The 57,671-nt window shown below is 70.9% G+C and carries 49 protein-coding genes (1 of these 49 cut by a window edge); 32 read left to right on the top strand and 17 right to left on the bottom strand.

The features are described from left to right. Positions 1–129: 129 nt before the first annotated feature. The 4 genes from glgB to ACLQ2N_RS01870 form a co-directional block, all read right to left on the bottom strand. Positions 130–2,556, bottom strand: a complete 2,427-nt coding sequence (glgB, locus tag ACLQ2N_RS01855) for a 1,4-alpha-glucan branching enzyme (protein ID WP_425808526.1) — start codon at positions 2,554–2,556, stop codon at positions 130–132. 67 nt (positions 2,557–2,623) lie between these two features. Next, the gene (locus ACLQ2N_RS01860) at positions 2,624–4,018 is read right to left on the bottom strand and encodes a maltokinase N-terminal cap-like domain-containing protein (protein WP_425808527.1); all 1,395 of its coding nucleotides are present in this window, start codon (positions 4,016–4,018) and stop codon (positions 2,624–2,626) included. A 227-nt stretch (positions 4,019–4,245) separates the two neighbouring features. Beyond that, positions 4,246–5,952, bottom strand: a complete 1,707-nt coding sequence (gene treS / locus ACLQ2N_RS01865) for a maltose alpha-D-glucosyltransferase (RefSeq protein ID WP_425808528.1) — start codon at positions 5,950–5,952, stop codon at positions 4,246–4,248. Further along, positions 5,949–7,982, bottom strand: a complete 2,034-nt coding sequence (locus ACLQ2N_RS01870; protein ID WP_425808529.1) for a maltotransferase domain-containing protein — start codon at positions 7,980–7,982, stop codon at positions 5,949–5,951. Before ACLQ2N_RS01870 ends, treS begins: the two co-directional genes overlap by 4 nt. A 604-nt stretch (positions 7,983–8,586) precedes the next feature. Here ACLQ2N_RS01870 and glgP point away from each other — a divergent pair. After that, positions 8,587–11,190: an alpha-glucan family phosphorylase gene (gene glgP, locus ACLQ2N_RS01875; protein WP_425808530.1), complete on the top strand. Its 2,604-nt coding sequence runs from the start codon at positions 8,587–8,589 to the stop codon at positions 11,188–11,190. 103 nt (positions 11,191–11,293) lie between these two features. On the opposite strand, the gene ACLQ2N_RS01880 is transcribed toward glgP, so the two are convergent. The 3 genes from ACLQ2N_RS01880 to ACLQ2N_RS01890 all read right to left on the bottom strand — a co-directional run bounded on the left by ACLQ2N_RS01880 (position 11,294) and on the right by ACLQ2N_RS01890 (position 17,519). Beyond that, positions 11,294–13,336, bottom strand: a complete 2,043-nt coding sequence (locus ACLQ2N_RS01880; RefSeq protein WP_425808531.1) for a M4 family metallopeptidase — start codon at positions 13,334–13,336, stop codon at positions 11,294–11,296. A 392-nt stretch (positions 13,337–13,728) separates the two neighbouring features. Then, positions 13,729–15,612 (bottom strand): ABC transporter ATP-binding protein, encoded by a 1,884-nt coding sequence (locus ACLQ2N_RS01885; protein WP_425808532.1) that lies wholly within the window; start codon positions 15,610–15,612, stop codon positions 13,729–13,731. Beyond that, on the bottom strand, positions 15,609–17,519 hold the full coding sequence (locus ACLQ2N_RS01890; protein ID WP_425808533.1) for an ABC transporter ATP-binding protein: 1,911 nt from the start codon (positions 17,517–17,519) through the stop codon (positions 15,609–15,611). Before ACLQ2N_RS01890 ends, ACLQ2N_RS01885 begins: the two co-directional genes overlap by 4 nt. A 340-nt stretch (positions 17,520–17,859) precedes the next feature. Between ACLQ2N_RS01890 and ACLQ2N_RS01895 the strand changes: the two genes are divergently transcribed. From ACLQ2N_RS01895 to ACLQ2N_RS01910, 4 genes are read left to right on the top strand one after another with little or no spacing between them, the layout of a single operon-like run. Next, entirely contained in the window at positions 17,860–18,825 is a 966-nt protein-coding gene (locus ACLQ2N_RS01895; RefSeq protein WP_425808534.1) for an ABC transporter ATP-binding protein, read from the top strand. 1 nt (position 18,826) lies between these two features. Further along, positions 18,827–19,627 (top strand): ABC transporter permease, encoded by an 801-nt coding sequence (locus ACLQ2N_RS01900; protein ID WP_425808535.1) that lies wholly within the window; start codon positions 18,827–18,829, stop codon positions 19,625–19,627. Between the two features lie 19 nt (positions 19,628–19,646). After that, complete coding sequence (locus ACLQ2N_RS01905) at positions 19,647–20,900, top strand: sensor histidine kinase (protein WP_425808536.1); 1,254 nt, start codon at positions 19,647–19,649, stop codon at positions 20,898–20,900. A 23-nt stretch (positions 20,901–20,923) separates the two neighbouring features. Beyond that, on the top strand, positions 20,924–21,574 hold the full coding sequence (locus ACLQ2N_RS01910) for a response regulator (protein ID WP_425808537.1): 651 nt from the start codon (positions 20,924–20,926) through the stop codon (positions 21,572–21,574). A 10-nt stretch (positions 21,575–21,584) separates the two neighbouring features. Here ACLQ2N_RS01910 and glgX read toward each other — a convergent pair whose 3' ends face one another. Next, complete coding sequence (glgX, locus tag ACLQ2N_RS01915) at positions 21,585–23,831, bottom strand: glycogen debranching protein GlgX (RefSeq protein ID WP_425808538.1); 2,247 nt, start codon at positions 23,829–23,831, stop codon at positions 21,585–21,587. Between the two features lie 152 nt (positions 23,832–23,983). Here glgX and ACLQ2N_RS01920 point away from each other — a divergent pair, with 152 nt between their 5' ends. From ACLQ2N_RS01920 to ACLQ2N_RS01940, 5 genes are all read left to right on the top strand, one after another. Next, complete coding sequence (locus ACLQ2N_RS01920) at positions 23,984–25,210, top strand: Ig-like domain-containing protein (RefSeq protein WP_425808539.1); 1,227 nt, start codon at positions 23,984–23,986, stop codon at positions 25,208–25,210. A 200-nt stretch (positions 25,211–25,410) separates the two neighbouring features. Further along, positions 25,411–26,658, top strand: a complete 1,248-nt coding sequence (locus ACLQ2N_RS01925) for a L,D-transpeptidase (RefSeq protein WP_425808540.1) — start codon at positions 25,411–25,413, stop codon at positions 26,656–26,658. 139 nt (positions 26,659–26,797) lie between these two features. Continuing rightward, a complete protein-coding gene (locus ACLQ2N_RS01930) occupies positions 26,798–27,565 on the top strand; it encodes an enoyl-CoA hydratase/isomerase family protein (RefSeq protein WP_425808541.1) in 768 nt (255 codons plus the stop codon). 274 nt (positions 27,566–27,839) lie between these two features. Then, positions 27,840–28,355, top strand: a complete 516-nt coding sequence (locus ACLQ2N_RS01935; protein ID WP_425808542.1) for an ATP-binding protein — start codon at positions 27,840–27,842, stop codon at positions 28,353–28,355. 415 nt (positions 28,356–28,770) lie between these two features. Next, positions 28,771–28,986, top strand: coding sequence for an EF-hand domain-containing protein (locus ACLQ2N_RS01940; protein WP_018102550.1), 216 nt, complete (start codon positions 28,771–28,773; stop codon positions 28,984–28,986). 160 nt (positions 28,987–29,146) lie between these two features. Here the strand turns inward: ACLQ2N_RS01940 and ACLQ2N_RS01945 are convergent, their stop codons facing one another. From ACLQ2N_RS01945 to ACLQ2N_RS01960, 4 genes are all read right to left on the bottom strand, one after another. Next, entirely contained in the window at positions 29,147–30,016 is an 870-nt protein-coding gene (locus tag ACLQ2N_RS01945; protein WP_425808543.1) for a terpene synthase family protein, read from the bottom strand. 764 nt (positions 30,017–30,780) lie between these two features. Beyond that, the gene (locus ACLQ2N_RS01950; RefSeq protein WP_425808544.1) at positions 30,781–32,109 is read right to left on the bottom strand and encodes an SGNH/GDSL hydrolase family protein; all 1,329 of its coding nucleotides are present in this window, start codon (positions 32,107–32,109) and stop codon (positions 30,781–30,783) included. 195 nt (positions 32,110–32,304) lie between these two features. Next, a complete protein-coding gene (gene metG, locus ACLQ2N_RS01955) occupies positions 32,305–34,011 on the bottom strand; it encodes a methionine--tRNA ligase (RefSeq protein WP_425808545.1) in 1,707 nt (568 codons plus the stop codon). Between the two features lie 96 nt (positions 34,012–34,107). Then, positions 34,108–35,073: a hypothetical protein gene (locus ACLQ2N_RS01960; protein ID WP_425808546.1), complete on the bottom strand. Its 966-nt coding sequence runs from the start codon at positions 35,071–35,073 to the stop codon at positions 34,108–34,110. A gap of 531 nt (positions 35,074–35,604) precedes the next feature. Between ACLQ2N_RS01960 and ACLQ2N_RS01965 the strand changes: the two genes are divergently transcribed. The 3 genes from ACLQ2N_RS01965 to ACLQ2N_RS01975 all read left to right on the top strand — a co-directional run bounded on the left by ACLQ2N_RS01965 (position 35,605) and on the right by ACLQ2N_RS01975 (position 36,940). Next, positions 35,605–36,153, top strand: coding sequence for a hypothetical protein (locus ACLQ2N_RS01965; protein WP_425808547.1), 549 nt, complete (start codon positions 35,605–35,607; stop codon positions 36,151–36,153). Positions 36,154–36,227: 74 nt separating this feature from the next. Next, positions 36,228–36,578 carry a hypothetical protein gene (locus ACLQ2N_RS01970; RefSeq protein WP_425808548.1) on the top strand — a complete coding sequence of 117 codons (351 nt, stop codon included), beginning with the start codon at positions 36,228–36,230 and terminating at the stop codon, positions 36,576–36,578. Continuing rightward, a complete protein-coding gene (locus tag ACLQ2N_RS01975) occupies positions 36,575–36,940 on the top strand; it encodes a hypothetical protein (protein WP_425808549.1) in 366 nt (121 codons plus the stop codon). The genes ACLQ2N_RS01970 and ACLQ2N_RS01975 overlap by 4 nt, the downstream gene beginning before the upstream one ends. A gap of 38 nt (positions 36,941–36,978) precedes the next feature. Here the strand turns inward: ACLQ2N_RS01975 and ACLQ2N_RS01980 are convergent, their stop codons facing one another. From ACLQ2N_RS01980 to ACLQ2N_RS01995, 4 genes are all read right to left on the bottom strand, one after another. Further along, complete coding sequence (locus tag ACLQ2N_RS01980; RefSeq protein ID WP_425808550.1) at positions 36,979–37,371, bottom strand: type II toxin-antitoxin system VapC family toxin; 393 nt, start codon at positions 37,369–37,371, stop codon at positions 36,979–36,981. Continuing rightward, on the bottom strand, positions 37,368–37,640 hold the full coding sequence (locus ACLQ2N_RS01985; protein WP_425808551.1) for a hypothetical protein: 273 nt from the start codon (positions 37,638–37,640) through the stop codon (positions 37,368–37,370). Before ACLQ2N_RS01985 ends, ACLQ2N_RS01980 begins: the two co-directional genes overlap by 4 nt. A gap of 151 nt (positions 37,641–37,791) precedes the next feature. Then, complete coding sequence (locus tag ACLQ2N_RS01990; protein WP_148020826.1) at positions 37,792–39,228, bottom strand: tyrosine-type recombinase/integrase; 1,437 nt, start codon at positions 39,226–39,228, stop codon at positions 37,792–37,794. A 121-nt stretch (positions 39,229–39,349) separates the two neighbouring features. Continuing rightward, entirely contained in the window at positions 39,350–39,616 is a 267-nt protein-coding gene (locus tag ACLQ2N_RS01995; RefSeq protein WP_148020827.1) for a helix-turn-helix transcriptional regulator, read from the bottom strand. A 272-nt stretch (positions 39,617–39,888) separates the two neighbouring features. Between ACLQ2N_RS01995 and ACLQ2N_RS02000 the strand changes: the two genes are divergently transcribed. Both ACLQ2N_RS02000 and cutA read left to right on the top strand, forming a co-directional pair. Then, positions 39,889–40,521, top strand: coding sequence for a hypothetical protein (locus ACLQ2N_RS02000; RefSeq protein ID WP_148020828.1), 633 nt, complete (start codon positions 39,889–39,891; stop codon positions 40,519–40,521). A gap of 242 nt (positions 40,522–40,763) precedes the next feature. Beyond that, positions 40,764–41,090: a divalent-cation tolerance protein CutA gene (gene cutA / locus ACLQ2N_RS02005; RefSeq protein ID WP_148020829.1), complete on the top strand. Its 327-nt coding sequence runs from the start codon at positions 40,764–40,766 to the stop codon at positions 41,088–41,090. A 50-nt stretch (positions 41,091–41,140) separates the two neighbouring features. Here the strand turns inward: cutA and ACLQ2N_RS02010 are convergent, their stop codons facing one another. Beyond that, a complete protein-coding gene (locus tag ACLQ2N_RS02010; RefSeq protein WP_148020830.1) occupies positions 41,141–42,388 on the bottom strand; it encodes a helix-turn-helix domain-containing protein in 1,248 nt (415 codons plus the stop codon). A 255-nt stretch (positions 42,389–42,643) separates the two neighbouring features. Between ACLQ2N_RS02010 and ACLQ2N_RS02015 the strand changes: the two genes are divergently transcribed. The 17 genes from ACLQ2N_RS02015 to ACLQ2N_RS02095 form a co-directional block, all read left to right on the top strand. Further along, a complete protein-coding gene (locus tag ACLQ2N_RS02015) occupies positions 42,644–43,036 on the top strand; it encodes an ATP-binding protein (protein ID WP_261991829.1) in 393 nt (130 codons plus the stop codon). 98 nt (positions 43,037–43,134) lie between these two features. Further along, positions 43,135–43,602 carry a hypothetical protein gene (locus ACLQ2N_RS02020; protein ID WP_363067981.1) on the top strand — a complete coding sequence of 156 codons (468 nt, stop codon included), beginning with the start codon at positions 43,135–43,137 and terminating at the stop codon, positions 43,600–43,602. Positions 43,603–43,732: 130 nt separating this feature from the next. Further along, on the top strand, positions 43,733–43,987 hold the full coding sequence (locus tag ACLQ2N_RS02025) for a hypothetical protein (RefSeq protein ID WP_148020833.1): 255 nt from the start codon (positions 43,733–43,735) through the stop codon (positions 43,985–43,987). Positions 43,988–44,073: 86 nt separating this feature from the next. Beyond that, positions 44,074–44,766, top strand: coding sequence for an HAD family hydrolase (locus tag ACLQ2N_RS02030; protein WP_261991712.1), 693 nt, complete (start codon positions 44,074–44,076; stop codon positions 44,764–44,766). Beyond that, a complete protein-coding gene (locus ACLQ2N_RS02035; RefSeq protein ID WP_148020835.1) occupies positions 44,763–46,610 on the top strand; it encodes a hypothetical protein in 1,848 nt (615 codons plus the stop codon). The genes ACLQ2N_RS02030 and ACLQ2N_RS02035 overlap by 4 nt, the downstream gene beginning before the upstream one ends. After that, positions 46,607–47,557, top strand: coding sequence for a thymidylate synthase (locus ACLQ2N_RS02040; RefSeq protein WP_148020836.1), 951 nt, complete (start codon positions 46,607–46,609; stop codon positions 47,555–47,557). Before ACLQ2N_RS02035 ends, ACLQ2N_RS02040 begins: the two co-directional genes overlap by 4 nt. A gap of 8 nt (positions 47,558–47,565) precedes the next feature. Further along, on the top strand, positions 47,566–49,284 hold the full coding sequence (locus ACLQ2N_RS02045; protein WP_148020837.1) for a carbamoyltransferase family protein: 1,719 nt from the start codon (positions 47,566–47,568) through the stop codon (positions 49,282–49,284). Continuing rightward, positions 49,281–50,333 (top strand): glycosyltransferase family protein, encoded by a 1,053-nt coding sequence (locus tag ACLQ2N_RS02050; protein ID WP_187285306.1) that lies wholly within the window; start codon positions 49,281–49,283, stop codon positions 50,331–50,333. Before ACLQ2N_RS02045 ends, ACLQ2N_RS02050 begins: the two co-directional genes overlap by 4 nt. A 96-nt stretch (positions 50,334–50,429) precedes the next feature. Then, entirely contained in the window at positions 50,430–50,939 is a 510-nt protein-coding gene (locus ACLQ2N_RS02055) for a topology modulation protein (protein WP_148020839.1), read from the top strand. A 31-nt stretch (positions 50,940–50,970) separates the two neighbouring features. Further along, positions 50,971–51,822, top strand: a complete 852-nt coding sequence (locus ACLQ2N_RS02060; protein WP_148020840.1) for a class I SAM-dependent methyltransferase — start codon at positions 50,971–50,973, stop codon at positions 51,820–51,822. Beyond that, on the top strand, positions 51,819–52,580 hold the full coding sequence (locus ACLQ2N_RS02065; RefSeq protein WP_148020841.1) for a phosphotransferase: 762 nt from the start codon (positions 51,819–51,821) through the stop codon (positions 52,578–52,580). The genes ACLQ2N_RS02060 and ACLQ2N_RS02065 overlap by 4 nt, the downstream gene beginning before the upstream one ends. Continuing rightward, entirely contained in the window at positions 52,577–53,233 is a 657-nt protein-coding gene (locus tag ACLQ2N_RS02070; protein ID WP_148020842.1) for a histidine phosphatase family protein, read from the top strand. Before ACLQ2N_RS02065 ends, ACLQ2N_RS02070 begins: the two co-directional genes overlap by 4 nt. Then, positions 53,230–54,066, top strand: coding sequence for an aminoglycoside phosphotransferase (locus ACLQ2N_RS02075; protein ID WP_148020843.1), 837 nt, complete (start codon positions 53,230–53,232; stop codon positions 54,064–54,066). Before ACLQ2N_RS02070 ends, ACLQ2N_RS02075 begins: the two co-directional genes overlap by 4 nt. 34 nt (positions 54,067–54,100) lie before the next feature. Beyond that, on the top strand, positions 54,101–55,099 hold the full coding sequence (locus tag ACLQ2N_RS02080; protein WP_261991713.1) for an NAD-dependent epimerase/dehydratase family protein: 999 nt from the start codon (positions 54,101–54,103) through the stop codon (positions 55,097–55,099). A 32-nt stretch (positions 55,100–55,131) separates the two neighbouring features. After that, positions 55,132–56,253 carry an adenosylhomocysteinase gene (locus ACLQ2N_RS02085; RefSeq protein WP_148020844.1) on the top strand — a complete coding sequence of 374 codons (1,122 nt, stop codon included), beginning with the start codon at positions 55,132–55,134 and terminating at the stop codon, positions 56,251–56,253. Next, positions 56,250–56,810, top strand: coding sequence for an NUDIX hydrolase (locus ACLQ2N_RS02090; RefSeq protein ID WP_148020845.1), 561 nt, complete (start codon positions 56,250–56,252; stop codon positions 56,808–56,810). The genes ACLQ2N_RS02085 and ACLQ2N_RS02090 overlap by 4 nt, the downstream gene beginning before the upstream one ends. Before the next feature lie 35 nt (positions 56,811–56,845). Further along, positions 56,846–57,671: the 5' portion of a 3-deoxy-manno-octulosonate cytidylyltransferase gene (locus ACLQ2N_RS02095; protein ID WP_363067974.1), read on the top strand. It continues 44 nt past the right edge of the window; the window shows 826 of its 870 coding nt (coding positions 1–826); the start codon lies at positions 56,846–56,848; its stop codon lies off the right edge, out of view.

Consider the following 57,671-nt stretch of genomic DNA (forward strand, 5'->3'; position numbering starts at 1 on the left):
GCGGGCTACCGGGTTACTCCCTGGGCGGGCGCCCCCCCTACGCGCGGGCCCCACCCGTACGGGGTGCAGGTGTGCTCACCCGCCGGGGGGGGGGGGGCCGCGGCCCCCGCCCCCCGGTGCGTCACCGCGTCACGCCGGCTTGAACCACACCGTGGCCAGCGGCGGCAGCGTCAGCGACACGCTCGACGGCCTGCCGTGGGACGGCACGTCCTCCGGCTTCAGCGGCTCCTCGTTGACCACACCGCCGCCCCCGTACCGGGCCGCGTCCGTGTTCAGGACCTCCGCCCACAGCCGGGGGCCCTCCGGCACCCCGAGCCGGTAGTCGTGCCGGACCACCGGCGAGAAGTTGGAGACCGCCAGCAACGGCGCGCCCTTCGCGTCGTGGCGCAGGAACGCGAACACGTTGTCCTCCGCCGCGCCCCCGTCCACCCAGGCGAAGCCCTCCGGACGGGTGTCGCGCTGCCAGAGCGCGGGCGTCGCCCCGTACACCCTGTTGAGGTCGGCGACCAGATCCCGCACCCCGCAGTGGTCGGCGGCCGCCTCGTACGACGGGTCCAGCAGCCACCAGTCCGGTCCGTGGCCCTCCGACCACTCCGCACCCTGCGCGAACTCCTGGCCCATGAAGAGGAGTTGCTTGCCGGGATGGGCCCACATGAAGCCCAGGTAGGCGCGGTGGTTGGCGCGCTGCTGCCACCAGTCGCCCGGCATCTTGGAGACCAGCGCCTGCTTGCCGTGCACCACCTCGTCGTGCGAGATCGGCAGCACGTAGTTCTCGCTGTACGCGTACACCATCGAGAACGTCATCTCGTTGTGGTGGTACTTGCGGTGCACCGGCTCCTTGGAGACGTACACCAGCGAGTCGTGCATCCAGCCCATGTTCCACTTCAGCCCGAAACCGAGCCCGCCGTGGTCGGTGGCCCGGGTCACGCCGTCCCAGGCGGTGGACTCCTCGGCGATGGTGACCACGCCCGGATTGCGCCGGTAGACCGTGGCGTTCATCTCCTGGAGGAAGGCGACCGCGTCCAGGTTCTCCCGCCCGCCGAACTCGTTCGGCGACCACTGGCCCTCCTCGCGCGAGTAGTCCAGGTAGAGCATCGAGGCGACCGCGTCCACCCGCAGTCCGTCGATGTGGAACTGCTCGCACCAGTACGTGGCGTTGGCGACCAGGAAGTTGCGGACCTCGGTCCGCCCGTAGTCGAACTCCAGCGTCCCCCAGTCCGGATGCGCGGCCCGCCTCGGGTCGGAGTGCTCGTACAGCGGCCGGCCGTCGAACTCCGCGAGCGCCCAGTCGTCGCGCGGGAAGTGCGCCGGCACCCAGTCCATGATCACGCCGATCCCGGCCCGGTGCAGCGCGTCCACCAGGAAGCGGAAGTCGTCCGGCGAGCCCATCCGGGAGGTCGGGGCGTAGAACCCGGTGACCTGGTAGCCCCAGGAGCCGCCGAAGGGGTGCTCCGAGACCGGCATCAGCTCGACGTGTGTGAAGCCCAGATCCTTCACGTAAGCGGGCAGCTGCTCGGCCAGCTGCCGGTACGAGAGACCGGGCCGCCAGGACGGCAGGTGCACCTCGTACACCGAGAACGGCGCCTCGTGCACCGGCACGTTCCCGCGGTTCGCCATCCACTCCTGGTCCTGCCACACGTGGTGCGCGGCCGTCACCACCGATGCGGTGGCGGGCGGCACCTCGGTGTGCCGGGCCATCGGGTCCGAGCGCGTCGTGTGCGAGCCGTCGGGGCGGCAGATGTCGAACTTGTACAGCGCGCCCTCCCCGGTCCCCGGCAGGAACAGCTCCCACACCCCGGACGCGCCCAGCGACCGCATCGGGAAGCCCGTGCCGTCCCAGTAGTTGAAGTCACCGCACACCCGCACGCCCCGGGCGTTCGGCGCCCACACCGTGAACCGTGTGCCCGCGACCCCCTGGTGCTCCATCGGCCGCGCCCCGAGCGCGGTCCACAGCTCCTCGTGCCGGCCCTCCCGGATCAGGTGCAGATCCAGCTCCCCGAGCGCGGGCAGGAAGCGGTACGGGTCGTCGACCTCGATCTCGTTGTCGTCGTACGCCACCAGCAGCCGGTACTCCGGCACCGAGGGCAGCGGCAGCACCCCGGAGAACAGCCCGTCCCCGTCGCTGTGCAGCGGCGCCCGCAGCCCCTTCGCGAGCACGGTGACCGACCGGGCGAACGGGCGCAGCACCCGGATCTCCACCCCGTCGCCCGCCTGGTGGGCGCCCAGCAGATCGTGCGGGGCGTGGTGCTCGCCGGCCAGCAGCCGGCCCCGGTCGGCGTCGTGCAGCGGGGTGGCCGGGCGCAGCTCCTGGCTGCCGGCGCTGCGGGGCCTGGGCGGCGCGGCGGCCTTCTTCGCGCGCTTCGCCGGGGCGGCGCTCCCCTTCGCGGCGGTCTTCTTCGGGGCCCGCTTCTTCGCGGGCGGCCCGGCCTGCGGCGAGGAGAGGGTGGCGGCGATCGGCTCCTCGGCGAGCGGCAGCTCGGCGGCGGGCGCGGCGGGCGCGGCGGGTGTGACGGGCGCGGCGGGCTCGGACTTGCGGGACGGCTTGCGGGCGGTCACAGGGACTGCCTCCTCGGAGGTGTTGGCGGGGCGGTACGGACGGGGCGGTACGGGGGACGGGGCATCCTCAGCCGGCGGAGACCGAGGCCAGGCGGTGGATCGCGGCCATCGGGACCGGTAGCCAGTCGGGCCGGTGCCGGGCCTCGTACAGCACCTCGTACACCGCCTTGTCGGTCTCGTGGGCGCGCAGCAGCTCCGGCTCGGCGCGCGGGTCGGTGCCCGCCGCCTCGGCGTAGCCGTCGCAGTAGGCGTCCCGGCAGCGGGCGGCCCACTCGGGCTTCCAGGGCCGGTGCGAGCCGGCCGCGTAGTCGAAGGAGCGCAGCATCCCGGCCACGTCGCGCACCGGGGGCTGCGGGCTGCGGCGCTCCGGGAGCGGCCGGGCCGGCTCGCCCTCGAAGTCGATCAGCGACCAGAAACCGTCGGCGCCGCGCAGGGTCTGGCCGAGGTGGAGGTCGCCGTGCACCCGCTGGGCGGCCCAGCTGCGCCCCCGGTGCCCGAGCGCCGCGAACGCGTCGAAGGCGGTGCGCAGCCCGGGGACGTAGGGGACCAGCTCCGGCACCGCGTGGGCGGCGGCCTCCAGGCGCTCCACCATGGCGGCGGCCAGCTCGTCGGTCTGGGCGCGGCGGAGCACCGGGGTCGGCAGGGCGGCGGCGAGCGCGGTGTGCACCTCGGCCGTCGCCCGGCCCAGCGCCCTCGCCTCGGGCAGGAAGTCGTGCCCGGTGGCGAGGGCGCGCAGGGCGAGCTGCCAGCCGTCCTGGGCGCCGCGCAGATAGGGCTGGAGCACCCCGAGCGTCAGCCGCTCCGGGGTCGCCGCCTCGAACCAGGCGACCGGCGCGGGGACCCGCCCGCACCCCTCGCGGGACAGGGCGAGCGGGAGTTCCAGGTCGGGGTTGGTGCCCGGGAACACTCTGCGGAAGATCTTCAGGATGTACGCGTTGCCGTACACCAGCGAGGAGTTGGACTGCTCGGTGTCCAGTACCCGGGGCGGCAGGTCCTCCGGGATCGGCTCCGCGCCCCGGTCGAAGCGGACCGCGCCGAGCCGGCCGGGGGTGCGCAATCGTTCCAGCAGCAGCGAGGCGAGGCGCGCGTCGTGCAGCCCGTCGTAGACCGCGAGCCCGGCCAGCGGACCGTCGGGGACCCGGCCGATGGCGGCGGGCGCCAGGTGCTGGGGCAGCGCGGAGCGGACGCCGAGGAGCAACTGGTAGCAGTCCACGGGGGGCTGGGCGGGCATCGTGGGCTGGTGGACCCGCACCAGCAGGTGCAGGAGCCCGGGGGCGGAGCCGTCGCCGCCGTCCACCGGCAGTATCTCGGTGGCGGAGACGAGCGAGAAGGCGGTGATGGGCCGTCCCTTGCCCGCGAACCACCGCTGCCGGGGCAGCCATTCGTGGAGCAGCGGTCCGAGAGACGGAATCAGGGATGTGCTGTTCGCCAGGGTGACCTGAGCGGATGCAGCCTCCGACATGGCATCGCGTCCTTTCCCCGGGCACACCACAGGATGCGAAGAGTGTCCCGGATTGCGGCATTGGCTGTCCGGCTGTGCGGGACGTGTCGGGTCAGGATGATCCGTACGGACTCGACATGAGGGGATAGAAACGCCAGGAGGATCCAGGAAGCTTCCTGAACCACCCGGTATGGGTGCGGGTGCCCCGTGCGAGGCGGCGGTAACCGCCCCGCACGCGGCCCCGCGCGTCAGCTCGGCGGCGCGTCCTTGCGCAGCCGGAACCAGTAGAAGCCGTGTCCCGCGAGCGTCAGCAGGTAGGGCCACTGACCGATGGCGGGGAAGCGCACCCCGCCGATCAGCTCCACCGGATGACGCCCGTTGAAGGACCTGAGGTCGAGCTCCGTCGGCTGTGCGAACCGGGAGAAGTTGTGGACGCACAGCACGAGGTCGTCCCCGTGCTCACGGGTGAAGGCGAGCACGGCCGGGTTCGACGACGACAGTTCGTTGTAGGTGCCGAGGCCGAACGCCGGGTTCTGCTTGCGGATCTCGATCATCCGCCGGGTCCAGTGCAGCAGCGAGGACGGAGAGGCCATCGACGCCTCGACGTTGGTGACCTGGTAGCCGTAGACCGGGTCCATGATCGTGGGGAGGTAGAGCCGCCCCGGATCGCTGGAGGAGAACCCGGCGTTGCGGTCGGGCGTCCACTGCATCGGGGTGCGTACGGCGTCCCGGTCGCCCAGCCAGATGTTGTCGCCCATCCCGATCTCGTCCCCGTAGTAGAGGATCGGGGAGCCCGGCAGCGAGAGCAGCAGGGCGGTGAACAGCTCGATCTGGTTGCGGTCGTTGTCCAGCAGCGGCGCCAGCCGGCGGCGGATGCCGATGTTGGCCCGCATCCGCGGGTCCTTGGCGTACTCCGCGTACATGTAGTCGCGTTCTTCGTCCGTCACCATTTCGAGCGTCAGCTCGTCGTGGTTGCGCAGGAAGATTCCCCACTGGCAGTTGTCCGGGATCGCCGGGGTCTTCGCCAGGATTTCCGAGACCGGGTAGCGGCTCTCGCGCCGTACGGCCATGAAGATGCGCGGCATCACGGGGAAGTGGAACGCCATGTGGCACTCGTCCCCGCCCGACCCGTAGTCGCCGAAGTAGTCCACGACGTCCTCGGGCCACTGGTTGGCCTCGGCGAGCAGGACCGTGTCCGGGTAGTTGGCGTCGATCTCCTTGCGGACCCGCTTGAGGAAGTTGTGGGTCTCGGGCAGGTTCTCGCAGTTGGTGCCCTCGCGCTGGTAGAGGTACGGCACCGCGTCGACCCGGAAGCCGTCGATGCCCAGGTCCAGCCAGAAGCGGAGCGCGGAGATGATCTCCTCCTGCACCGCCGGGTTCTCGTAGTTGAGGTCGGGCTGGTGCGAGAAGAACCGGTGCCAGTAGTACTGCTTGCGCACCGGGTCGAAGGTCCAGTTGGACGTCTCGGTGTCCACGAAGATGATCCGGGCGTCCTGGAACTGCTTGTCGTCGTCGGCCCAGACGTAGTAGTCGCCGTACGGCCCGTCGGGGTCGGTCCGGGACTGCTGGAACCAGTCGTGCTGGTCGCTCGTGTGGTTCATGACGAAGTCGATGATCACGCGCATGCCGCGCTGGTGCGCGGCGTCCACGAACTCCACGAAGTCGGCGAGGTCGCCGAACTCCGGCAGCACGGCGGTGTAGTCGGAGACGTCGTAACCGCCGTCGCGCAGCGGTGACTTGAAGAAGGGCGGCAGCCAGAGGCAGTCGACCCCCAGCCACTGGAGGTAGTCGAGCTTGGCGGTGAGCCCCTTCAGGTCTCCGATGCCGTCGCCGTTGGAGTCCTGGAAGGACCGGACGAGCACCTCGTAGAAGACGGCACGCTTGAACCAGTCGGGATCGCGGTCCTTGGCCGGGGTGTCCTCGAACTTATCGGGGACGGGCTCATTGACGATCATGGTGTGGGTGACCCTCCGGTCGGCGGGGACGGTCGCAGGACGGCGATGTGCGCGGGCGTCACGCCCGGCTCAAGGCGCACATAGAACGTCCTGCCCCAGTGATAGGAAGTGCCGGTGAGCTCGTCGCGCACCGGCACGCTCTCGTGCCGGTCGAGGCCGAGTTGCGGCATGTCCAACGAGACGGTCGCCTCCTGGGTGTGGTGCGGGTCGAGGTTGACGACCACCAGAAGGATGTTCGAACCGGAACGCTTGCTGTACGCGATCACCGCGTCGTTGTCCGACGCGTGGAAGTGCACGTCACGCAGCTGCTGCAGGGCCGGGTGGCGGCGCCTGATCCGGTTGAGCGAGGTGATGAGCGGGGCGAGCGAACGGCCCTCGCGCTCTGCGGCTTCCCAGTCCCTGGGCCGGATCTCGTACTTCTCCGAGTCGAGGTACTCCTCACTGCCGTGGTGGATCGGGGTGTTCTCGCACAGCTCGTACCCCGCGTACACCCCCCAGGAGGGGGAGAGGGTCGCCGCGAGCACCGCCCTGGCCTCGAACGCGGGCCTGCCGCCTTCCTGAAGGTATCCCGGAAGGATGTCGGGCGTGTTCACGAAGAAATTCGGCCGCATGAACGCGGCGGTCTCACCGGCCAGCTCGGTCACGTAATCCGTGAGTTCCTGACGGGTGTTCCGCCAGGTGAAATACGTGTACGACTGCTGGAACCCGATGGCGGCGAGGGTGCGCATCATCGCCGGCCGGGTGAACGCCTCGGCCAGGAAGATCACATCGGGATCGGTGCGGTTGATCTCCGCGATGACCTTCTCCCAGAAGATCACCGGCTTGGTGTGCGGATTGTCGACACGGAAGATCCGCACACCCCGGTCCATCCAGAACCGCAGGATGCGTACGCTCTCCGCGACGATGCCCGGAAGATCCTTGTCGAAGGCGATCGGATAGATGTCCTGGTATTTCTTCGGCGGATTCTCCGCGTACGCGATCGAACCGTCGGCCCGGTGCTGGAACCACTCGGGGTGCTTCTCCACCCACGGATGGTCCGGCGAGCACTGGAGTGCGAAATCCAGGGCCACTTCGAGACGCAGGTTGCGGGCCGTCTCCACGAAATGGCCGAAGTCCTCCAGCGTGCCCAGATCCGGGTGGACCGCGTCGTGCCCGCCCTCCGCCGAACCGATCGCCCAGGGGACCCCCACATCGTGCGGGGCGGGGGTCAGCGAGTTGTTCGGGCCCTTGCGGTGCGTCGTGCCGATGGGGTGGATCGGCGGCAGGTAGACCACGTCGAAGCCCATCGCGGCGACCGCCGGAAGCCGCTCGGCCGCCGTCCGGAAGGTGCCGCTCACGAGCCGGGCCGGCTGCGGCTCGGCGGCCTTGGCGCCCCGGCCCTTGCGCGGCTCGACGGCCTCGTACCGGGCGCCCTCGGAGCGCGGGAACATCTCGTACCACGAGCCGTACAGCGCGCGCCGCCGCTCGACCACCAGCGGGTGCGGGCGGGACGCGGTGACCAGGTCCCGCAGCGGATGGCGGTCCAGCGCCGCCCGGGCCTCGGGCGCCAGGGCCGCCGCGAGGCGCGCCTCGGCCGGCCGGGACTCGTCGCGCAGCGCGTCCACCGCCGCCAGCACCGCCTCGCGGCCGTCGCGCTTCGGGACGCCCTCGGCGGCGCGCTCGTACAGCTCGGCGCCCTCGGCGAGGACCAGCGCGGTGTCGATGCCCGCCGGGATCTTGATCCCCGCCGCGTGGCGCCAGGTGGCGACCGGGTCGCTCCACGCCTCGACCGTGTACGTCCAGCGGCCCTCGGAGTCCGGGGTGACCTCGGCGCCCCAGCGGTCGGTGCCCGGCGCCAGCTCGCGCATCGGCGTCCAGGGGCCCGGGCGCCCGCTCGGGCTGCGCAGCACCACATTGGCGGCCACCGCGTCATGGCCCTCGCGGAAGACGGTCGCGGTGACCTGGAAGGTCTCACCGGCAACGGCCTTGGCGGGCCTTCTTCCGCAGTCGACGAGCGGATGGACGTCGAGAACGGGAATGCGACCGATCATGGAATCACCTGGGGGCTGGAGCTCGGACTCGGCAAAGTGGGCAGCGTGCGGCGAAGGCTGAACGCGCGCGCCGTGAAGATGGGGTTGCGTCCTTTCTAGCCGCTCCGTGGATGACTGGTGGGGTCTGGGCATGGCCGCTCCTGTGCGCGTTCACTCGAATGGCAGTCCAAACAGGTCGTATACGAACCGGGGACCGATCACCGACGGCCAGGGAATGAAGCGCGCGAGCGCCGGAGATGAACCGTCATCGGCTGTCATCCGAATGCATCCGTTCCGGGTACCGGAGAAGCCTTCCCCCGCATCGTGGTGGGCCAATCCGGTGATATGTCATCTGCTCGGGCGTACGGGGGACGTGGGAATGGGCGCCACCCGGCAGCTTTCCCTGTGGGGCCAGGGCCCACAAGACCGGAAGAGGAGAAGGAATCGGCCATAACGCCTGGGGTGTACGGGCCCGGTGGCGCCTTACGGGACCGGGGAGGCGTACGGGAAAGCCGTGCGCCGTGTCGGGCGCCCCGCGGACACGGCTACCGTCGAGGGTGACGGAGCGGCGCACATGGAGGTGCGTCCCGCTCGGATTCGTACGTCCCCTGTAAAGGTGGAATGCGTGAAGGCCATTCGTCGATTCACCGTGCGTCCCGTCCTTCCGGACTCCCTCCAACCCCTCAGCGACCTGGCGCGGAACCTGCGCTGGTCCTGGCACACCGAGACCCGTGAACTCTTCCGGGCCGTCGACCCGGCAGCCGGCTCCCGGGCGGAGTGCGACCCCGTACGCCTGCTCGGCTCCGTGTCCGCGGGGCGGCTCACCGAGCTGGCCCGGGACGAAGCGTTCCTGCACCGGCTCGCCGAGGCGTCCGCCGACCTCCGCGCGTATCTCCACGGCCCCCGCTGGTACCAGGAGCAGCGCGAGCAGGACGACGCGCTCCCCGCCGCCATCGCCTACTTCTCACCCGAATTCGGGGTGACCGCCGCCCTGCCCCAGTACTCCGGCGGGCTCGGCATCCTCGCCGGGGACCACCTCAAGGCCGCCAGCGACCTGGGCGTGCCCCTCATCGGCGTGGGGCTGCTCTACCGCCACGGCTACTTCCGGCAGAGCCTGTCCCGGGACGGCTGGCAGCAGGAGCACTACCCCGTGCTCGACCCGAACGAGCTGCCGCTCACCCTGATCCGCGAGGCCGACGGCACCCCGAGCCAGGTCGTCCTGGACCTCCCCGGCGGCCGGTCCCTGCACGCCCAGATCTGGCAGGCCCACGTCGGCCGGGTCCCCCTGCTCATGCTCGACTCCGACGTCGAGGAGAACCTCCCCGGTGAACGCGAGGTCACCGACCGGCTGTACGGCGGCGGCAGCGAGCACCGGCTGCTCCAGGAGATGCTGCTGGGCATCGGCGGCGTCCGCGCCGTGCGCGCGTACTGCCGGCTGACCGGCCACGCCGCTCCGGAGGTCTTCCACACCAACGAGGGCCACGCCGGCTTCCTCGGCCTGGAACGCATCCGCGAACTCGCCACGACCGGCCTGGACTTCGACGCCTCGGTCGAGTCCGTCCGGGCAGGCACCGTCTTCACCACCCACACCCCGGTCCCGGCCGGAATCGACCGGTTCGACCGCGAACTCGTCGCCCGCCACTTCGGCGAGGACGGCGAACTGCCCGGCGTCCCCGTCGAACGCGTCCTCGAACTCGGCACCGAGACCTATCCCGGCGGCGACCCGGGCGTCTTCAACATGGCGGTGATGGGGCTGCGGCTGGCCCAGCGCGCCAACGGCGTCTCCACGCTGCACGGCGCGGTCAGCCGGGAGATGTTCGCCGGGCTCTGGCCGGGCTTCGACGCGCCGGAGGTCCCGATCACCTCCGTCACCAACGGCGTCCACGCACCGACCTGGGTGGCACCCGAGGTCTACCGGCTGCGCGCCGAGTCGGGGGGCACCCCGGGCCGCTGGGACTCGGTCGCGGACATCCCGGCCCGCCGGCTGTGGGACCTGCGCCGCACCCTGCGCGAACAGCTGGTGGCCGAGGTCCGGCAGCGGCTGCACGCCTCCTGGCGCCACCGGGGCGCCCAGCCCGCCGAACTCGGCTGGATCGACGGGGTGCTCGACCCGGACGTCCTCACCATCGGCTTCGCCCGCCGCGTCCCCTCGTACAAGCGGCTGACGCTCATGCTGCGCGACCGGGACCGGCTGCGGGCGCTGCTGCTGCACCCGGAGCGGCCGGTCCAGATCGTCGTCGCGGGCAAGGCGCACCCGGCCGACGACGGCGGGAAGCGGCTGGTCCAGGAGCTGGTCAGGTTCGCCGACGACCCCCGGGTCCGGCACCGCATCGTCTTCCTGCCCGACTACGGGATGGCGATGGCCCAGAAGCTCTACCCGGGCTGCGACGTCTGGCTGAACAACCCGCTGCGCCCGCTGGAGGCGTGCGGCACGAGCGGGATGAAGGCCGCGCTCAACGGCTGCCTCAACCTGTCCGTGCTGGACGGCTGGTGGGACGAGTGGTTCGAGCCGGACTTCGGCTGGGCGATCCCCACGGCCGAGGGCAGCGCGCTGGACGAGGACCGGCGCGACGACCTGGAGGCGGGTGCCCTGTACGAGCTGATCGAGGACCGGGTCGCCCCGCACTTCTACGAGAGCGGGGACGAGGGGCTGCCCGGCCGCTGGATCGAGATGGTCCGCCGCACCATGGGCAGCCTGGGCCCCAAGGTGCTCGCCGACCGGATGGTCGCGGAGTACGTCGGGCGGCTGTACGCCCCCGCCGCGCTCGCCCAGCGCTCGCTGGACGCGCCCCGGGCGCGGGAGCTGGCCGGCTGGAAGGCGAAGGTCCGGGCCGCCTGGCCGAGGGTGGCCGTCGACCATGTGGAGGCGGTGACGCCGACCGCCTCCGGTACGACGGCGGAGCTGGGGTCCACGCTGGCGCTGCGGGTCCGGGTCTCGCTGGGCGCGCTGGCGCCGGACGACGTGGAGGTGCAGGCGGTGGCGGGGCGGGTCGACTCGTCCGACGCGATCTCCGAGGCCCAGGTCTTCCCGCTGAAGCCGGCGGGCGGCCAGGACCTGGAGGGCCACTGGCTGTACGAGGGCCCGCTCGCCCTGGACCGCACGGGACCGTACGGCTACACCGTGCGCGTGCTGCCCACCCACCGGCTGCTGGCCAGCGGCGCCGAACTCGGCCTGGTCGCGCAGCCGACCGGGGCCACGGGTGACGGCGGCGGTCTGCTGCTGCGCTGAGTTCCGCCCGGCATGCCGGAACCGCCCGGGGGGGCTTTCTCCTCCCGGGCGGTTCCGTGTCGGAGGCGGGTCATGCGGTGACCCGCGTGGGGGCGCTGGGGGGTCAGAAGGTCAGCTTGAAGCTGTTGATCTTCCCGGTGTCCCCGCTGTAGACGTCCTGGACCTTCAGCTTCCAGGTGCCGTTGGCCGTCTCGGACGAGGCGTTGACCGTGTAGGTCGTGTTGACGTTGTCCGCCGAGTCGCTGGAGGAGGAGTTCTTCAGCCGGTAGGTGCTGCCGTCCGGCGCGACGAGATCGATGACCAGGTCGCCGCGGTAGGTGTGGGTGATGTCCACGCCGACCTTGAGGGTGCTCGGGGCGTTGCCGGTGCGGCCGGTGACGGTGACCGAGCTGGTGACGGCGGAGCCGTGGTCGGGGATGGCCACGGGGGTGGTGTTCTGGAAGACCGTGCCGGTGCCGGGGTCGGTGCCGCCGGAGCGCGCACCGACGTTGATCCCGGCCCAGGCGTCCTGGACGGCCTTGTACTCGGCGCTGCTCGTGCCGTACAGCTCACCGGCCACCGCGAGCGTGCCGGTGCGGGCCCCCGCGTAGTTGGTGGTGGAGGTGAACTTGGTGGTGAGCGCCTTGAACCAGATCTGCTCCGCCTTCGCGCGGCCGATGCCGGTCACCGGCAGGCCGTCCGAGGTGGGGGAGTTGTAGCTGACGCCGTTGATGGTCTTCGCGCCGCTGCCCTCGGACAGCAGGTAGAAGAAGTGGTTGGCCGGGCCCGACGAGTAGTGCACGTCGATGTTGCCGATGCCCGAGTACCAGGAGTCCTTGGACGCCCCGTCCTTGCTGGGCTTGTCCTGGTAGCGCAGCGGCGTGCCGTCGCCGTTGATGTCGATCTTCTCGCCGATCAGGTAGTCACCCGGGTCGGCGGAGGTGTTGGAGTAGAACTCGACGGCGGTGGCGAAGATGTCGCTGGTCGCCTCGTTGAGGCCGCCGGACTCCCCGCTGTAGTTCAGGCCGGCGGTGTTCGAGGTGACGCCGTGGCTCATCTCGTGGGCCGCCACGTCCAGCGCGGTCAGCGGGTTGGCGTTGCCGCTGCCGTCGCCGTACGTCATGCAGAAGCAGCTGTCGTCCCAGAACGCGTTCACGTAGTTGTTGCCGTAGTGGACGCGGGAGTACGCGCCGACGCCGTCGCCCTTGATGCCGGTGCGGCCGTGCACGTTCTTGTAGTAGTCCCAGGTCTCGGCCGCGCCGTAGTGGGCGTCCGCCGCCGCGGTCTCCGCGTTCGAGGCGCTGCCGTTGCCCCAGACGTCGTCGGAGCCGGAGAAGAGGGTGCCCTTGCCGGACGTGCCGTGGTTCAGGTTGTACGTCTTGTGGCCGCCGCGCGCGGTGTCGGTCAGGTTGTACGCGCCGGAGGACCCGGAGGTCCCCAGGGTGACCTGGCCGCTGTACTCGGTGTTGCCGACGCCGTTCTCGATGGCCTGCCACTCGTAGAGCTTCGCTCCGGTGGAGGCGTCCGTGATGACGTGCAGCGCGTTCGGGGTGCCGTCCTCCTGGAGGCCGCCGACCACGGTCTCGTACGCCAGCTGCGGGGTGCCGGAGGCCATCCAGACGACCTTGCGGGGCGCCTTGGCGGCCTCGGCCTTGTCCGAACCGGCCGCCCTGGCCGCGCCGAGCGCCTGCTTGGAGGCCGCCGCCGGGGTGATGTCCGCGACCGTGTCGACGGCCTTCAGCTGGGCGGTGGTGGCGCGGGACGCCTTGACGACGCTCTCCGTCGCGCCGGCCTTGGTCTCCTGGACGACCAGGTCGCCGCCGAGGACCGGGAGGCCGTCGAAGGTGCGCTCGTAACGGGTGTGCGTGGTGCCGTCGTTGTCCTGGACGACGTCGCGGACGACGAGCTTCTCCTGGGACCCGAGGCCGAGCTTCTTCGCCGTGGCCGCCCGGCTCGCGGTGGCCTCGCGGATCAGCTCGGCGCGCTGCGAGGGCGAGAGCTGCTTGGGCAGGGCGCCGGGGTTCGCCTTGGCGGCGGTGGCGCTCCTGGCGGTGCCGTCGTCCGGGGCGGCGGAGGCCGATCCGGTCTGGGCGCCTACGGCGAGGAGGGCGGCTGCGGCTATGAGAGCGCCGGTCGCGGTGGCACGACGGCTGTGCGTGGATCTCACGCGGACTCCTTCTGCAGGGGGGTACCGGCGGCGGGGTGAGCCGTCCGGGCAGAGCAAGCAGAGCGCGGAACGGGGTGAAGAGTGTCAGGAGTCGGCCATCTCTGTCAGGACCGCGTCAACAACTTGGCCGGAATTCGTTCGTTGCCGGAAGATGCGTGTTCGTTAAGCGGACGTTTCGCGGAGCGTCGCCCGGCCGTCCCGCAGGGGTCGCAGAGTGCCTCGGCGGGCCGAAAGCGCAGGGCGCGTGAGGGGTGCGGGCGGAAGAGCGGAGTGCGACGCGCATGTGAACAAGCGGAAAGTTCCCACCTGTCGAGACAGTGTGGAGGCGTGGCGCGATCTGACTGCCCGTCCCCGCGGCACCGGGGACGGACAGCCGGGGCGGCACCGGGGCGTCAGGCCAGGCTCTCCCGCCAGGCGCGGTGCAGACCGGCGAACCGGCCCGTGCCCGCGATGAGCTCGGACGGCGTGCCGTCCTCCACGATCCGCCCCCGCTCCATCACGAGCACCCGGTCCGCGACCTCCACGGTCGAGAGCCGGTGCGCGATCACCACCGCGGTGCGGCCGTGCAGCACCGTGTCCATCGCCTGCTGCACCGCGCGCTCACCGGGGATGTCCAGCGAACTGGTCGCCTCGTCGAGGATGAGCACCGCCGGGTCGGCCAGCAGCGCCCGGGCGAACGCCACCAGCTGCCGCTGTCCCGCCGAGATCCGGCCGCCCCGCTTGCGCACATCGGTGTCGTAGCCGTCGGGCAGACCGGTGATGAAGTCATGGGCGCCGATCGCCTTCGCGGCCCGCTCGATCTCCTCCCGGCCCGCCTCCGGCCGGCCGATCGCGATGTTCTCCGCGACCGTCCCGGAGAACAGGAACGCCTCCTGGGTCACCATCACCACCCCGCGCCGCAGCTCGGGCGTGGCCAGGTCGCGCAGGTCGGTGCCGTCCAGCAGGACCCGGCCGGCGCTCGGGTCGTAGAACCGGGCCAGCAGCTTGGCGAGCGTCGACTTGCCGGCCCCCGTGGAGCCGACGACGGCCACCGTCTGCCCCGCCGGGATCGTCAGGTCGAACCGGGGGAGCACCTCGCCGCCCGTCCGGTATCCGAAGCTCACCCCGTCGAAGACCACCTCGCGGCCGGGCTGGTCCCCGGCCCTGGCCGGCAGTTCGCGGGGCTCCAGCGCCTCCGGGACCGTCGGCGCCTGCGCCAGCAGCCCGGCGATCTTCGCCAGCGAGGCGGCCGCGGACTCGAAGGAGTTGAGGAACATGCTGAGCCGGTCGATCGGGTCGTACAGCCGCCGCAGATAGAGCACCACCGCGGCCAGCACCCCCAGCGCGAGGCCGCCGTCCGCGACGCGGTAGGCGTCCCACAGCACGATTCCGGCCACCGCGGTGTTGGCGACGAGCCGCGAGCCGACGACGTACCGGGCGTTCTCCAGCATGGCGTCGCCGTTGGCGGACCGGTGACGTGTGTTCAGCTCCAGGAACGCCGCGTCGTTGACCCGCTCGCGGCGGAACGCCTGGACGGGCCGGATGCCGTTCATGGTCTCCGCGAACTTCACGACGACCGCCGCGATCGCCGTCGAACGGCCCGCGAAGATCACCGAGGAGCGCTTCCGGTACAGCCGCACCAGCAGATACAGCGGCAGGAAGGACGCCACCGCCGCCGCGCCCGTCGCCAGGTCCAGCCAGAGCAGCACCACGGCGATCGACGCGAACGACAGGACGATGTGGATCAGCTCCTGGAGCCCTTCCTCCAGCAGCTCCCGCAGCGACTCCAGGTCGGTCGTGGACCGGGAGATCAGCCGGCCCGAGGTGTACCGCTCGTGGAAGTCCACGCTGAGCGCCTGCGCGTGGCGGAAGATCCGGCCGCGCAGGTCGAGCAGGACGTCCTGGCTCACCCGCGCGGACAGCCGGATGAACGCGTACTGCAGGGCGCCCGAGACCACCGAGCAGAGGGCGTAGCCCAGCGCCACGGCGATCAGCGGCCCGTAGTCGTCGTCGCGGAAGGCGGGCACCCCGCTGTCGATGGCGTACGCGACCAGCAGCGGCCCCGCCTGTACCGCCGCCTGCTGCAACAGGATGGCCAGCGCGGACGCGGCCACCCGCCCCCGCATCGGCCGCAGCAGCGAGGCGAGCAGCTGCCGGGTGGCGCCGCGCGGCGTGGGCAGGTCGTCGCGGTCGAAGGGGTCCCCGGCCGCCTCGGGGGACGGCGCGTCCAAGGCGGGCCGCCGCTCGTCCTCCTCGCCGCCGGGCTCGGCCGGCCGTCCGGTCGTCGTGCTCGTCATCGGGTGCTGCTCTCCTCGGCAGGGGCCTTCGCGCCCAGGGGTCGGGTGGGATCGGTGCCGGGCGCGGGCTCCGCCTCGTGTGCGGGCGTCGTCTGCGGACCGGCCTCCACGCCCGCATCGTCAGGCGCCCCCGCCTCGTCCGCCGCCCCCGCGCCGGACATCAGCCAGGCGTACTCGGCGTTGGTGCGCAGGAGCTCCTGATGGGTGCCGACCGCGCTGATCCGGCCCCCGGACAGCAGCGCCACCCGGTCCGCGAGCATCACGGTCGACGGCCGGTGCGCGACCACCACCGCCGTGGTCTCCGCCAGGACCTGCCGGAGCGCCGCCTCCACCAGGGCCTCCGTGTGCACGTCGAGCGCGGAGAGCGGATCGTCGAGGACCAGGAAGCGCGGCCTGCCCACCACCGCGCGGGCCAGGGCGAGGCGCTGGCGCTGGCCGCCGGACAGGCTCAGGCCCTGCTCGCCGACCTGCGTGTCCACCCCGTGCGGCAGCTCCTGGACGAAGCCGGCCTGGGCGACCGAGAGCGCCCGCTGCAGTTCCTCCTCGCCGGCCCCCTCGGCGCCCATCAGCACGTTCTCCCCGACGCTCGCCGAGAAGAGCGTCGGCTCCTCGAACGCCACCGACACCAGCTCCCGCAGCCGGGCGCGCGGCATGGCGGTGATGTCCTCGCCGTCCAGCGTGATCCGCCCGGCCGTCGCCTCGTACAGCCGGGGCACCAGCGAGGTCAGCGTGGTCTTGCCGGACCCCGTCGCGCCGACCAGGGCCATGGTCTCGCCCGGCCGGACGTGCAGGTCGATGCGGTCGAGCACCGGCGCCGAGCCCTCCTCCGCGTCGGGATAGCGGAACCCGACGCCCTCGAAGGCCATGCCGCCCGCTTCGGGGGCCGCGGTCGCGGCCGCCCGGCCGGTGTCCTCCTCCTCGGCGGCGTCCATCACCTCGAAGTACCGTTCGGTCGCCGTCGCCGCCTCCTGGCTCATCGCCAGCAGGAAGCCGATCGACTCGACGGGCCAGCGCAGCGCGAGCGCCGTGGAGAGGAAGGCGACCAGGGTGCCCGCCGACAGACGGCCGTCGGCGACCTCAATCGTGCCGAACACCAGGGCGGCCCCGATGGCGAGTTCGGGGAGCGTGGTGATGAGGGTCCAGATCCGCGCGAGCAGCCGGGCCTTGGCCAGCTCCGTGCCGCGCAGCTTCCCGGCGAGCGCCCGGAAGGCGTCGGACTGGCTGCGGTGGCGGCCGAAGCCCTTGATGATGCGGATGCCGAGCACGCTCTCCTCGACCACGGTGGTCAGGTCGCCGACCTGGTCCTGGGCGCGGCGCGCGACCGCGGCGTACTTCGCCTCGAAGGCCGAGCAGATGATCACGAGCGGGACGACGGGAGCGAGCAGCACCAGGCCGAGCGTCCACTCCTGGAACAGCAGCACCACGAAACCGACGAGGATCGTGGTCGCGTTGACCAGCAGGAAGGTCAGCGGGAAGGCGAGGAACATCCGGACCATCATCAGGTCCGTCGTCCCGCGCGAGAGCAGCTGCCCCGAGGGCCAGCGGTCGTGGAAGGCCACGGGCAGCCGCTGGAGGTGCCGGTAGAGGTCCCCGCGCATCGACGCCTCGACCCCGGCCAGCGGGCGCCCCACCATCCACCGCCGCACCCCGAACAGCACCGCCTCGGCGACGCCCAGGAGCAGCAGGTACAGCGCGCCGAGCCAGACCCCGCCCGGGTCCGAGTCCGCGACCGGGCCGTCCACGATCCACTTCAGGACGAGCGGGATCACCAGGCTCAGACAGGAGGCGACGACCGCCACCAGGGCGGCCCCGAAGAGCCGTGCCCGTACCGGCTTCACGTACGGCCACAGCCGCAGCAGCGCGCGTACGGCCGACCGGTCCTTGGGTACTACATGTTCCTGGTGCATCAGGGAGGAGCCTACGGTCCGTCCGGATACCGGTCCTCCGTTTTTATCCGGCCCCGGTACAACGGCGGACGCCCGGCAGCCCTTACGACCTCGCCCGCAATTGTCGGCGGCGTCACGGCGCCTGGGACCTCCGCCTCCGGCGTTGTCGTCGGTCGCGATGGCTCCGCCATCGCTCCCTCCTCCGCCTTGGATTCGAAGGCCCCAGGCGCCGCTCCTTCTTCCGCCGACAATCGCGGGCGAGGTCGTTAGTGGTCGTAGGGGACATCAACCGATCGGCCGATGCCGGTTCGAGCGCGATGGCCGATACCGGGGCGGGCCCGCCGGGCGGATGCTCGGTGCCATGGCAATCATCGAAGCGAACGGGGTGCGCAAGTCCTACGCCGGCCGCCCCGTGGTCGACGGGGTCTCCTTCTCCGTCGAAGAGGGGGAGATCTTCGGGATTCTCGGCCCCAACGGCGCGGGCAAGACCACCACCGTCGAGTGCGTCGCGGGCCTGCGGGTCCCCGACGCGGGCACCGTCCGGGTCGCCGGGCTCGACCCGGTCGCCGACCGCGACCGGGTGACCGGGCTGCTCGGCACCCAGCTCCAGGAGAGCGAACTCCAGACCAAGATCACCGTAAGGGAGGCCCTGGAGCTGTACAGCGCCTTCTACCCGCGGCCCGCCGACTGGCGCCCGCTCGCCGAACGGCTCGGCCTGGACGGCAAGCTGGACACCCGCTTCCACCGGCTCTCCGGCGGTCAGAAGCAGCGCCTGTCCATCGCGCTCGCCCTCGTCGGCCGGCCCCGCGTCGTCATCCTCGACGAGCTGACCACCGGCCTCGACCCGCGTGCCCGGCGCGACACCTGGCAGCTGATCCAGGACGTGCGCGACGGCGGCGTCACCGTCGTGCTCGTCACCCACTTCATGGAGGAGGCCCAGCGCCTCTGCGACCGCATCGCCGTCATCGACAAGGGCCGCGTCGTCGCGCTCGACACCCCGGCCGGTCTCGTCGCCGGCGCCGACGGCTCCACCGTCATCTCCTTCACCCCCTCCGAACCCCTGCCCGAGGCCGAACTCGCGGGGCTCCCCGGCGCGGTGTCGTACGAGACCGAGGGCGGCCGGGTCGTCATCAACGGCACCGACGAGACCGTCAACGCCGTGATCTCGCTGCTGGCCCGGCTCCGCGTCACCGCCCACCGCCTGCGCGTCTCCGAGGCCAGCCTGGACGACGCCTTCCTCGGCCTCACCGAGCGCACGGCGCCCACGGAGGACCCCGACCGCACCGGCCCCGCCGACGGGCCCGGCCTCACAGAACGGGCAGCCTGAGATGGCCACCGCACACACCGCCCCCGCCGCGTCCGACGTCCCCGCGCCCCGTACCGCCGTGCCCGGGGCGACGCTCGCCGTCCTCAGAGCGGAGACCCGGCTCTTCCTGCGCGAACCCGGCAGCCTCTTCTGGATCGTCGTCTTCCCGACCGTGCTCCTGGCGATCCTCGGCTTCGTCCCGTCCTTCCGGGAGCACGACGACGGGCTCGGCGGCCGGCGCGTCATCGATCTGTACGTGCCCGTCGCGGTGCTGCTCGCCCTGATCATGTCCGGGCTCCAGGCGATGCCGCCCGTGCTCACCGGCTACCGCGAACGCGGCATCCTGCGCCGCATGTCCACCACACCGGTGCGGCCCTCCGCGCTGCTCGGCGCCCAGATCGCGCTGCACGGCGCCGCCGCCCTCGTCTCCGCCCTGCTGGTCGTGGCCGTCGGCCGGATCGCCTACGGGGTGCGGCTGCCGGAGCAGCCGTTCGGCTATCTGCTGGCGCTGCTGCTCGCGGTCTTCTGCGTCCTCGCCATCGGCTCGCTGATCTGCGCCCTGTCCCGTACGACGAAGATCGCCGCCACCGTGGGCTCGCTCGTCTACTTCTCCATGATGTTCACGGCGGGCGTCTGGGTCCCCGTCCAGGCCATGCCCGACGCACTGCGCCGCATCGTCCAGGCCACCCCCTTCGGCGCCGCGTCCCAGGCCCTGGACGAGGCCGCCCGGGGCTCCTGGCCGAGCTGGGCCTACCTCGGCGCGGTCGCCGCCTGGGCCCTCGCGGCCGGGTGGACCGCCATCCGCACCTTCAGGTGGCAGTAGCCGGGGGAGACTTTCCCGCATGAGCGCACACGTCACGACGGCCGAGCAGTGGTGGGGGCGGTTCTTCCGGTACGGCCCGTACGGGCTGCTCGCCCTGGCCACCGTCGTCTCGGCCGTCTCCCGGAACCTCGTCATGTCCCCGGCCGACGAGCGCGCCGCCCTGGTGCTCCTCCCGGCGGCGCTCGTCCTCCAGCTCTGGTGGTCCCGCACCGCACCAGGCGCCGGGCCGGCGTCCGGGATCGGCTACTTCATCGCCCGCACCCTGCTGGCCCTCGGGCTCACCTGGTGCAACCCGTTCTTCTCCATCTACGCGGTGCTCGGCTACTTCGACGCCGCCCGGCTCCTCCCGAAGCGCGGCATCCGGCCCGGCCTGCTCGCGATCGCCGTCATCATGGCGGGCGCGCAGAGCGGCAGCACCCTGCCGCCCGCCACCCTGATGAACTGGGTCGTCTTCGGCGTCGTCCTGGCCGTGCACGCCACGCTCACCATGGTCTTCGCGCAGATCGGCGACCGGGAGGCCGAGCAGGACCGGGCCCGCACCGAGACCATCACCGCCCTGGAGACCGCCAACGCCCGCCTGGAGCAGGCCCTCGCGGAGAACGCCGGACTGCACGCCCAGCTCCTCGTCCAGGCCCGCGAGGCCGGGGTGGCCGACGAGCGCAGCCGGCTGGCCGCCGAGATCCACGACACCATCGCCCAGGGCCTCACCGGCATCATCGCCCAGCTCCAGGCCGCGACCTCCACCGCCGACACCGACCCGGACCTCGCCCGCGAACACCTCGTACGCGCCGCCGGCCTCGCCCGGCACAGCCTCGGCGAGGCCCGCCGCTCGGTGCACAACCTGCTCCCCGCGGCGCTCGAACACGACGACCTGCCCGGCGCGCTCGAGAAGACCGTCGCCGCCTGGTCCGAGCGCACCGGGGTGCGCGCCGAGTTCACCGTCACCGGCACCGTCGCCCCCCTGCACGACGAGGTCGGCGCCACCCTCCTGCGCATCGCCGAGGAGGCCCTGGCCAACGCCGGCCGGCACGCGCAGGCGTCCCGGGCCGGGGTCACCCTGTCGTACATGGGCGACGAGATCACGCTCGACGTCCGCGACGACGGCCGCGGCTTCGACCCGGCCGGGCTTCCCCCCTACCGGGGAGCCGGCGGATTCGGCCTCGGCGGCATGCGCTCGCGCGCCGAGCGCATCGCGGGCACCGTCGAGGTGGAGACCGGACCGGGCCTCGGCACGGCGGTCAGCGCCCGCGTACCGATGGTGCCGCACGCCTGACCCCGTCCATTACCGTGGGCGCCATGGACCGGGAACCCGCGCGCGTCATCACCCTGATCGTCGTCGACGACCACCCCGTCGTACGGGACGGGCTGCGGGGGATGTTCGCCGCCGCTCCGGAGTTCCGGGTGCTCGGCGAGGCGGCCGACGGGGTCGAGGGCGTCGAGATGGCCGCCCGGCTCGACCCCGACGTGGTGCTCATGGACCTGCGCATGCCGGGCGGCGGCGGGGTCGCCGCGATCACCGAGCTGACCCGGCGCGGCGCCCGCTCCAAGGTCCTCGTCCTCACCACGTACGACACCGACTCCGACACCCTGCCCGCGATCGAGGCGGGCGCGACCGGCTACCTCCTCAAGGACGCGCCCCGCGAGGAGTTGTTCACCGCCGTCCGGGCCGCCGCCGAGGGCCGGACCGTCCTGTCACCGGCCGTCGCGTCGCGGCTCGTCTCGGCGGTCCGCGCCCCGGCCGCCCCCGGCAACGAGACGCTGTCCGCCCGGGAGCGCGAGGTGCTGGCGCTCGTCGCCCGGGGAACCTCCAACCGGGAGATCGCCGCCGAGCTGTTCATCAGCGAGGCCACCGTGAAGACCCACCTCACCCACCTCTTCGCCAAGCTCGGCGTCAAGGACCGGGCCGCCGCCGTGGCCGCCGGCTACGACCGGGGCATCCTGGGCTGACCCGGCCCGCTCACTCCCGTACGCGCAGCAGCAGCACCGACCGCTCCGGCACCGTCAGCCGCTCGCCGCCGGGGTGCACCGTGCCCGGGGGCGCGGCCTGGTCCTCGCGCGCGGTGTCCAGGAGCAGTTCGTACGCCTGCGCCCACGGCGGACCCGGCAGCAGGAAGTCCGCCGGTTCGTGGCCCGCGTGCAGGACGGCCAGGAAGCTGTCGTCGGTCACCTGCTCACCGCGCGCGTCCCGCCCCGGGATGTCCCGGCCGGAGAGGTAGAGCCCGACCGTCGCGGCGGGCGCGTACCAGTCGGACTCGGTCATCTCCGTGCCCGCGCGCGTGAACCACGCCAGGTCCCGCAGCCCGTCCGGGGCCTGCGGCCGGCCGGAGAAGAACGCCCGGCGGCGCAGTACCGGATGGCGGTGGCGCAGCGCGAGGACCCGCGCGGTCAGCGCCGCCAGCTCCCGCCACTCGGGCTGTTCCAGCAGCGACCAGTCCACCCAGCCGGTGTCGTTGTCCTGGCAGTACGCGTTGTTGTTGCCGCCCTGCGTACGCCCCATCTCGTCGCCCGCGACCAGCATCGGCACCCCGGTCGACAGGAGCAGCGTGGTGAGCAGGTTGCGCAGCTGGCGGCGGCGCAGCGCGTTGACGCCCGCGTCGTCCGTCTCGCCCTCGGCGCCGCAGTTCCACGCCCGGTTGTCCGAGGTGCCGTCCCGGTTCTCCTCGCCGTTGGCCTCGTTGTGCTTGTCCTGGTAGCTCACCAGGTCGCGCAGCGTGAACCCGTCGTGCGCGGTGACGAAGTTGACCGAGGCGTACGGGCGGCGCCCGCCCCACGCGTACAGGTCGCTCGACCCGGTCAGCCGGTAGCCGAGGTCCCTCACGTCGGGCAGCGCGCCGCGCCAGAAGTCCCTTACGGCGTCCCGGTAGTGGTCGTTCCACTCCGTCCACAGCGGCGGGAACGCGCCCACCTGGTAGCCGCCGTTTCCGACGTCCCAGGGCTCGGCGATGAGCTTGACCCGGCGCAGCACCGGGTCCTGGGCGATCACCGCGAGGAACGGCGAGAGCATGTCCACGTCGTGCATGGAGCGGGCCAGCGCCGCCGCCAGGTCGAAGCGGAAGCCGTCCACGCCCATCTCGGTCACCCAGTACCGCAGCGAGTCCGTGATGAGCCGCAGCACGTTCGGCTGGACGACGTGCAGGGTGTTCCCGCAGCCCGTGTAGTCCGCGTACCGGCGCGCGTCGCCCTGGAGGCGGTAGTAGCCGCGGTTGTCGATGCCGCGCAGCGACAGCGTCGGGCCCAGCTCGCCCGCCTCCGCGGTGTGGTTGTAGACGACGTCGAGGATGACCTCGATGCCCGCGTCGTGCAGCGCGCGCACCATCCGCTTGAACTCGCCGACCTGGCCGCCCGCCGTGCCGCTCGCCGAGTAGCCGGCGTGCGGGGCGAAGTAGCCGATGGAGTTGTAGCCCCAGTAGTTGCGCAGTCCGCGCCGCAGCAGGTGGTCCTCGTGCGCGAACTGGTGCACCGGCAGCAGCTCCACCGCCGTCACCCCGAGGTCCTTCAGGTGCCCGATCGCCGCCGGGTGGGCGAGCCCCGCGTAGGTGCCGCGCAGCTCCGGGGGGATGCCGGGGTGGCGCCGGGTGAAGCCCTTCACGTGCAGCTCGTAGATGACGGAGTCCGCCCACGGCGTCTTCGGCCTGCGGTCGTCGGCCCAGTCGTCGTCATCGTGGACGACGACCCCCTTCGGTACGTACGGGGCGGAGTCCCGTTCGTCCCGGACGGTGTCCGCGAACCGCTGGTCGGGCCAGTCCCTCACATGGCCGTACACCTCGGCCGGAAGGGTGAATTCGCCGTCCACGGCCCGGGCGTACGGATCGAGCAGCAGCTTCGCCGGGTTCCACCGGGCGCCCGTCCACGGGTCCCACCGGCCGTGCACCCGGTATCCGTACCGCCGGCCCGGCCGGACCCCGGGCACGAAGCCGTGCCAGACCTCGTGGGTCAGCTCGGTCAGGGGGAGCCGGGTCTCCGTGCCGTCCTCGTCGAAGAGGCACAGCTCGACGGCCTCCGCGCCGCCCGCCCAGAGTGCGAAATTGGTGCCCGCCACCCCGTCGGGGCCGGTCCTGAAGCGGGCGCCGAGCGGCATCGGCGCCCCCGGCCACACCGCCGGCGGGCGCCGGTCGGGCGCCGCGTCGGCGACCCGTTCCGCGACCGCCCCGGCCGTCCCCGCGTCCGTCTCCGGTACTGCCTCCTGCTCGGCTGCGCTCGACACCTGCTCGCCTCCCGCGGCTCGTGGGACCGGCACCGGAAGGGGGTGGGCGGCGTCCCGGCCGCGGCTCCCCGAGTGCGGCCGTCCCCTGTGTTCTGCCCACCGGGCGGCCCGCACTCACGTTTCCCTCGACCGGCCCCCGTCGTTGGGGGGACATGACTGACGTAGCGAAGAAGGCAGGGACGCGCCCGGTCACCGCTCCCCTCGGGCGGTGCATGCTCGCCGTACTGGCGCTGCTGGCCGTGCTGACGGGCTGTTCGGGCACCGGCTCGTTCATCGGCGGGAAGGGGAAGCAGCGGGAGGCCATCCGGGTGGTGCCCGCCGACCGGGCCGAGGACGTCCGGGCGGACGGCCGGGTCGCGGTGGAGGTCCCCGACGGCCGGCTGGAGAGCGTCCGGGTGCGGCGGATCGAGGACGCGCGGGAGCAGGAGATGCCGGGCCGCATCGCTGAGGACGGCCACTCCTGGGCACCGGCGAAGGGGGCGCGGCTCGGTCTTGCCGCCAAGTACAGCGTCGACGCGGTCGCGGTGGACGGCGGCGGCCACCGCGCGGCCCGGCACACCACCTTCACCACCGCGGTCCCCAAGGACCGGTTCATCGGCTACTTCAAGCCGGAGAACCGCTCGACGGTCGGCACCGGCATGATCGTCTCCTTCGAGTTCAACCGCCCCGTCACCCGGCGCGCGGCGGTGGAGCGGGCGATCCGGGTGACGGCCGATCCGCCGGTGGCCGTGGCGGGGCACTGGTTCGGGAGGAGCCGCCTGGACTTCCGCCCCGAGGAGTACTGGCGGCCGGGTACCGAGGTCACCGTGGACATCGGGCTGGCCGACGTGGAGGGGGCGCCGGGGGTGTACGGCAGCCAGCGCAAGACCGTGCACTTCACGGTGGGCCGGGAGCAGGTCTCCCGGGTGGACGCGGCCGCGCACACGATGGAGGTGCGCCGGGACGGGGAGCTGGTCTCCACGGTCCCGGTCACCGCGGGCTCCCCGACGACCACCACGTACAACGGCAAGATGGTGGTGAGCGAGATGCACGAGGTGACGCGGATGGACGGGCGGACCGTCGGCTTCGGCGGTGAGTACGACATCAAGGACGTGCCGCACGCCATCCGGCTGACGAAGTCCGGCACCTTCCTCCACGGCAACTACTGGTCCGACGAGGACGTCTTCGGCTCCACCAACGTCAGCCACGGCTGCATCGGGCTCCGTGACGTCCAGGGCGGCAGCGGTTCCACCCCGGCCGGCTGGTTCTTCGACCGCACCCTCGTCGGGGACGTCGTCGAGGTCGTCAACTCGGCCGACAAGACGGTCGCACCGGACAACGGACTCGGTGGCTGGAACCTGGGCTGGGCCCAGTGGCGGGCGGGCTCCGCGCTCCGGTAGCGGTCGATACGGCACCCCCGGGCCGGACGGGGGTAACTCCGCGGCCACTTGGGACGGAACAGTGACAATTCCGGGGGGATCCGCCCGCAGTCGGTGTGATTATCTCTTTGCTGAGCGTGCATGTGCAGCGCGCGGGGGTGGGAACCCGAGGGTTCCCGGGGCCTTGGCGGGGCCAGGCCGTGTGAGGGGAGACGACCACATTGAACGGGCAGCCGATATCGGGGACATCGGCCGGAACGGGCGGCAGACGGCGGCTGCGGGGAGCCACCGGTCTGCCGGCCCTGGCGGTGGGTGCGCTGTTGCTTCTGGTGACGGCGTGCGGCGGGGGAGACGGCGGGAGCGCGGACGCCAAGGCGGGCGGGGTCAAGGACCAGGACACCAGCGCCTCGCAGGCCGTGGTGACCGTCGCGCCGAAGGACGGCACCGACGACGTCGCGACGAGCGGCGCGCTGAAGATCACCGCCGAGCGCGGGAAGCTGACCACGGTCAAGGTCTCGGACCCCAAGGGCGGCGAGGTCGAGGGGAAGATCGCGGCGGACGGCGCGAGCTGGGTGCCCGACCAGCACCTGGCCTCGGCGACCCGGTACAAGGTCCATGCGGTGGCCAAGGACGCCAAGGGCCGTGAGTCCGCCAAGGACACCTCCTTCACCACGCTCGTCCCCAAGAACACCTTCATCGGGCAGTACACCCCGGAGGACGGCTCGACGGTCGGCGTCGGCATGCCGGTCTCCATCCACTTCACGCGCGGCATCACCGACCCGGAGGCCGTCGAGAAGGCCATCAAGGTGACCGCCGAGCCCGCCGTCCCCGTCGAGGGCCACTGGTTCGGCAACGACCGCCTGGACTTCCGCCCCGAGCAGTACTGGGCCGCCGGCACCAAGGTGACCGTGAAGCTCGACCTCGACGGCGTCGAGGGCCGGCCCGGGGTCTACGGCAAGCAGGCCAAGACCGTCTCGTTCACCATCGGCCGCAGCCAGGTCAGCACCGTGGACGCCAAGTCGCACCGGATGAAGGTCGTCCGCGACGGCAAGCAGATCAAGGACATCCCGATCTCGGCGGGCGCCCCCGCCACCACCACGTACAACGGCCAGATGGTCATCAGCGAGAAGCTGCGGGTGACCCGGATGAACGGCGACACCGTCGGCTTCGGCGGCGAGTACGACATCAAGGACGTGCCGCACGCGATGCGCCTGTCCACCTCGGGCACCTTCATTCACGGCAACTACTGGGGCGGCCCGGGGGTGTTCGGCAGCGCCAACACCAGCCACGGCTGCGTCGGCCTCCAGGACGTGCGCGGCGGCGGCAACTCCTCCATGCCGGCGTCCTGGTTCTTCAACAACTCGCTCATCGGCGACGTCGTCGTCGTGAAGAACTCGCACGACAAGACGATCAGCCCGGACAACGGCCTCAACGGCTGGAACATGAGCTGGTCGGAGTGGACCGCGTGACCGCGTAGCTCCACGCCCCGAGCACCCCGGCGGGCCCGGCACCGAGATCCACGGTGCCGGGCCCGCCCGCGTCCGCCGTGACGCACGGCACCGCTCCGCCCCGTGCCGACGGCGGTTAGCGTTGGTTAACCTGCACCCCATGACCGTAACCCTCGAAGTAAGCGACGGCGTCGGCACCATCCGCCTGGACCGCCCGCCGATGAACGCCCTGGACGTGGCGACCCAGGACCGGCTGCGCGAGCTCGCCGAAGAGGCGTCCCGGCGCGACGACGTGCGCGCCGTGGTGCTCTACGGCGGCGAGAAGGTGTTCGCGGCGGGCGCGGACATCAAGGAGATGCAGGCGATGGACCACGCGGCCATGGTGCTGCGCTCCAAGGCCCTCCAGGACTCCTTCACCGCCGTCGCCCGCATCCCCAAGCCCGTCGTCGCGGCCGTCACCGGCTACGCGCTCGGCGGCGGCTGCGAGCTGGCTCTCTGCGCGGACTTCCGCATCGCCGGGGACAACGCCAAGCTCGGCCAGCCGGAGATCCTGCTCGGCCTCATCCCGGGCGCCGGCGGCACCCAGCGGCTCGCCCGTCTGGTCGGCCCCGCCAAGGCCAAGGACCTGATCTTCACCGGCCGCCACGTCAGGGCGGACGAGGCCCTGACGATGGGGCTCGTGGACCGCGTGGTGCCCGCCGCCGAGGTGTACGAGCAGGCGCACGCGTGGGCGGCCGGGCTGGCGAAGGGGCCGGCGCTGGCGCTGCGCGCGGCCAAGGAGGCCGTCGACGCGGGGCTGGAGACGGACATCGACACCGGTCTCACGATCGAGCGGACCTGGTTCGCCGGTCTGTTCGCCACGGAGGACCGGGAACGCGGAATGCGCAGCTTCGTGGAGGAGGGTCCGGGCAAGGCGAAATTCCAGTGACGGAGAGCTGGTTGAAGCCCCGACCGAACGCGGGTGGAGAACGCGAACCGGCGCGTTCATCCGTGCGGGCGGATTAGCGCAACCTTAAGGGAACCTTAAGCAAGGCCGCGTCCGGGGCGTCGGCGAACCCGGCCGATGGCACCGTTTGCGCAGGTCAGACGGGCTGTATCCAGGCGCTCAGTGCCACGGGCATATGCCGGACGGCCCTCGGGGAACGACTGATTACGGGTCGCGGATTCCCCCGGAACGGCCCCGGAGGGCCCGCCGTGCGGCCATGATGGTGTGCATGGCGGGCCTGGAGGGTGTGGAGCAGCCGCGACCGCGCAGCAGCGCGACAGCGGCACGGAGATTGCCGGCCGTCGAGGACGAACAGGCGTTCAAAGCGCTGGAGTTGTTCGGAAACCCGACGGAGGAAGAAGTCCGGCTGCCCTCCCGCCCGGAGTCGGCGGCCACGGCACGCCGGCTCACCTCGTGCGTCGTCCTGCACCAGTGGGCGCTCTCCCCGCAGGCCGCCGAGCACGCCGTCCTGCTCGTCTCCGAGCTCGTCGGCAACGCCGTACGGCACACCGGGGCCCGGGTCTTCGGACTGCGCATGGTGCGCCGCCGCGGATGGATCAGGATCGAGGTGCGCGACCCCTCGCGCGGGCTGCCGTGCCTCATGCCGGTCCGCGAGATGGACGTCAGCGGCCGGGGGCTCATGCTCGTGGACAAGCTCTCCGACCGCTGGGGCGTGGACCTCTTACCCCGGGGCAAGACCACCTGGTTCGAGATGCGCATCTCCGACCGCTGACCCCTCTCGCCGGGCCGCCCCGGGCAGACAGAAGCCCCCGTGTCGGCCGTGGTGCGGCGCTTCGGGGGCTTCTGTGGGGGGACCGTGAAATGGGGGGTGTGTTCACGGCCGCTCATGACGACCTGGCCCGGGTCAATGGGGGTCGTGGCATCGACTATGACAGACGGAAGACACTCCAGCCAAAGCCGCTTTCTTCACGTATTGCCGCATACCTGGACATCTCGCCGAGGAAACGCAGGTGTGATGGGTCACTCACCTGGAAATCAATGAATATTCATGACTTCATGCGCATGATCCATTGATCGTCCACCATGCGGACGGCGTGTGCGGGTTCGCTGCCCCTCCCACGCACCGGCCCGCCCGGCCGGCCCGATAATCTGAGCCCCGTCAGACAGGCATACGAAGGGGCGGAACAGTGGCGGACATAGAGTCGGCGCGCAAGGCGTTCGAGCGCTACGACCTGAACGGCGACGGGCTGATCTCGGCCGCCGAGTACAAGAGCGTCATGGCTCAGCTGGGTGACCCGTACGTCACCGAGCCGGTCGCGCAGGCCGTGATCAACTCCCACGACGCGAACGGCGACGGGCTCCTCACGTTCGACGAGTTCTGGGCCGCGCAGAACAAGGGCTGATCCGGGACAGGCGCCGGGGCCACCGGTTCCGGCCACCGGCGGCCCGCCCGGCGCTCCGGCCGGGGGCGCGGGGGTGGCGTGGCGAGAAATGTCCGGAAATCGCTGACGCGCTCCCGCGCACCGGTTCCGGCCCCGCCCCGCCTGCCCCCGCTCCGGCCCGTCAGGCCGCGAAGTTACGGGACATCGAATCCCCCTCGTCGATCTCCGTCAGCTCCGGGCGGGTGTAGCGCTCGGCCCGGGCGTGGTAGTCGAAGTCCCCCCGTACGAGCCCCCGGTAGTCGAGGACGCAGCGCTCCAGGGCGATGCGCGCCGGGCCCTCGATTCCCGCCGCCTCGATCTCCTCGGCGAGTTCCTTCTCCGCCCGCTGCACGCGGTCGGCGATACGGCCGAGCAGAATCCCGGCTTCGTCCACCGCCTCCTGGAGCGAGCAGCCCCGGTCGCGCTGGAGCAGCCGGACGGTGTTGTGCTCGTATCCGAGCACGGCCTCCTTCTCGAACGAGCAGATGTCGTTGCAGAGGCCGGAATGGTCGGCCACCGCATTGCGCAGAGCGATATAGGCGGGCAGGCTCCGGGCGGACTCGGGGAGGTCGATTCCGGCGGTGATCTCGTGCAGATCCAGGAACGGCTGCATCGCCACCGAATCGCGGCGGTGCTTCACGAAGTCGGCGGTGCCCGGCACATGTCCCGCCGCCCGGTCCACGGACTCCGCGTAGTACGTCCACAGCCAGGCCGCCGTGTCCCGCCGGAACTGCCGCACCCAGTGCGCCGGGCGGTCCACGCAGGTCCGGGCGAGGAGTTCGTCCAGTGCGTGCTCCATGCTGCCGACGGGGGCCCGCGCACCGTCCAGCACGTCCACCAGACGGCCGATCGCGCTCTCGCACAGCCGGGGATCGCGTCCGGCCGGGCCGTCGTCGAATTCGTCGTCCACCAGGAAGGCCCAGAAGAGCCACTGGCAGAAGAGGTCCAGATGCTTCTGCGAGGCCCGGGGGAATATCAGGGAGATCCAGAGTTCCGGGCGCGTTCTGATCATTTTCTTCACGGCCACGGGTGACAGGACGAGATCACTGGCCTCCGCCCATTCCCAGGCGGCCTTCTTCGTCTTCTCAACTCCCGGATGACATCCCGCACTTTCGAACGGCATGTGGAATTCTGGAAGCGCGATCTTGCTCATGGTGCACCTCGTCGTGACGATAAGGACAGGGCAGGGGGATGCGCGAGTCGGATACGCGCACGCGGAATTCGCGGCGACGAGGGGCGGACGCGCGCACGGCAGGTCGGCGGCCGGCCGCGCCGGCACGACGGGAGCGCACCCGGGACGGGGTCAGGCCACGGCGACGCCCCCCGCACCGGAGGACCGGAACGGGTGGGGCGGGCGGTCGCCGCCGGACACTCGGACGCCCCCTCCGGGCGGCCGTACGCGGCCCGCACGGCCGGAACACGCCCTGGGCGTGCGAGGGAAGGGGCGGCTGGCATGGCTGTCCTCTTTCCTCCGCGCGGACCGGGCGACCGGAGCAGGGCCCAGGGCAGCGCGCCGCCTGACGTGCGCGGCGGTCGCGTCACCACTCGTCACGTCCAGTGAACTATCCGCGAGCACGGGAGGGAAGGAGCAGGTGACCGAAAATGTGTGATCGGCGCGAACTCCTGCGCGGTTGTGCGCAGTTGGATTACTCCTGAGCCGCCCGCGCGTCGGACGGCTCAGGGCGCCGCATGGCCGGTTCGGTGAGCCGCGCCGAGGGACGCGAAAGACGGGTCCGCGCACCGGCACCGGTGCGCGGACCCGCCCTGAGAGACCGGTCAGTTGTAGCCGAAGCCCGCCGGGAGCGGCGACGGCTCGAACAGCCGGACCGGGACGGCCTCCGCGAGGGCCCGGTAGCCGGCCGGGTTCAGGTGCAGGTGGTCGCCCACGTCGAGCGAGGCGCGGAGCGCGGCGGGCCGGTGCGGGTCGCGGACCGCCCGGTCGAAGTCCAGCACCGCGTCGAACCGGCCGCTGGTGCGTATCCAGGTGTTGACCGTACGCCGGGCCTCCTCGCGGTACCCGTTCGGATCGTCGTAGCCGGTGTTGCCGCCGAAGGGCGTCAGCGTCGCCCCGTACACCCGGATGCCCTGCGCGTGGGCCCGGGTGATGATCTGGTCGTACGCGGTGATGACGGCCTCGGCCGTGCGCTTCTGGGCCTGGGGGGCGGCGTCCGCCGTGCCGATGTCGTTGACGCCCTCGAAGACGATCAGCCGGTCCGTCCCGCTCTGCGCCAGGACGTCGCGGTCGAGCCGGGCCAGCCCGTTGGGGCCCAGGCCGTCGGCGAGCAGCCGGTTGCCGCCCGCCGCCTGGTTGACCACGGACGTCCGGGCCGTCAGCCGTTGCTGGAGCACGTCCGGCCAGCGGTCGTTGCCGTTGGTCGTGGAGCCCCGGCCGTCCGTCAGCGAGTCCCCGAGCACGGCCGTCGTCGAGGTGGTGCCCCGGGCCCAGACCTCGACGCCGCTGAGGAGGTACCAGTGGTCGGTGGTCGTCGCGCCGGGCAGGTCCCCGTCCTGAACGTGGTCGCCGTGCAGCAGGTACGAGGTCGTACGGGAGCCCGGGTGCGAGGTGAGGGCGGTGGACGCCTGCCCGGTCGCCAGATAGACCGTCGCCGTGAGGTTGGACCCCGGGGCGACCCGGAAGTCCAGCGGGTCGGAGACCGCCTGCGCCCCGGCCGGTACGTCGATGGACGCCGAGCCCCGGAAGGTCACCTGGTGCGAGGTCCCCGGACGGATCGCCCCGGTCCCCGCCTTCCCGTCCAGCGGGAGGGCCACGGAGACCTCGGTGATCGGCAGCACCGCGCCGCCGAACGCGTTGGAGAACCGCAGCCGGATGTGGTCGCCGCCCGCCGAGACGTGGACGGTCTGCCGCAGCGTCGTGTCCGTCAGCACGGAGGCCTCGCCGGTGAAGGGGGCCGGGGGCATGTTGGACGGCTCCGTCAGTTGCGGCATCGACGTCCAGGTGCTGACCCAGTGCGCGCCGCGTTCCCGGGGGCCGGGCGCGCCGCCGGAGTGCGCGTCGCCGGCGCCGAGGGCCGGGGAGACGGCGGCGAGGGTCGCGCAGAGCGCCCCCGCGGTGATCAGGCTGAGGAGCGGCGTTCTTCGGTTCATGGCGGTGTTCCCTCTGCGTGGTGGGGTTCTCCATGCACACGTGCGTGCCCCGGCCGGGCATGCGGCAGGCTAGCGCCGCCGGAACTTTCGGTCAACGGTTCGAAACGTTTCGAAAGCCCGCGAGAGAGGGACCCCGAACGCGAAGTCGCCCGGCCGGAAGGACCCGGCCGGGCGACGACGTACGACGGTGCGGGACTACTGGGCGCCGAAGCGCGCGCGCCAAGCCTCCAGGTCCTCGTCGGTGATCTTGGCGAAGAGCACCGGCGGCACCGTGAAGGCGGTCCCGGCCGGCACGGACGCCAGGGCGCGGGCCTCGTCGGCGCTCACCCAGGTCGCCGTGTCGTCCGCCAGGGCGAACGCCTCGCGCATGGCCCGCGCGGACGACGGGATGAACGGCTCCGAGACGACCGCGTACAGGTGGATCAGGTTCATGGCGGTGCGCAGGGTGAGCGCGGCGCCCTCCTGGTCGGTCTTGATCTCCAGCCAGGGGGCCTTCTCCTCCAGGTAGGAGTTGCCCGCGCTCCACAGCGCCCGCAGGGCCTGGGCGGCCTTGCGGAACTGGAGCGCCTCCATGTGGCCCTCGTACTCGGCGAGCAGCCGCGCGATCTCCTCGCCCAGCTTCCGCTCGGCGTCCCCGGCCTCCTTGCCCGCCGGGACGTCGTCGCCGAACCGCTTGCGGGAGAAGGACAGCACCCGGTTCACGAAGTTGCCGAGTGTGTCGGCCAGGTCCTTGTTCACCGAGGTGGCGAACAGCTCCCAGGTGAAGGACGTGTCGTCCGACTCCGGGGCCTGCGCCATCAGGAAGTAGCGCCAGTAGTCGGCGGGCAGCAGCTCAAGCGCGGTGTCCGAGAAGATGCCGCGCTGCTGCGACGTCGAGAACTTGCCGCCGTAGTAGTTCAGCCAGTTGAACGCCTTGACGTGGTCGACCCGCTTGACCGGCTCACGGGTGCCGATCTGCATGGCGGGGAACATCACCGTGTGGAACGGGACGTTGTCCTTGGCCATGAACTGCGTGTACCGGACGTCGGACGCCTCGTACCACCAGGACTTCCAGTCCCGGCTCTCCGGCTCCAGGTCCGCCCACTCCTTCGTCGCCCCGAGGTACTCGATGGGGGCGTCGAACCAGACGTAGAACACCTTGCCCTCGGCCGCCAGCTCCGGCCAGGTGTCGGCCGGGACGGGCACGCCCCACTCCAGGTCACGGGTGATCGACCGGTCGTGCAGGCCCTCGGTGAGCCACTTGCGGGCGATCGAGGACGCCAGGTGCGGCCACTCGTCGCTGGTCTCGTTGATCCACGCCTCGACCTCCCCGGACAGCTTCGACTGGAGGAGGAAGAGGTGCTTGGTCTCCCGGACCTCCAGCTCGCTGCTGCCGCTGATCGCGGAGCGCGGCTCGATCAGGTCCGTCGGGTCCAGGACGCGGGTGCAGTTCTCGCACTGGTCGCCGCGCGCCTTGTCGTACCCGCAGTGCGGGCACGTGCCGACGATGTAGCGGTCCGGCAGGAAGCGGTCGTCGGCGATCGAGAAGACCTGGCGGATCGCCCGCTCCTCGATGAAGCCGTTCTCATGCAGCTTGCGGGCGAAGTGCTGGGTGATCTCGCGGTTCTCGGCGGAGGAGCTGCGCCCGAAGTAGTCGAACGCGAGCCCGAACCCGTCGTAGACCGCCTTCTGCGCGTCGTGCTGCTGGGCGCAGAACTCGGCCACCGGCAGCCCGGCCGCCTTCGCGGCCAGCTCCGCCGGGGTGCCGTGCTCGTCGGTGGCGCAGATGTACAGCGCCTCCTCGCCCCGCTGGCGCAGATACCGCGTGTAGACGTCCGCCGGGAGCATCGACCCGACCAGGTTCCCCAGGTGCTTGATCCCGTTGATATAGGGAAGCGCGCTGGTGATCAGGTGTCGAGTCATCGTCGGATGCTCCCAATTTCTACGGTGCGGATGCCTCTGTCGCAGGCCGTTCGCATCCTATCGAATGGGGACCGGGCCCCTTTACCGGATTTCCGGCTACGCGCGCAGTGCGACGCCGTGGCGCGTGCGCAGGCGGTGGATCTCCCACCAGGCCAGGGCCGATACGGACGCGGGGCCGCCGACCAGGGCCAGGACCTGGACGAGCGCCGGTCCGGGCGGCGGACCGCTCACCACGAAGCCGATGATCATGAACTCCCACACCAGCACCCCGGTGAGCAGGGCGGGCAGGGCCGCGTGCACCTCCGAGGTGCTGAAGCCGCTGCGCACGACCGGTCCGGAGGCGAACAGCACGAAGAGCACGATCCAGGCCATGGTCAGGTAACCGACGAGCGTGAGGAGGAAGCCCAGCAGGACGGACTTCGCCCCGGTGCCGGCCTCCGCCCGGGTGATGCCCCAGGCGAGAAGGACCGCGAGCAGCGGGATCAGGCTGCACGCGCCCAGATACCACAGGGCCGACCGGCCGGCGGCGCGCAGCCGCGGCCGCATGGCCGCCCGCTTCGCCGGCGAGGCCCACCGGTAGATCAACGCGACCACGAGGGGGGCGCTCAGGAGCAGCAGCCAGGGAGTGGCCATCAGCCGTATCACGTACTGCTCCTGGGCCTCGGCCATGTCCCCCGGCTTGCCGTACGCGATCAGCAGCAGGAACGAGATGGCCGCGGCGGCCCAGGCCCGTGCCCGCTGCGCCTGCACCACATCGGGGTCGCTGAAGCGGCGCCCGTGTGCCGGGAAGGCCCTGCGCGCCTGTCGCCGGGCCGACCTGGCCAACGGGTAGGCGGCCAGCAGGGGCAGCGTCATCCCCCAGGTGCACGGAAGCAGGATCAGCGCCCAGACGCAGCCGTGGACGCGCTGCCGCCTGCCTCTGAGCAGCTCACCGAGGGTCGGCCAGTCGTCGCCGCGCAGCCGTTGCCACAGGGAAGGCCGCGGCGGGGCGTACGGAGGCGGGTACGGGCCGCCGCCCGGGGGCCAGGGCGGCTGGTACGGGTTGTATCCCCCGGTGCTCATGTTGCGTCCCTTTCCGTGCCGTCATCGCGGTGTCGAACAGTCAACTAGCGGGGCGCGACGAGGATATGGGTGCTCAAGGGCATGCCCGGAGTGCACCCTGGAATCGCCCGGCCAACGCCCCGCCGGGTCTGACAGGATCGCCGCATGCGCGCTGTGCACGCCCTGTTCGTGGGCATCGACGACTACCCGGACGCACCGCTGAGCGGCTGCGTCACCACGCGCGGGCGGCGGCAGGGCGGGGGCGCGGCCGAGATCCGTCGGCTGTCCGACGGGGAGGCCACCGGGCGCGGTCCTTTGGGTGCCGATGATCGGCGACCGACTGTGGTCCGCGGGGCTGGGCGGAGTGGGTGGATCCCCGGCTGCGCGGACGAGGCGGCGCCGGCCCGGTTCGTCCGGCACCACCGAGTCACATGCGACGTCCACCCCACCGACCGCTGCCGAGAGCCTGGCCCCGGACCAGCGCCACGTACACCCCGCACCGGTGGACGGACCGTATGGGGCTGACTGGATCTCGATCTTCGGAGGACCCGCATGACGTTTCACGACGATCAGGAACTGGATGTCACGGTGACCGGGGTCGCTCCGGTGGGCTCACGCGTCGAAGCCGACGGCGTGACCGGGTTCATCGACCAAGTGAAGCACCCCTCCTGGTGGGACGAGGACGTCGCAGCGCCGCAGGTCGGGGACCGGCTGCACGTCGTCGTGCTCGACGCGCGCCGGGAACCGCCGCGTTTCAGCGCGCTGCAACGTGACATCGACAGGGCGCGCGGCTCCCGGCGCGCCGTTGACGACTCCGCGGGGGAGCTCCAGATCCATTCCGTGGAGGAACGGGGTGCCGGGACCGCCGTGTGCGTGGCCCGCTGTGTCGGTGGCGTGGTGCGCGCCGGGGCGGATTTCGGGGTTCGTCTCCCCGACGGCGCGGCCGGGGGAGCCCCGGTGGTGCTGAGACTCGACCGGATCGAGCGCGACGGGCAGACGGCGGAGTCTCTGCATCCCCCCTACGGCGCCACCGTCCGGGTCTCGGGCGACGGCGTGGACCTCCTGAAGAAAGGCGTCACCCTTACCGCCGCCGACGAATGAACAGCCCTCAACACGCGATGATGTTCACCGCGAGCCCGCCCCGGGCCGTCTCCTTGTGCTTGGTGAAGGCAGACATGTACCGAGAGTTCCTGACCCCCGACGACGAAGAGGTCTACGAGGCCACCGGTGAATGGCCGGAGGCGGACGAGAGCGGTGCGCGGGTCCTCACCCTGCACGATGAAGCGGGGCAGTCGGTCTCCTTCTCCTACGACGCGGTGGGGAGATCGGTGAGGATCCGCTGGGCGAACGATCAGGGGGCCGAGGTGCTGGACATCTTCCGTGAAGGCGCGACGCGTCTGTCCTTCACCTCGGGGAATGCAGCCAAGGGATTTGCCGTCGACTTCCACACGGGAGAGTGCGCGGGCACCCTGGAGATTCAGGTGACGCCCCGAATTTCGGTCAGCGACCGCCTGTTGGTTCAATGAGCGGCCAGTCCACGGGAGAAGAGCCAGAGGCGCCCGCCCCGACCCCCGCCGCAAGGCGCCTCGGCCGGGCCATCGACAGCGCAGACAGCCGGCAGATCAACGAAGCCACCCGCGACTTCGTCGAGAAGCTCACCTTCGCGACGGCCGACGAGATTCTCACCATGCTTCGAGGGCTCCTGGCCGAGGACTGGATGGCGCTGCCGCCCTGGGCACGAAATCTCGCCTACCGCCTGGCCTGCCTGCAACGTCCCGATGACCCGCGACTGCTCCGGGAAGCGGCTGCCGACCTGCTGTGCTTCGGACCCGACTGGGACGCGTTCGCCGCGGAGCTCGATGGGCGTGCGGCGGAACTGGAACAGTGACCGTCCCGCAGAGAGGTGGGCCGAGTCGCGGCCTCGGGTCAGACCTCGATGACGCGGATGCTGGGGCCGCAGAGCATCAGGAGGTCTTCGGGATCCGATGTCAGGACGGTCACTGGGGCCGCCGAGGTGAGCGCGGTGGCGGCCACGATGGCGTCGAGGGCGTACTTGTGGCCGTGCAGCCCGGCCTTGGCCAGGAGTTTGCTCGCATGGCGGGCGATGGCTTCGGTGGGCGGGATGATGTTCACGCGGGAGACGGCGTAGTCGAAGCGGGCTTGGTTGGCCCTGGGGTCTCGTGCCTCGACGAGGGTGGCGGAGCTGATGACGACGCGGATGTCCTCGGCTTCGGCCGCGGCCAGCCACTCGGTGATCTCGGGCGTGCGTCGAACCAGTCTGGACAGGCCTTCGCAGTCCAGGACGAGCGTGCCGTTCACGCGGCGTCCACCGGGCCCGCGGCGTCGCCGCGGAGAATGGCACGTTTGGCGTCGGCCGCCGCCTGATCGACCGGGCCGTGTTCCGCCTCAGCGTCTTCGATGAGCTCGCGCAGTCGGTCCCGTTCCAGTTGGCGCTGGATGAGGGTCTCGACGTAGGCGGACATGCCTCGTTTGCCCGTACGTGCCTTGAGGGCAGCGATGGTGCCTTCGTGGAGAGAGACCGATACGGGCCGGACGGGCCCTGCGCCGGGCGCCTGATAGGTAGCCATGGGGCCGGGTTTAACAAAACTCTTGTTAATGGATGGGGGTGATACTCCGAGCGGGTGTGCCGGAGGGGGTATCCATCGCTGCGCAGGTGTCGCCAACTTCAGGCCCTGACAGCGCTGGAAGAAGCGAACGCGCTGGTCAGGGCCTGTGCGGTCAGCACTCGATGATGTTCACCGCGAGCCCGCCGCGGGCGGTCTCCTTGTACTTGACGGACATGTCCGCACCCTGTCGCACTATGCCTTTGACCTGCATGTTCGGGGGTAGATGAGCTGCCCTGCATGCCAGCAGGGACTTCTCAGGGACTTTCGACCGGGAGGGGTCCCGCAGCCAGGCGTCCATCGCGGCGATCCCTCGGTGCCCCGCACCGGGCATGAAGTGAGCGTAGTGGTCGAGGGTGACCTTCGGTGTCGAGTGCCCGAGCCACTTGGACAGGCTGACGACCGACTCGCCGGCCTCCAGCTGCACGCTCGCGTAGGTGTGGCGGAGGACGTGGAACATGTCCTCGCGTGGGGCGGCGTAGAGCAGGACCCGGCGAACCCGGTTGCCGTCGTGCCGTACCTTCTCGCCCACGGGCTTGATCAGCCCGGCGGCGGCGAGCGCACGCTTCCAGCTGCGGTCGTTCCAGGTGCGGTAGTAGATGCGGTTGCCGTGCGACGAGGTGAGGATCAGTTCGACCGTGATCGGCTTCCGCTGGCGCTCCTCGAGCGCGGTGGTCGGGGCCTCCGGGTTCCGCCAGGGCAACGTGCAGGAAGTCGACGGGAATCGGCGGAAGTGAGCTCGGGCCCGGAGGGCGAGGTTCGCCGGCAGGGGGACCTCGCGGGTCTTGCGCCCCTTGGGGAGCGAGAAGTAGGGGCGGCCTTTGATGTCCCACCTGAGCTGGCGGCGGATGTGGACGACTCCAGCCGCGAAGTCGAAGTCCTCTTCGGCGAGACCGAACGCTTCGCCTTGGCGCAGCCCGAGGCCGATGCCGAGATCGACCGCGATCTGGTAGCGGTCCTGCAACTCCGCGCGGACAGCGTCGACGACCTCACGTGACCACGCCTTGGCCTTGCTGTCGATCGCTCGTGGGGGCTTGACGCTGTTCTTCATCTTCATCGGGTTGCGCAGCAGACGCTGGTCGTCGACGGCGCTGCCGAGGATCGAGGACAGGTGTCCCCAGATCACCTCTGCCGTCGACTCTTCGACCCTCGTGAGCAGTGTTGCCTTGAAGGTCCGTAGAGCGGACGCGTCGATCTCACGCAGGGCGTAGTCGCCCACCAACGGGATGATGTGGTTCCAGATGCGGCTGCGCATCGGGTCCGCCGTCGAGGGTTCGTCGGAGCGGCCCGCCCACCAGTACTCGGCGATGTAGTCGGCGAGAAGTATCTCGCCCTTGCGGGGATCGACGAACTCACCACGGCTGGAGTCCGTCTTGGCGATGGCGAGCCATTGCTTCGCGTCCTCGCTGGTGTGGAACGACCGGTCGTGGATGCCGGGAATCCCCTTCACTCGGTAGCGCTTCCCGGTGCCGTAGATCGCGGTCCGCTCCCGCTTCCCGGTCAGCTTGTCGGGGCGCTTCTTCAGCCATCGGTCTTCTATGTAACCCGCCATGACGGGGCCCTCCAGTGGTGCGTGATCATGAGCTGGTCGGTGCTAACGCGATCTGCGGCACGATCCAATCCCCATCCGGAGAACTTCTTCACGGGGGAGACCGGACGCGTAAGCCACCGCGCTACTTCACGGCCTTTGAGCGCCGTTGCGGCTTCCGGTTCAGCGGGTCAAGGGCGTGGTTGGAGCGGGAGTCCGCTCGCTCCTGATCGCAGACCCACTCGTCGAGCGCCGTGATCCGATACATCACGCGCCGTCCCATGCGGAAGCTGGGAGGCCCCTGTCGGCGGTGTCGCCAGACGTACAAGGTGTTGGGGGAGATACCGAGATACTCGGCGGCCCTGGGGAGGGTCAAGAAGGCGGCCTGGGATGCTGCGCGCGGCTCCGGCATGGGTCGACTCCTGTCGTGTGGGGTGATGACAGGACGAGATTCCAGGGAAAGGCCGAGTTGGACGAACCGGGTTCTTGCGATAAAGAGGGCGTCGCTGAAATGGATCTTGTGATGCCGAAGCAGCTCACGGTGGTTGTCCGCTGCGCTAAGGCCGAGGCATGGGTCTGTTAACGAGAGTGGGACTGCCCACCCGTCGGACAGCCCGGTTCATGAAGCGCGAGTTCGCGGTCAAACTGTGGGTCGGCGCATAACTGACCTGGAACGGAGACGCCGTGACGGACCTCCCCACAGACGGCCAGCCCATCGAAGCCGTACCGACGGAGTACAGCGGCACCACTTTCCGTTCTCGGCTCGAAGCCGACTGGGCCTGCACCCTCGACACCCAAAGCATCCTCTGGCAGTACGAGCCTGAGCGAATCACCCTGCCGTCAGGGGCGTACTACCTGCCGGACTTCTGGCTGCCCGAGATCGGGACATGGCTTGAGGTCAAGGGACCATCCACGCCCCGTAAGGAAAAGGCCGTCGAGCTGGGCAAGGCGCGCGCCTGCCCCTGCGACGGCCCCTGCTCCTGTGCGTGGCCCGGGGGCGAGATGGTCCTCCTTGGCTGGGTCGCGGAACGCACCCATGGCGACATCAACGCGGCTCGCAGCCGTTCGGGCTATGCCAGTTGGGCCGCCGCTCACGGGCCCAGCGCGTACTTCGTGTTGTGCCCTTGGTGCGGGCTCAGACAGTGGATCACTCTGCGCCGTCCGTGGAAGTGCCGTGCCTGTTGCCGCAGTCTGGAAAGCGAGGAGCTCTACCAGCCCCACGACCGTGTGCTGCCTTTCGGGAGCGGCTCGGTGTGGTCGCCTGCGGACATGGCGGCCATCCGCGGGGAGATCGCCGAACAGATAGCTGAGGCATAGACCGCCGACTCGGAGCGCTCTCGCAGGGCGGCCCCGTAAGAAGAGTGAGGGCGCATAATGCTCGCCCATTCGCGGGTGAAGGTCCACTCTCGGCCGGCACCGATTGGGCGCCGTGCGGCTGGCGGCAATTCGACGGCTCTCCAGGGCGGTCGGCCTGGGGTGGTCTTCCACGGACTACCACCCGCTGGCCTGTGCCGAACACATGGATAGGGTCGCGGTACCCGAGCTGGAGAGGTAGCCGCATGGACCACGAGATCGTGATCGCGCAGACGACCAGTGACAACGAGGAGCAGGCGAAGACCCTCGCCAGGGGCGCTGTCGAGAGCAAACTGGCGGCGGGCGTTCACATCGATGCGCCCATCACCGCCTTCTACTGGTGGCAGGGGAAGGTCGAGGCGGCTCAGGAGTGGCGGATCTCCTACATGACGTCGTCGGATCGCCTCCCCGCGCTAGAGGCATGGCTGCACGAGAGGCACCCTTACGACGTCCCCCAGTGGGTCACGCTGCCTGTGACCGGAGGGTCGGAGGCGTACTTGTCCTGGGTCCTCGACGAGACGCGTCCGCAGTAGAGGTCACCACCCCGGCGCTCGCCCTCACCGAGCCTGTGTGCTTGGACGCTTCACAGCGTCGCGAACGTCAGCAGGTGGCTGGCCAGATCATGCTCGGTGTCGGGGAGCTCGGCAGCGATGACCTGCGCCCGCTGACGGCCCATGGTGTTGGGCTTCGACTCCGCCGCTGCAGCGAACTGGTGCGCGACGTAGGCCCCGCGGTCTACGTCGCCGCCGCGCAGAAGTGCCGACGCTAGGTCCCCGAGGACAACTACACCGGACTCGGGTAGTTCACCGCCGAGGCGCTCGACTGCGGAGTCGGCCGTGGCCGTCAGCTCCTGACGTTTGAGTTCGCCGTAGACCGAGAGGGTTAAGGAGTCCATCCGGTACGGCGTCACGAAGCGGACCCACGCTTGCTCGCTCGTATGGTCGGCGAAGTCATAGGCGAACCTGGCCTGGTCCAGCGCGCGAAGAGCGGCAGCGTCATCGCCCGACTGAGCGGCCTCCTCCGCGTACCGGCCCAGAGCCCATGCTGCGGCGGTTGCATTGCCACGTCCGCGCACGTCCTGAGCTGCCTGCGAAAGCATCTCCAGCGCCTTAGCAGGGCTGGGGGCACCGTAGCTCGCGTAGCCCAGAGCCAGGGCACGCAGAGGGGGGTGCCCAGCCTTCTTCGCGCACTCCGAGGTCACTCCGTAGTAGGAGGTGGCCTTGTCGTGCTCGCCCAGGTCCCAGGCGACCCATCCGGCAAGAGCGGCTGTCTCTCCCGCCGCGATGGTCAGCGCTCGCTCGTGGGTTCCGGCGCGGGGAAGGGCTGCGGTGATCGCGTCCAAGTGCGCCTCGACCCGAGACTGCAGGCTGAGCGCGCTCTCGTTCAGTTCGTCCACATGCAACCGGGCCGCATGATCAATGAGCACCCCCGCTGACTCGGGGTCGATCTTGGAACCCTTGCTGAGTGCATAGGCCAGCCGGCCCCACGGCTCGGCAGCCGCAGCCGCACCGATAACCGCGCCTCCCAGCAGCGTTCGGCGTTTCACGTCGTCCAGGTCCTCTGCCTCGGCCTTGTTCTTCTCTCGCCGCCTGGCGCGGGCGGCTTTCGCCTCGCGCAGCAGCGGCTCCAGCGGGACGCCACAGGCCAAAGCGATGTTCCCCAGGGTGTGGTCCGTCGGAACGTTGGCACCGTTCTCGTACCGGTTCACCTCTCGGCGGGTCATCGTTGCCCGGCCGGAAGCGGCATTGATCGCACCGGCCTGCTCGTCCTGCGTCCGATTCGCGTTACGTCGCAGGTGACGGAGCAGCTCGGCAAATGGATCCACCGCCATGAGTCTGACCCCTATCCGTGAGAGAAGGCCAATACTCCCCTCAACTCCCCTCTGATTTTCCCCCTTGACAAAGATTTCCCCCTCCGGTTTCCCCTGTTCCGGATCGCGCAGTCACGGTGCGATGTGCGCATGACCACGCACCGGACAACAACGCCACCCCGACCTGGGGGCGACGACGGTGGCGCCCACGTCGTCGGCGCCGCGACTGCTCGGTGCCCGCTGGCTTCTCACGTCTTCGAGATGGCCATGGAGCCGATGGATGAGCACGTCGCTCAAGCACGACGAACCACGGCCACCGTTCTGAAGCGGTGGTCGTTGCCAGAGGCGCCGGCAGAGGACGCCCGGCTCGTCGTCTCGGAGTTGGTATCCAACGCGATCATCCACGGCTCCGGGGACGTCCGACTGCAACTACGACACGACGACCACGAGCTTCAAATCAGAGTCACCGACGACAGCACCGCACCAGCGAGGCGACGACGTGCAAGCGCCCTCGGCCTCGGTGGTCGAGGGCTGCACCTCGTCGCTTGCCTGTCACTGCGGTGGGGCGTCGCGGACGGTGGCCGAACTACGTACGCGGTCATCCCCACTCTCACGGAGGCACCCCCATGTCGCCGCACAACGCAGTCAAGCACGGAGCCGACGTGTTGAGCCTCGTTGCCTTTGATCGGAGGCGAGAGAAGCACACGGGCGGTGGGGCGCCGGCTGCTGGCCATGACCACCCGAGATGGGCTCGCACCTCTCCCCGAGTGAAGCGCCAGTCCCGAGCTGGTCAACTCCGAGGCTTACGGGAGCACTTCTACCGACAGGTCCTCGACGCGCGGGTCGACGAGCCGCTGCGCGTGCTGGCGTACAGCTTGGTACCGAGTCCGAGGGCCCGACCTGACGAGGACTGGGGGACGCTGCAGGCTGAGGCCGACCAGCTCGGTTACGCGATCGCCGCCCGGCTCCACGATGCGGCGGTCCCGGTGACCACGACGTACTTCCCGGCATCCAGCGCGAGCCAGGGCGTCTACACGCCGCCTTGGGATCGACCTGGCTGGCTGGAAGCCGAGCGGCAGCTCCGAGAGGGCTTGGCCGACGGCGTGATCGTCCTCGACCGGCACCACATCAGCTCCGATGACGACGAGTACCACGCCGTAATCAAACATCTGGGCGAGCACTGCCAGGCGTTTCTCCACCTCGTGATCTCCGAGGAGCCCGTCGCGCCGACTTGAAGGCGTCCACTGCTCTGGATGGACAGGAAGGGCTGGGGCTGGCGGCAGATCAGCGCCCAGATCGCCCTGATCGCCGCCGTGAGCGTCGCGCTCGCCTTCACCTTCAAATACCCCTGACCGAGGGCTGACCATGACTTTCGAGGGACACACCGATCGTGCGCCGCGCCTCCTGCCGCACCGCGAGCAGGGCGAAGCGCTCCTCGCCATCCGGGCGGCTGCCCCGTCGGCGCCCAGCGAAGAGGGCATCGATCTCTTCGCCGTGCCCGCCGGTGAGGTTCAGGGGCGTGGCTTCAACCTCTCGCGCTTTCACCGGCTCTCGCGCCTGCCGGCCGCGCCGAACGGATCGGTCTCGCCTTCGACTGACGACCCGCCGGAAGCGGCCTGACTGGCCCGGCCCGGTACCCCGAGTTGGAACTCGAACCGGCCTCGGCCCTCTGAGGCGCAACAGCCACCCCTGACGAGAGGATGATCATGACCGTTCCCACTCACGAATCGCTACCGGCTCCGGCCGCGCCGAGCGACCACAGGTCGCGCGCTCTTCTCCTCGACCTCGACGGCGTCCTGCTCGACACGCGTCCGGTGATGCGGAAGGCGTGGCAGAGGGTCCAAGAGGCCCATGGCGTCGCGCTCCCCTTCCGCGACTACGAGCGCCATCTGGGACGCGAGTTCGGCGACATCATGCAGCGACTGGGCGTGACCGACACCGAAGCGGTCCGCCAGACGTACGAGACGGAGTCCGTGGCCACCGCGCACCTCGCGGAGGAGTTCGCCGGCATCGTCGAGACGCTCCACGCCTTCGTGGCCGCCGACTGGCGGCTGGGCGTCGTGACGTCCAAGCACGTCGACCGCGCGGCCCCGCTCCTCGCGCGCCTCCGATGCCCCTTCGCGACCATCCGCACGCCCGCAGGAGCGGGCCGGACGAAGCCGGCCCCGGACCCACTCCTCTTGGCGCTGGTCGACCTGGGAGTCGACCCAGCCGCCGCCGTCTACGTGGGTGACATGGCGGTCGACCAGGAGTCGGCCGCGCGCGCCGGCGTCCCCTATGTACACGCTGCATGGGGCTATGGGCAGCCGACGGCTCCCGACCCCGAGACGGCCGCGTCGCCCAAGGAACTGCTGAGCCTCCTCCCCGCCAAGCAGCTCGTCGAGGGGAGCACGGTGTGAGTCCCCGCACGACTGGTGGCCTCGGCCTGGTCCGCTCCTCCAACGCCGGGAAGCCGACGTGGGCGCTCGTCGGAACCGGCGCCCTCGCGCACGCGCGAACCGACCACATCCACACCACGGACCTGGAAGCGACGACCGTCGACAAGCAGGTACTGCGCGCCGGCGTCGCAGACGTCATGGCCGCCCTCGACCACTACAGCGCCAAACTGGCCTCCACCCCGGGCGGAGCCGACTGGCTCCACGTCCAGCACGTCCCCGTGCGACGCTTCGTCGCTGAGATCGTGCGCAAGCTCCTGGCCCTGAACTCCTGGGCACCGTTCGCCTCGGCCCCAGGGCCCCTGGCCCTGGCCCCGTACGAAGGACTTGTGGGACTGCGTTCGAGCAGCTCGCGTGAGTACCTGGCCTACACCGTGACGTGGTCCGGCGTCGCGTACGTGCTCGGTGCTGCGGCACCGCACAACCCGACCCGCTCGGCCCAGCTCCGCAACCGCGCCCGGACGAGTACGGCGAACACGGAGCCGAGTCCGTTCCCCTCGGATCTCGGACGGCAGGACGTTCTGGCGCTGTCGTGGACCTCCCGCCACGCGGCCACGCTGACCCCGGTTCTCGCCGAACTGGCGCGCGGCGGGCAAAGGAGTCTCCTGCTCGATCTCGCCACCGATGACACCGAGCGGTGCAGCGCGGGATCGGTCACGGGTATCGAGCTGCGCTCGGCTCCGAGCGACCTCTTCACCCTCTCCGGCACTGCCGAGGGCCTCCACCGTCCCGACGACGAGCACGCCGTCGAGGTGGGAGGCCACGGCGTCCAACTTGCCCGGCTCGTACGGCTCTTGTCCGTGCTCTTGGAGACCAGCGGGGGCTGCACCCAGCCCTCGTGGCGGACGGTGGTGCGGGCGGAGAGCTGGCTCGACGACATCCTGTCGACGACCCGGCCGCACACCGTCCTGCTGAGCAACGACACCAGCCCCCTGGGCGTGCTGGCCGCGCACGCCGCCGAGCGGCACGGGGCGAACTCGGTTCACGTCCAGCACGGGGCCTGGACGGCGGAATCGGTCGCCTGGCCAGCCCTGCACAGCCGCCACATCATCGTCATGGGTGAGCGGGACCTCGCCCTGGGCCGAGGGTGGGCGCGCCACCCCGAGGCCGAGGTGAACGTCCTCGGGCAGCCCCGCTTCGACGTCCTCGCCGGCCTGAGCCGTCAGGCTCAGCGCCGATACCTGGAGAAGCTGCTCGCTTCGGGGGGCCGCCGCGCGCCCGCCCGGATCGCGGTGTGGGCCTGCCAGCCCTTCAACCCCGATCACCTCAACTCCCACGCGGACCTCCTCCTGGACGGGCTCGCCGAGGCGGACGGCGACTGGGGGCTCGTCATCGCTCCACACCCGGCGCAGGGAGCCGACGCCTTCAACGCTCTGGTGAAGCGGGCCGGCGGGACGCCCGTCGCGGTGGCCGATCCCCGGGTCGGAGCACGAGGCTGCCTCGTCGGCGCTGACGCAGTAGCGAGCGCGTACTCGACGTGCGGGATCGAAGCCGCACTGTTCGGCATCCCGGTGTTCGAAATCGGCCTGCCGGGCGAACGCACGCTGGGCCTGGCCGGTCACGGACTGGCGACCCGGTGCGAGGCCACTGGTGACGTCGCCCAAGCGCTCTCCGGCGTGCGCGGGGGCCCGGCGCCGATCCCGCGGGCGGCCCTGGACGCGGTCTGCCGGTGGCGCGGCGACAGCGCTGCTCGGATCGCCCGGCTCATCACCGACCGCGCCCCCTCCAGCCCGAGGGCCGACGACTCCACCCACCACCACCCGGGCGCCGCTGCGTCGCCCCAGGACGAAGGAGCATCCGTCCGATGACATCCCTCACGGCCGACAGCATCGCCGAGCTGTTCTCCGGCGCCGTCACACTGGCCAAATCCGGCGCGAAGATCAGCCCCCGGGGCATGGCCACCCACGAAGTCCGCGACGTGCACCTGCTGCTCACCCAGCCGCGTGCCCGCCTGCTCTACGCCCCGCCCGCCCGCATCGTGAATCCGGCCTTCGCCGTCGCCGAAACGGTCTGGCACCTGTCCGGATCCGACGCCTCGTGGATCTTCGACTACAACAAACGGCTGCGGCAGTTCGCCGACGACGGCGTCCTCCTGGGGGCGTACGGGCCCAGGATGCGGAGCTGGGGCGGCAAGGTCGACCAGCTGGCCCGCGTCGTCGAGATTCTCCAGGCCGACCCCGACTCCCGGCGCGCCCTGATCCAGCTCTACGACCCAGCCCAGGACGCCGCCGGGCACAAGGACGTTCCCTGCACCCTCGGATTCCGATTCCACCTGCGCGCCGGCCGCCTGCACATGGCGACCATGATGCGCGGCCAGGACGTGTGGATCGGCATGCCGTACGACGTGTTCTTCTACACCGTGTTGCACGAGCTGGTCGCCGGATGGCTCGACGTGGAACTCGGCGAGTTCCACCTGCACATCGGCTCGCTCCACATCTACGACGAGCACATCGAGCAGGCCGACGCGCTGACCTCGCTTTCGGCGAGCGAGGTCATGCCCGACCTGCGAACGCCGTGGAAGGGCTTCGGCGGCCTGCTCGACCAGGTCGAGGCCCGCGACGTGACCGGCCATCCTGGCTGGGACGCGATGGCCGAGACGCTGCGCAGTTACCGGCTGTGGAAGGACGGCAAGCGCGAGCAGGCGTGGCGGGCGGCCGACACGATCGACGGGCCCCTCGGCCAGGCTCTCACCGCCTGGTACGGAGAGCTGGAGCGGCGCTCGGCCAAGCGCGCCGTGACGGCCGGGGCAAGGTGACCGCCGCCATGAAGCGCATCCCCTTCGTCATCCTCGGTCTGTGCTCGTACACCCACGACTCCTCGGCCGCGCTTCTCGTGGACGGTGAACTCGTCGGCTTCGTCGAGGAGGAACGCCTCTCCGAGCAGAAGCACACCAAGCTCTACCCGTCCCGCGCCGCGGGATGGCTCTTCGACCAAGCCAAGCTGAGCGCCACCGACGTGGACGCCGTCGCCTACAACTTCCAGCCCGCCCGCTACCTCGCCGAGTCGCCCGCCGCCCTGCGCATGGCGCTCTCGCCGACCACGCGCGACCGGAGCCTGGCCCGCGCCCACGGGTTCGCCAAGGTCGCTCTGCGGACCCGGCGGCGGCTGCGCGTCCTCGGCAGCCAGTTCCCCTCGGCCCGCGTCACACCGGTCCTGCACCACCGAGCCCACCAGCTCACGGCCTTCTCCTCCTCCGGCTGGGAGGAAGCCGCCGTACTCGTGGTCGACAGCCTGGGCGAGCGGCAGACCACCACCATCGCCCACGGCCACGGCGTTCAGCGCCCCCGCGTCCAAACCCTGGAAGCGATCAACGACCCGTCCTCCCTCGGCTACGTGTACGGAGCCGTTACCGAGCACCTGGGCTGGCGGCGGGGCGACGAGGAGGGCACCGTCATGGCGCTGGCCGCCCTCGGTGACCCCGCCCGGTTCCGCCACCTGTTCACTACGGCCGTCCGCACGACGGCCACGGGCTTCCGTATCCACCCCGGCTACTTCCCGACGCGCACCCTCACCTCGGGATACCCGAGGACATCCAGGCGGTTCGTCGCCGAGACCTGCCCCGAGCGGCACCCGAGCGAACCGCTCACCGACGTCCACCGAGACCTGGCGGCTGCCCTCCAGGAGCGGACCGAGCAGGTGATGGTCCACCTCGCCCGCCGCGCCCGTGTGCTCACCGGCTCCCGGCGCCTGTGCATGGGTGGCGGCGTCGCCACGAACTGCGTGAGCATCGGGAAGATCATCGAGGCTGGCATCTTCGACGAGGTGTTCGTCCCGCCGGCACCGGGGGACGCCGGAACCGCGATCGGGGCCGCCCTCGCCGTGCACGTCGACGCGCGCACGCCTCGCCCGCTCGCCGGCATCGCCCGCCGCTGTTACCTCGGCCCCTCCTACGAGGACCAGCCCCTCGACCTGACCCCCTGGCCCGGCCTCCACCAGAAGACCCTCGGCATCGAGACCGCCGAATTCCTCGCCGACCAGCTCGCCCACGGCGTGATCGCCGGACTCTTCCAGGGAGGGGTCGAAGCCGGGCCGCGCGCCCTGGGCAACCGCTCGATCCTCGCCTCCCCACTGGAGACCGGCGTCGTCGAGCGGCTGAACGCCACCGTGAAGTTCCGCGAACCGTTCCGGCCCTTCGCCCCCATGGTCCCGGCCGAGCGCGCCGCCGAGTTCTTTACCCTCGGCCAGCCGGCGCCCTACATGTCCATGGCCTCCGGGGTGACAGACCTGACGCGCGAGCGGGTGCCGGCCATCGTGCACGCCAACGGCACCTCCCGCCTGCAGACCGTCACCCGGTCACAGAACCCGTTCATGCACGCGGTGCTGACCGCCTTCGGCCGCCGGACCGGCGTACCCGTGCTGATCAACACCTCCCTCAACGTCAAGGGCAAGCCGATCTGCGGGACACCCGAGATGGCCCTGGACTGCCTGGCCAACTCCGGGCTCGACGCCCTGCTCCTCGAAGGGCGGTGGATCACCAAATGAAGATCGGTTACAGCTTCTGGGGCTTCCTCGGCAACGGCGTCACCGACACCCCCGACGGAGGCCGCAGCCACCGCCGCCCCTTCATCGACGCCCTCGTTGCCCGCGGTCACGAGATCGTTTTTCTCCAGGCCGACCGCGATCGCCTTGAAGCCGGTGACGACCTCGGCGGCGCGTACACCTTCGACGACGGCCTGCCGGGCATCGACGCCCTGTTCCTGGAGTGGCGCTGGGCCATCCCCGGCCGCAACACCACCGTGTGCGGCAGTGAGGGGCACACCTGCGACCTCCACCGGCAGGCCCAGCTCATCAACCACTACACGGCCCGGTCCCAGACACCCACCGTCATCTGGGACAAGGACCGCACCCTGCGGGCCGAGAGCGTGTGGCGCCGTACGGCTCACACCCGCGTCTGCGAGGCCGCGCTCGCGCCGACCCCCGGCGCGCACTCGCTGCTCTTCCCCGTGGCCGAGGACCTCCTCGCCCAGGCCGACCCCCTCACCCTGGCGGCGCGGCCTCGGGATCTCGCGCTCGGCTACGTGGGCAACCAGTACGACCGCGACGAGCCCTTCGACTGCTTCTTCGCCCCGGCCGCCGCCCGCGTCGAGCACCTGGTCGCCGGGAAGTGGACGAAGACCGGCCGCTGGCCGCACGTCCGCTTCGTGGGCCGGATCCCGTTCGAGGCCGCCGCCGGCGTCTACGGTCGGTCCCTGGTCACGGTGCTCATGCTGCCCGAGCGGTACGCCGCCGTCGGGCAGATGACCCAGCGCATCTTCGAGGCCGTGCTCGCCGGCTGCCTGCCGCTGGCCCCGGCGGACATCCGCTTCGCCGACCGGTTCGTCCCGAAGGAGCTGGTCGTGCGCTCCGGCAGCGACGTGCTCGAACGCCTCTCCTATCTGCGCGAGATCGCCGGCACCGAGCAGCACGCCGCCTTGATCGCCGCGTGTGTGGACCGCCTGCGCCTGTTCGGCCTGTGCAAGCAGGTCAACACCCTGGAGTCCGTCCTGCACGGCCTCCTCCAGTCCACCGCGACCGAGCGGGGAGCTGCCTGATGCAGACCGCTCGATCGACCACGGCACACGGATCCTCCGGGCGCGTCCCGGAGGATGGGTCCGCCGGACACCCGAACCTCTCTACGCTGGAGCACCATGAAGAAGGTCGCCATCGTCGGCTGCGGAGGCAGCGGCAAATCCCACGTGGCCCGCGAACTGGGCACGATCCTCGACGCCCCGGTGACGCACCTGGACGCCGCGTTCTACGACGACGAGTGGAACGCGTTGCCCCTGGACAAGTTCACCGACGTGCAGCGCGAGCTGGTCGGGCAGCCGCGGTGGGTGATCGACGGCAACTACAACTCGACGCTGCAGGTACGGCTCGAAGCCTGCGACACGGTGGTCCTGATGGACGTGTCGACCGTGGCGGCGCTGTACGGGATCTTCTCCCGGCAGATCCGGCACGGGGCCGGGCACAAGGGCAACGGGGTGCACAACCGCATCCACTGGGGCGTGATCAAGTACGTCGCCACGTACCGGCGCAAGATGCGGCCCCGCGTGATGGCGAAGATCGAGGAGTTCGGCTCCGGCGCCGATGTGGTGCTGCTGGCCAACCGGCGTCAGACGCGCCGCTGGCTGCGGAAGGTCGCCGCCGAGCAGTCCTGACCGGTCCGCGCCCCCTGTCAGGGGGTGCGGCATGAACGAGCCCAACCCGTTCCTGGACCCCGCCCGGCAGTCGGAGTTGTACGGACACGCCTCGCGGCTGGCCGGGCGGACCAGCGCCCTGATGCGCGCCAAGACCGCCGGACATCCGGTGCCCGAGACGATCATCAGCCTGGTGCAGACCCACCATGCCCGGCCTGACCGGCTCGGCGTGGTGCTCGACATCGGATGCGGTCGCGGCACGAGCAGCCTCGTCATCGCCGAGCAGCTCCGGCCCGAGCGCGTCGTGGGCCTGGACGCCGCCCCTTCCTTGCTCGCCAATGCGCGCGAGCGCGCCAAGGACCTGCCCGACAGCACGGTGGAGTTCGTCGAAGGCGACTTCCACGACCTCCCTCTGCCCGACGGGTCGAGCGATGTCGTCGTCGCGGCGTTCTGCCTATACCACTCGCCGCGCCCCGAGGACGTCGTCGGGCAGATCGCCAGGGTTCTCGCCCCCGGTGGTGTGGCTGTGCTCGTCACCAAGGGCCTCGACAGCTACCGGGAGATGGACCAGCTGGTCGCCTCCGCCGGTCTTGATCCGCGTGCCGCCCAGCACGAGAGCCTCTACACCGTAGCCCACAGCGGCAACCTCGCCGTGGTGGCCGCCTCCTCGCTCGACGTGATCGCCGTCCTGGACGAGGAGCACGTCTTCACCTTCGACGGCCACGACCACACGTCGCAGTACCTGGCCACCAATCCCAAGTACGACCTGGTGCCCGGCTTGTACGGCAACCCCGGGGCCTTGGCGGCGACCCTGCACGAGTTCCTTCCCGACCAGCCGCTGACCACCCGGTCCCGGATCACCTTCGTCGTCGCTCAGCCGAAGGAAGGAGGTGAGCCGGCATGAGCCCCGCCTCGTTCACCAAGCGCTACGCGGAACCGGAGCGCGCGGCGGGGGCGGTGCGCCACTACCGGTGGATCACCGCGCACGCCAAACCGCTGCGGCAGCCGGCCCTCCACACCGCCGGACCGCAGTCCCTGACGTTCGAACGGATCGAGGGCCGCTCCGTACGCCCCGATGACCTCCCGCGCGTGGCGGAACTGCTGGGCCACGCCCACGGTGCCGCCTGGGCCAGCGACCTGCACTCAGCGTCGCTGGACACCCCGCACCACTTCCAGGACGGCACGCAGTTCGACGACTACCTAGGTCCCCGGAAGGTCGCCCTACGGCGACGCCACGAGCAGGGCTACCTGCCGAACAAGACGGCACTGCACGCGATGCTCGGCCTGCTGGAAGCGACCACCGAGGGACCGTGCGCCTTCTACAAGGACAGCAACCCGCGGAATTTCATCATCACCAGCACGCAGGACATCGTCGCCGTCGACACCGACGACCTGTCCCTCGCCCCGATGGGCTACGACCTCGCCAAGCTCGTTGCGACGCTCCACCTGACCTACGGGCCGCTCACGGACCAAGCCGTCACCACCGCCCTGCTCGCCTACAACGCGGCAGCCCGACGCCACGACGCCCGGCTGGGCACCACGGACCGAGGTCAGCTCGACAGCTTCCTCGGCCTGCACGCCGTGTTCACCGCCCCATACGTCGGCCGCAACGGCTACCACTACAGCCTGCCCCTCCGTTTCAGCCACCGAGGAGCCTCATGATCACCACTGAACTCGTCTTCGTCCGTCACGGCCAGGCCCAGTGCAACGCCGACGGCCTCGTCGGGGGCCCGCGCACCTGCACCGGCCTGACCAACCTCGGGTACGCCCAAGCCGAACAGGCCGCACGCCGCCTGGCCACCGAGCACCTGAAGAAGCCCTTCGACGTCGTCTACACCGGCCCGCGGATCCGCCTCGTCCAGACCGGCGAGATCATCGCCCAGACGCTCCAGATCCCCGTGCACCACGACGACCGACTCGACGGCCCGGTCCACGGCGACGCCGACGGCCGGCATTGGGACGCGGTCAAGACGGCCGCCGACGGCGGGCCGCACGCCCACCCCGACACGCCCTGGGCCAACGGCTCCGACACCTGGAACGGGTTCCTGGAGCGCGCCAGCAGGAACCTGAGCCAGCTCATCAAGGAGAACCGAGGCAAGCGCGTCGTCTTCGCCGCCCACGGGGAGACGGTGATCACCGCCCACACCCTGCTGCTCGGCATCCCGATCGGCTCGCCCGCCGGATTCACCCACAACCACGCCTCCATCACCCGCTGGCAGCACCACCGCAACCGCCTGGGCCAGACCCGCTGGATGCTCGACCGGCACAACGACACCGAGCACCTCAGTCTCCTCACGCCGGAGCCGACCCCGTGATCGCGACCTCGGACGACCCCCGGATACAACTGGCGCACCACCTCCTCGGCGCAGTCGACATCGCAGCGGACCCCGCGCTCCCGCCCCGCGTCGTACGCCTGGTCGCCGGCGACGGGCGTCAGTTCATCGCGAAGCAGCACGCGGAGCGAGACCGGTACGCGGGAGAACTCCACGCCTACGCGGCGTGGGGCAGCCACCTGACCGGCCATGCGCCGGAGTTGGTCGGCCGGGATGACGCCACCCGCACCCTGCTGCTCACCGCACTCGCAGGCGACCGCGCTGACACCTTCGCTCCGGGCTCGCCCGAGGAGGAGCTGGCCCACCACGAGGCCGGGCACGTGTTGGGCAAGCTGCACCGGGCCACGGCCATGCCCCAGGGCGGTGCCGTCGGCTCCTCGCTCGCCGAGCGGTTCCAGCGGTGGATCGACCGGGCCATCCACGCCGACCTGCTCGACGCGGCCGAGGAGAACCTGCTGAAGCACCACGCGGTGATCCTGGGCGCCAGCCACATGGACAGCGCGATCTGCCACCTCGACTACCAGCCGCGCAACTGGCTGCTCGGCGACACCTTCGGCATCTACGACTTCGAGCACATGCGACGCGACGCCCGGGTCCGCGACTTCGCCCGGCTCGAATTCCGACGCTGGCAGGCCGCACCCCACCTCCGCACCGCCTTCTTCGACGGATACGGACGCTCGCCCAACGACACCGAACGCCGCCTCCTGGAGTCCTTCGGCGCCATCGAGGCGACCACATCCCTGGTCAAGGGCCACCAGGAGAACGACGCCGCCCTCAGCGCGCACGGCAGAACCGTCCTGTCCCGGCTCACCTGACCAGCCCCTTAGACGACACCTTTCTGGAGATCCCGTGCCACAGCACGAGCAGCCCCCGACCAACGCTTCCCCCCGACGGGCCGTGGTGACCGGCTCCGCCGGATTCATCGGCTCCCACCTCGCACACGCCCTCGTCCACGCCGGCACCACCGTGATCGGCGTGGACCGCCGAGACCCCTCCACCGACCCAACGGCCGCCGCCAACCTCGCCCCGCTGCGAGGACGCCCGGGATACCACCACGTCACGGCCGACCTCCTCCACTGCGCCATCGACCCCCTTCTGATCGACGCCGACGCGGTCTTCCACCTCGCCGGCATCCCCGGCGTGCGGCCCTCCTGGGGACCGCAGTTCGGCGACTACCTTGCGTCCAACGTGCTGGCCACCCACCGGGTCCTCGAAGCCTCCACCCGGATCGGCGTCCCCCGACTGGTCGTCGCCTCCTCCTCCAGCGTCTACGGTCCGACCGACGGCGACGCGAGCCTCGAGACCGACCGCCCCAATCCCGCCTCCCCGTACGCCGTGACCAAGCTGGCCGAGGAGCAGCTCTGCCTCGCCTACGCCGAGCGCTCCGGCGGCCCCGGCGTCGTCGCCCTGCGGTACTTCACCGTCTACGGCCCCCGGCAGCGCGCAGACATGTTCACCCACCGCGCTCTGTACGCCGCCCTGACTGGACAGCCCCTGCGCTTGTACGGAGACGGCCACCAGCGCCGCGACTTCACCTACATCGACGACGTGGTCGCCGCCACGATCGCCGCCGGCGTCGTCCCGAACGCTCACGGCCCCATCAACGTCGGCGGCGGCTCGAACGCATCGCTGCTGGACGTGGTCAACATCGCCAACAGCTTCACCGGTCGCGAGATCCAGTTCCACCAGGACCACGTGCGCAACGGGGACGTCCTGTTCACGCGTGCCGACCCCAGCCGTGCGGGAGAGGTCCTCGGCTGGCAGCCGCGCGTCGACCTCCACGGCGGACTGCGCGCCCACATGCAGGCTCTGGCTGCCCCGGTTCCGGACTACAGCCGGGCTGCGTAGCCCCTACGCCTCGGAACCCGAGAGGAGTGCCCATGGAAACCCCCGAGCGAGCACGGCTGGACGCCTTCTTTAGGAGGATCACGGCACAGTTCCCCGCCGGGCAGGCGATCACGACGCTGGTCATTACCCACCTGCTCCCGGAACGACCGGCGTTCTTGCACGCCATGACCGCGGTGTCCACGATCGGCGCCGTCCTCCCCAAGCCCCGGTCGATTCACCGGCCGACCCTCGACATCGTCCGCCGCACCCTGCCGGTCCACGATCTGACCCGGGAGCGGTTCACCGACGAGACCCAGGCCCTGCACTACCTGGAGGACACGGCCGGTGGCCAGGACGTCGTCCTGGTCGACATCGGCGGGTACTTCGCGGCCAGCCTCGACACCCTCGTGAACAAGTTCTCTGGGCGTATCCTCGGCGTCGTCGAGGACACTGAGAACGGACACCAGCGGTACGCGGCTCTCGGCTCGCTGCCGTGCCCGGTCGTGTCCGTGGCCCGCTCACCGCTCAAGGACTGCGAGGACCACCTCGTCGGCCGGTCCATCGTGTTCTCCACCGACGCCCTCGTCCGCGCCCGCGGGGACATCCTGACGAGCCGCAGCGCCTGCGTCATCGGGTTCGGCAAGATCGGCCGCTCGATTGCGCAGACGCTGCGCGCCCAGGACCTGCGCGTCACCGTGTACGACAACGACGCGGTCAAGCGGGTACAGGCGCACGCCCTCGGGTTCCGCACCAGCTCGTCCACCACCGAGGCCGTCCACGACGCGGAACTTGTCCTCTGCGCCACTGGCAATCTCGCCCTCCGTCACGAGGATTTCGCCGCCTTGCGCAACGGCGCCTACCTCGGATCGGTGACCTCTTCCGAGGACGAGCTCGAACTCAGCAGCCTTGATGACGTCTACGAACGTCAGCTCGTCGGAACGCAGTTGACCCGATACGAGGTCACTGGCCACTACTTCTACGTTCTCGCCGATGGGGGTGCCGTCAACTTCGTGCACGGCGCCACCGTCGGCACCTACATCCACCTTGTCCAGGCCGAGATACTCGCCGCCACCGCCGCACTCAGCCACGCGCGACTCCAGCCCGGACTGCACGAGGTGCCGGCGGCCGACCGCGACACCATCGCCAGAATCTGGCTCCGCCACTTCGAAAGGTGACCTCGTTGCCACCCTCCACCGAACACGTCCGCGCCGTCACGGAGGCGTACCTCGCCCGCCACCCGGACGAACGCGACTCCCTGGCGCTGCTGTTCGCCGCGCTCGCCGGCGCGGACGCTCCCACCAGCCGCAAGACCTTCCCCGCCCACGTGACCTGCAGCGTCATCCTCATCAACGGTGAACGGCACGTGCTGCACATCGCGCACAAGGCGTCCGGGAAACTGTTGGCGCCCGGCGGGCACAACGAATCGGCCGACCAGCACTTGCGCGACGCCGCCCTGCGCGAACTGCACGAGGAGGCCGGCATCCCGCCCAGCGCCGTCGTCCCGCTCGCCGGCTACGAGGACGTTCCTCTCGACATCGACGTGCACGCGATCGACGCGAACCCGTCGAAGAACGAGCCGGCCCACCACCACGTGGACTTCCGCTGGGCCTTCCACTTCGGTGCGGAACATGCGGTGACACTTCAGGAGGAGGAGGTCGACGGCTACCAGTGGCGGCCGTTCGCGACCGCCGCCTCACCCACCGTCCGCGCCAAGCTCGCCCAGCTCACCTGAAGCCCCTACTCGTACCCGCCGACCAGGAGGATGACGTGGCCGCCACCACAGCCCAACCGACCGGCGTACATCCGCGCCGGCACATCGCCGTCATACCCTGCCGCTGGGGTGCTTCTCGCTTCCCCGGCAAACCACTGGCCCTCCTCGGCGACAAGCCGCTGCTCTGGCACGTCCACCAGCGCTGCCTGGAGGCCAAACGCCTCGCCGGGGCCGTCGTCGCGACGGACGACGAGCGTATCGAAGCGGCGTGCCGCGAACTGGGCATCGACTGCGTCCGCACCAGGGAGCATCTCACCGGCACCGACCGCGTCGCGGAGGTCGCCGAACGCCTGTCGGCTGAGGGGTACATCAACGTCCAGGGCGATGAGCCGTTCATCTCACCGACTGCCATCGACGACGTCTCCGAGGCCCTGGAGTACACGCCGCCGAGCACCTTGGCAGTGAACGCCTACACCGAACTGGTCGACGTCGGCGCCGTCCTGGACCACAACGTCGTCAAGGTCGTTGTCACGGCCCGCAGCGAGGCCCTGATGTTCTCGCGCCAGCCCATCCCCTATCCCAAAGGCGACCGCCCGAAGTACCTGCGCCAACTGGGCCTCTACGGCTTCACCGGCCCGGCTCTCCAACGCTTCCGTCAGCTCCAGCAGGGGCCCCTGGAGCGTGCCGAAGGAGTGGAGATGCTGCGCTTCGTCGAACACGGCCACGCCGTACAGATGGTCCCTGTCCTGGACGACGGTGTAGCGGTGGACACTCCGGAGGATCTAACGCGAGCCGAGACCTTCCTCGATCAGTACGACGGAGTGGTCCGGACGCGTGGGACCGTACGACGTTCTGCACGGTGGGACGGAATCACCTCATCCG

The organism is Streptomyces sp. DT224 (genome assembly GCF_049844595.1).
Taxonomy (GTDB): Bacteria; Actinomycetota; Actinomycetes; order Streptomycetales; family Streptomycetaceae; genus Streptomyces.

Bases quoted from the DNA above. Each gene is read 5' to 3' on its own strand.
- ACLQ2N_RS01860 (WP_425808527.1), bottom strand. From the start codon at position 4,018: ATGTCGGAGGCTGCATCCGCTCAGGTCACCCTGGCGAACAGCACATCC.
- treS (WP_425808528.1), bottom strand. From the start codon at position 5,952: ATGATCGTCAATGAGCCCGTCCCCGATAAGTTCGAGGACACCCCGGCC.
- ACLQ2N_RS01870 (WP_425808529.1), bottom strand. From the start codon at position 7,982: ATGATCGGTCGCATTCCCGTTCTCGACGTCCATCCGCTCGTCGACTGC.
- ACLQ2N_RS01885 (WP_425808532.1), bottom strand. From the start codon at position 15,612: ATGACGAGCACGACGACCGGACGGCCGGCCGAGCCCGGCGGCGAGGAG.
- ACLQ2N_RS01890 (WP_425808533.1), bottom strand. From the start codon at position 17,519: ATGCACCAGGAACATGTAGTACCCAAGGACCGGTCGGCCGTACGCGCG.
- ACLQ2N_RS01895 (WP_425808534.1), top strand. From the start codon at position 17,860: ATGGCAATCATCGAAGCGAACGGGGTGCGCAAGTCCTACGCCGGCCGC.
- ACLQ2N_RS01900 (WP_425808535.1), top strand. From the start codon at position 18,827: ATGGCCACCGCACACACCGCCCCCGCCGCGTCCGACGTCCCCGCGCCC.
- ACLQ2N_RS01905 (WP_425808536.1), top strand. From the start codon at position 19,647: ATGAGCGCACACGTCACGACGGCCGAGCAGTGGTGGGGGCGGTTCTTC.
- ACLQ2N_RS01910 (WP_425808537.1), top strand. From the start codon at position 20,924: ATGGACCGGGAACCCGCGCGCGTCATCACCCTGATCGTCGTCGACGAC.
- ACLQ2N_RS01920 (WP_425808539.1), top strand. From the start codon at position 23,984: ATGACTGACGTAGCGAAGAAGGCAGGGACGCGCCCGGTCACCGCTCCC.
- ACLQ2N_RS01930 (WP_425808541.1), top strand. From the start codon at position 26,798: ATGACCGTAACCCTCGAAGTAAGCGACGGCGTCGGCACCATCCGCCTG.
- ACLQ2N_RS01935 (WP_425808542.1), top strand. From the start codon at position 27,840: ATGATGGTGTGCATGGCGGGCCTGGAGGGTGTGGAGCAGCCGCGACCG.
- ACLQ2N_RS01945 (WP_425808543.1), bottom strand. From the start codon at position 30,016: ATGATCAGAACGCGCCCGGAACTCTGGATCTCCCTGATATTCCCCCGG.
- ACLQ2N_RS01950 (WP_425808544.1), bottom strand. From the start codon at position 32,109: ATGAACCGAAGAACGCCGCTCCTCAGCCTGATCACCGCGGGGGCGCTC.
- metG (WP_425808545.1), bottom strand. From the start codon at position 34,011: ATGACTCGACACCTGATCACCAGCGCGCTTCCCTATATCAACGGGATC.
- ACLQ2N_RS01960 (WP_425808546.1), bottom strand. From the start codon at position 35,073: ATGAGCACCGGGGGATACAACCCGTACCAGCCGCCCTGGCCCCCGGGC.
- ACLQ2N_RS01965 (WP_425808547.1), top strand. From the start codon at position 35,605: ATGACGTTTCACGACGATCAGGAACTGGATGTCACGGTGACCGGGGTC.
- ACLQ2N_RS01970 (WP_425808548.1), top strand. From the start codon at position 36,228: ATGTACCGAGAGTTCCTGACCCCCGACGACGAAGAGGTCTACGAGGCC.
- ACLQ2N_RS01975 (WP_425808549.1), top strand. From the start codon at position 36,575: ATGAGCGGCCAGTCCACGGGAGAAGAGCCAGAGGCGCCCGCCCCGACC.
- ACLQ2N_RS01985 (WP_425808551.1), bottom strand. From the start codon at position 37,640: ATGGCTACCTATCAGGCGCCCGGCGCAGGGCCCGTCCGGCCCGTATCG.
- ACLQ2N_RS01990 (WP_148020826.1), bottom strand. From the start codon at position 39,228: ATGGCGGGTTACATAGAAGACCGATGGCTGAAGAAGCGCCCCGACAAG.
- ACLQ2N_RS01995 (WP_148020827.1), bottom strand. From the start codon at position 39,616: ATGCCGGAGCCGCGCGCAGCATCCCAGGCCGCCTTCTTGACCCTCCCC.
- cutA (WP_148020829.1), top strand. From the start codon at position 40,764: ATGGACCACGAGATCGTGATCGCGCAGACGACCAGTGACAACGAGGAG.
- ACLQ2N_RS02010 (WP_148020830.1), bottom strand. From the start codon at position 42,388: ATGGCGGTGGATCCATTTGCCGAGCTGCTCCGTCACCTGCGACGTAAC.
- ACLQ2N_RS02015 (WP_261991829.1), top strand. From the start codon at position 42,644: ATGGATGAGCACGTCGCTCAAGCACGACGAACCACGGCCACCGTTCTG.
- ACLQ2N_RS02025 (WP_148020833.1), top strand. From the start codon at position 43,733: ATGACTTTCGAGGGACACACCGATCGTGCGCCGCGCCTCCTGCCGCAC.
- ACLQ2N_RS02030 (WP_261991712.1), top strand. From the start codon at position 44,074: ATGACCGTTCCCACTCACGAATCGCTACCGGCTCCGGCCGCGCCGAGC.
- ACLQ2N_RS02040 (WP_148020836.1), top strand. From the start codon at position 46,607: ATGACATCCCTCACGGCCGACAGCATCGCCGAGCTGTTCTCCGGCGCC.
- ACLQ2N_RS02045 (WP_148020837.1), top strand. From the start codon at position 47,566: ATGAAGCGCATCCCCTTCGTCATCCTCGGTCTGTGCTCGTACACCCAC.
- ACLQ2N_RS02050 (WP_187285306.1), top strand. From the start codon at position 49,281: ATGAAGATCGGTTACAGCTTCTGGGGCTTCCTCGGCAACGGCGTCACC.
- ACLQ2N_RS02055 (WP_148020839.1), top strand. From the start codon at position 50,430: ATGAAGAAGGTCGCCATCGTCGGCTGCGGAGGCAGCGGCAAATCCCAC.
- ACLQ2N_RS02060 (WP_148020840.1), top strand. From the start codon at position 50,971: ATGAACGAGCCCAACCCGTTCCTGGACCCCGCCCGGCAGTCGGAGTTG.
- ACLQ2N_RS02065 (WP_148020841.1), top strand. From the start codon at position 51,819: ATGAGCCCCGCCTCGTTCACCAAGCGCTACGCGGAACCGGAGCGCGCG.
- ACLQ2N_RS02070 (WP_148020842.1), top strand. From the start codon at position 52,577: ATGATCACCACTGAACTCGTCTTCGTCCGTCACGGCCAGGCCCAGTGC.
- ACLQ2N_RS02085 (WP_148020844.1), top strand. From the start codon at position 55,132: ATGGAAACCCCCGAGCGAGCACGGCTGGACGCCTTCTTTAGGAGGATC.